This is a genomic window from Streptomyces sp. CBMA152, from assembly GCF_014596475.1.
GTDB lineage: Bacteria > Actinomycetota > Actinomycetes > Streptomycetales > Streptomycetaceae > Streptomyces.
On record NZ_MECJ01000007.1, the window covers coordinates 115,344 to 171,367 of the forward strand.

Annotated in this window: 51 protein-coding genes (1 of these 51 only partly in view); 30 read left to right on the forward strand and 21 right to left on the reverse strand. The window is 70.8% G+C overall.

Going from position 1 to position 56,024, the window contains the following annotated elements; all coding sequences use genetic code 11:
• Positions 1–64 precede the first annotated feature (64 nt).
• Complete coding sequence (locus BG418_RS07340; protein WP_188272910.1) at positions 65–559, reverse strand: inorganic diphosphatase; 495 nt, start codon at positions 557–559, stop codon at positions 65–67.
• Between the two features lie 211 nt (positions 560–770).
• On the opposite strand from BG418_RS07340, the gene dacB reads away from it, so the two are divergent.
• From dacB to folE, 6 genes are all read left to right on the forward strand, one after another.
• Positions 771–2,159 carry a D-alanyl-D-alanine carboxypeptidase/D-alanyl-D-alanine-endopeptidase gene (gene dacB / locus BG418_RS07345; RefSeq protein WP_188272976.1) on the forward strand — a complete coding sequence of 463 codons (1,389 nt, stop codon included), beginning with the start codon at positions 771–773 and terminating at the stop codon, positions 2,157–2,159.
• Positions 2,160–2,213: 54 nt separating this feature from the next.
• Positions 2,214–3,344 (forward strand): zinc-dependent metalloprotease, encoded by a 1,131-nt coding sequence (locus BG418_RS07350; RefSeq protein ID WP_188272911.1) that lies wholly within the window; start codon positions 2,214–2,216, stop codon positions 3,342–3,344.
• Between the two features lie 209 nt (positions 3,345–3,553).
• Positions 3,554–4,642: a tRNA lysidine(34) synthetase TilS gene (gene tilS, locus BG418_RS07355; RefSeq protein WP_188272912.1), complete on the forward strand. Its 1,089-nt coding sequence runs from the start codon at positions 3,554–3,556 to the stop codon at positions 4,640–4,642.
• A gap of 45 nt (positions 4,643–4,687) precedes the next feature.
• Positions 4,688–5,227 (forward strand): hypoxanthine phosphoribosyltransferase, encoded by a 540-nt coding sequence (hpt, locus tag BG418_RS07360; protein WP_067161225.1) that lies wholly within the window; start codon positions 4,688–4,690, stop codon positions 5,225–5,227.
• 181 nt (positions 5,228–5,408) lie between these two features.
• On the forward strand, positions 5,409–7,436 hold the full coding sequence (gene ftsH / locus BG418_RS07365) for an ATP-dependent zinc metalloprotease FtsH (protein ID WP_188272913.1): 2,028 nt from the start codon (positions 5,409–5,411) through the stop codon (positions 7,434–7,436).
• A 107-nt stretch (positions 7,437–7,543) separates the two neighbouring features.
• Positions 7,544–8,149: a GTP cyclohydrolase I FolE gene (folE, locus tag BG418_RS07370; protein ID WP_188272914.1), complete on the forward strand. Its 606-nt coding sequence runs from the start codon at positions 7,544–7,546 to the stop codon at positions 8,147–8,149.
• Positions 8,150–8,341: 192 nt separating this feature from the next.
• Here the strand turns inward: folE and BG418_RS07375 are convergent, their stop codons facing one another.
• From BG418_RS07375 to BG418_RS07400, 6 genes are all read right to left on the reverse strand, one after another.
• A complete protein-coding gene (locus BG418_RS07375) occupies positions 8,342–8,824 on the reverse strand; it encodes a DUF3180 domain-containing protein (protein WP_188272915.1) in 483 nt (160 codons plus the stop codon).
• Between the two features lie 51 nt (positions 8,825–8,875).
• Positions 8,876–9,490 carry a 2-amino-4-hydroxy-6-hydroxymethyldihydropteridine diphosphokinase gene (gene folK, locus BG418_RS07380; protein ID WP_188272916.1) on the reverse strand — a complete coding sequence of 205 codons (615 nt, stop codon included), beginning with the start codon at positions 9,488–9,490 and terminating at the stop codon, positions 8,876–8,878.
• A complete protein-coding gene (gene folB, locus BG418_RS07385) occupies positions 9,487–9,846 on the reverse strand; it encodes a dihydroneopterin aldolase (protein WP_101389407.1) in 360 nt (119 codons plus the stop codon). The genes folK and folB overlap by 4 nt, the downstream gene beginning before the upstream one ends.
• A gap of 163 nt (positions 9,847–10,009) precedes the next feature.
• Positions 10,010–10,462, reverse strand: a complete 453-nt coding sequence (locus BG418_RS07390) for a nuclear transport factor 2 family protein (RefSeq protein WP_188272917.1) — start codon at positions 10,460–10,462, stop codon at positions 10,010–10,012.
• Complete coding sequence (gene folP, locus BG418_RS07395; protein WP_188272918.1) at positions 10,459–11,319, reverse strand: dihydropteroate synthase; 861 nt, start codon at positions 11,317–11,319, stop codon at positions 10,459–10,461. Before folP ends, BG418_RS07390 begins: the two co-directional genes overlap by 4 nt.
• A 16-nt stretch (positions 11,320–11,335) precedes the next feature.
• Entirely contained in the window at positions 11,336–11,818 is a 483-nt protein-coding gene (locus tag BG418_RS07400) for a MarR family winged helix-turn-helix transcriptional regulator (protein ID WP_398997882.1), read from the reverse strand.
• 146 nt (positions 11,819–11,964) lie between these two features.
• Here BG418_RS07400 and BG418_RS07405 point away from each other — a divergent pair, with 146 nt between their 5' ends.
• Positions 11,965–13,455 carry an MFS transporter gene (locus BG418_RS07405; RefSeq protein ID WP_398997885.1) on the forward strand — a complete coding sequence of 497 codons (1,491 nt, stop codon included), beginning with the start codon at positions 11,965–11,967 and terminating at the stop codon, positions 13,453–13,455.
• 143 nt (positions 13,456–13,598) lie between these two features.
• Here BG418_RS07405 and BG418_RS07410 read toward each other — a convergent pair whose 3' ends face one another.
• Positions 13,599–15,440: a phosphatidylglycerol lysyltransferase domain-containing protein gene (locus BG418_RS07410; RefSeq protein WP_188272919.1), complete on the reverse strand. Its 1,842-nt coding sequence runs from the start codon at positions 15,438–15,440 to the stop codon at positions 13,599–13,601.
• A 153-nt stretch (positions 15,441–15,593) separates the two neighbouring features.
• Here BG418_RS07410 and BG418_RS07415 point away from each other — a divergent pair, with 153 nt between their 5' ends.
• Positions 15,594–16,706, forward strand: coding sequence for an esterase family protein (locus BG418_RS07415; RefSeq protein WP_188272920.1), 1,113 nt, complete (start codon positions 15,594–15,596; stop codon positions 16,704–16,706).
• A gap of 47 nt (positions 16,707–16,753) precedes the next feature.
• Here BG418_RS07415 and BG418_RS07420 read toward each other — a convergent pair whose 3' ends face one another.
• The gene (locus BG418_RS07420; protein WP_188272921.1) at positions 16,754–17,902 is read right to left on the reverse strand and encodes an ABC transporter ATP-binding protein; all 1,149 of its coding nucleotides are present in this window, start codon (positions 17,900–17,902) and stop codon (positions 16,754–16,756) included.
• A 174-nt stretch (positions 17,903–18,076) separates the two neighbouring features.
• On the opposite strand from BG418_RS07420, the gene BG418_RS07425 reads away from it, so the two are divergent.
• From BG418_RS07425 to BG418_RS07440, 4 genes are all read left to right on the forward strand, one after another.
• Positions 18,077–18,763 carry an ABC transporter permease gene (locus BG418_RS07425; protein ID WP_188272922.1) on the forward strand — a complete coding sequence of 229 codons (687 nt, stop codon included), beginning with the start codon at positions 18,077–18,079 and terminating at the stop codon, positions 18,761–18,763.
• The gene (locus BG418_RS07430; RefSeq protein WP_188272923.1) at positions 18,763–19,449 is read left to right on the forward strand and encodes an ABC transporter permease; all 687 of its coding nucleotides are present in this window, start codon (positions 18,763–18,765) and stop codon (positions 19,447–19,449) included. Before BG418_RS07425 ends, BG418_RS07430 begins: the two co-directional genes overlap by 1 nt.
• A 95-nt stretch (positions 19,450–19,544) precedes the next feature.
• A complete protein-coding gene (locus BG418_RS07435; RefSeq protein ID WP_188272924.1) occupies positions 19,545–20,528 on the forward strand; it encodes an ABC transporter substrate-binding protein in 984 nt (327 codons plus the stop codon).
• 116 nt (positions 20,529–20,644) lie between these two features.
• Complete coding sequence (locus tag BG418_RS07440) at positions 20,645–21,745, forward strand: hypothetical protein (RefSeq protein WP_188272925.1); 1,101 nt, start codon at positions 20,645–20,647, stop codon at positions 21,743–21,745.
• A gap of 62 nt (positions 21,746–21,807) precedes the next feature.
• Here the strand turns inward: BG418_RS07440 and BG418_RS07445 are convergent, their stop codons facing one another.
• Together BG418_RS07445 and BG418_RS07450 are read right to left on the reverse strand one after the other, a co-directional pair.
• A complete protein-coding gene (locus BG418_RS07445; RefSeq protein ID WP_188272926.1) occupies positions 21,808–22,950 on the reverse strand; it encodes an NADH-quinone oxidoreductase subunit D in 1,143 nt (380 codons plus the stop codon).
• Between the two features lie 195 nt (positions 22,951–23,145).
• Complete coding sequence (locus BG418_RS07450; RefSeq protein WP_188272979.1) at positions 23,146–24,144, reverse strand: SAM-dependent methyltransferase; 999 nt, start codon at positions 24,142–24,144, stop codon at positions 23,146–23,148.
• A gap of 120 nt (positions 24,145–24,264) precedes the next feature.
• Between BG418_RS07450 and BG418_RS07455 the strand changes: the two genes are divergently transcribed.
• Together BG418_RS07455 and BG418_RS07460 are read left to right on the forward strand one after the other, a co-directional pair.
• Complete coding sequence (locus BG418_RS07455) at positions 24,265–25,485, forward strand: sensor histidine kinase (RefSeq protein ID WP_188272927.1); 1,221 nt, start codon at positions 24,265–24,267, stop codon at positions 25,483–25,485.
• A gap of 56 nt (positions 25,486–25,541) precedes the next feature.
• Positions 25,542–26,216 carry a response regulator transcription factor gene (locus tag BG418_RS07460; protein ID WP_188272928.1) on the forward strand — a complete coding sequence of 225 codons (675 nt, stop codon included), beginning with the start codon at positions 25,542–25,544 and terminating at the stop codon, positions 26,214–26,216.
• A 101-nt stretch (positions 26,217–26,317) separates the two neighbouring features.
• Here the strand turns inward: BG418_RS07460 and BG418_RS07465 are convergent, their stop codons facing one another.
• The gene (locus BG418_RS07465) at positions 26,318–26,632 is read right to left on the reverse strand and encodes a helix-turn-helix transcriptional regulator (protein WP_188272929.1); all 315 of its coding nucleotides are present in this window, start codon (positions 26,630–26,632) and stop codon (positions 26,318–26,320) included.
• A 134-nt stretch (positions 26,633–26,766) separates the two neighbouring features.
• Between BG418_RS07465 and BG418_RS07470 the strand changes: the two genes are divergently transcribed.
• Positions 26,767–27,741: a zinc-binding dehydrogenase gene (locus BG418_RS07470; protein ID WP_188272930.1), complete on the forward strand. Its 975-nt coding sequence runs from the start codon at positions 26,767–26,769 to the stop codon at positions 27,739–27,741.
• Between the two features lie 91 nt (positions 27,742–27,832).
• On the opposite strand, the gene BG418_RS07475 is transcribed toward BG418_RS07470, so the two are convergent.
• Entirely contained in the window at positions 27,833–28,924 is a 1,092-nt protein-coding gene (locus BG418_RS07475; RefSeq protein WP_188272931.1) for a DUF5937 family protein, read from the reverse strand.
• Positions 28,925–29,021: 97 nt separating this feature from the next.
• On the opposite strand from BG418_RS07475, the gene BG418_RS07480 reads away from it, so the two are divergent.
• Positions 29,022–29,249: a hypothetical protein gene (locus tag BG418_RS07480; RefSeq protein ID WP_188272932.1), complete on the forward strand. Its 228-nt coding sequence runs from the start codon at positions 29,022–29,024 to the stop codon at positions 29,247–29,249.
• 10 nt (positions 29,250–29,259) lie between these two features.
• Here the strand turns inward: BG418_RS07480 and BG418_RS07485 are convergent, their stop codons facing one another.
• Complete coding sequence (locus tag BG418_RS07485) at positions 29,260–30,447, reverse strand: low specificity L-threonine aldolase (RefSeq protein WP_188272933.1); 1,188 nt, start codon at positions 30,445–30,447, stop codon at positions 29,260–29,262.
• Between the two features lie 117 nt (positions 30,448–30,564).
• Between BG418_RS07485 and BG418_RS07490 the strand changes: the two genes are divergently transcribed.
• The 11 genes from BG418_RS07490 (at position 30,565) to BG418_RS07540 (ending at position 39,587) form a co-directional block, all read left to right on the forward strand.
• Positions 30,565–31,464 (forward strand): Rossmann-like and DUF2520 domain-containing protein, encoded by a 900-nt coding sequence (locus BG418_RS07490; RefSeq protein WP_188272934.1) that lies wholly within the window; start codon positions 30,565–30,567, stop codon positions 31,462–31,464.
• Entirely contained in the window at positions 31,461–32,447 is a 987-nt protein-coding gene (gene panC / locus BG418_RS07495) for a pantoate--beta-alanine ligase (RefSeq protein ID WP_188272935.1), read from the forward strand. The genes BG418_RS07490 and panC overlap by 4 nt, the downstream gene beginning before the upstream one ends.
• The gene (locus tag BG418_RS07500) at positions 32,444–34,195 is read left to right on the forward strand and encodes an L-aspartate oxidase (RefSeq protein WP_188272936.1); all 1,752 of its coding nucleotides are present in this window, start codon (positions 32,444–32,446) and stop codon (positions 34,193–34,195) included. Before panC ends, BG418_RS07500 begins: the two co-directional genes overlap by 4 nt.
• A 2-nt stretch (positions 34,196–34,197) precedes the next feature.
• Complete coding sequence (nadC, locus tag BG418_RS07505) at positions 34,198–35,208, forward strand: carboxylating nicotinate-nucleotide diphosphorylase (RefSeq protein WP_188272937.1); 1,011 nt, start codon at positions 34,198–34,200, stop codon at positions 35,206–35,208.
• A 3-nt stretch (positions 35,209–35,211) separates the two neighbouring features.
• Positions 35,212–36,018: a type III pantothenate kinase gene (locus tag BG418_RS07510; RefSeq protein ID WP_188272938.1), complete on the forward strand. Its 807-nt coding sequence runs from the start codon at positions 35,212–35,214 to the stop codon at positions 36,016–36,018.
• A 144-nt stretch (positions 36,019–36,162) separates the two neighbouring features.
• Positions 36,163–37,017, forward strand: a complete 855-nt coding sequence (locus tag BG418_RS07515; RefSeq protein ID WP_188272939.1) for an arylamine N-acetyltransferase — start codon at positions 36,163–36,165, stop codon at positions 37,015–37,017.
• Positions 37,018–37,177: 160 nt separating this feature from the next.
• Positions 37,178–37,753 (forward strand): hypothetical protein, encoded by a 576-nt coding sequence (locus BG418_RS07520; protein WP_188272980.1) that lies wholly within the window; start codon positions 37,178–37,180, stop codon positions 37,751–37,753.
• 14 nt (positions 37,754–37,767) lie between these two features.
• Complete coding sequence (locus BG418_RS07525; RefSeq protein WP_188272940.1) at positions 37,768–37,947, forward strand: hypothetical protein; 180 nt, start codon at positions 37,768–37,770, stop codon at positions 37,945–37,947.
• 181 nt (positions 37,948–38,128) lie between these two features.
• Positions 38,129–38,563: a BlaI/MecI/CopY family transcriptional regulator gene (locus BG418_RS07530; RefSeq protein WP_317453547.1), complete on the forward strand. Its 435-nt coding sequence runs from the start codon at positions 38,129–38,131 to the stop codon at positions 38,561–38,563.
• A gap of 9 nt (positions 38,564–38,572) precedes the next feature.
• Positions 38,573–39,094: an amino-acid N-acetyltransferase gene (locus BG418_RS07535; protein ID WP_188272941.1), complete on the forward strand. Its 522-nt coding sequence runs from the start codon at positions 38,573–38,575 to the stop codon at positions 39,092–39,094.
• Between the two features lie 154 nt (positions 39,095–39,248).
• Positions 39,249–39,587, forward strand: a complete 339-nt coding sequence (locus tag BG418_RS07540) for an Lsr2 family protein (RefSeq protein ID WP_188272942.1) — start codon at positions 39,249–39,251, stop codon at positions 39,585–39,587.
• Here the strand turns inward: BG418_RS07540 and BG418_RS07545 are convergent.
• A complete protein-coding gene (locus tag BG418_RS07545; protein ID WP_223184487.1) occupies positions 39,566–40,231 on the reverse strand; it encodes an SCO3374 family protein in 666 nt (221 codons plus the stop codon). The genes BG418_RS07540 and BG418_RS07545 overlap by 22 nt on opposite strands.
• Positions 40,232–40,681: 450 nt before the next feature.
• Between BG418_RS07545 and BG418_RS07550 the strand changes: the two genes are divergently transcribed.
• Positions 40,682–43,207, forward strand: a complete 2,526-nt coding sequence (locus tag BG418_RS07550) for an ATP-dependent Clp protease ATP-binding subunit (protein ID WP_101389435.1) — start codon at positions 40,682–40,684, stop codon at positions 43,205–43,207.
• A 104-nt stretch (positions 43,208–43,311) separates the two neighbouring features.
• Here the strand turns inward: BG418_RS07550 and BG418_RS07555 are convergent, their stop codons facing one another.
• Entirely contained in the window at positions 43,312–46,464 is a 3,153-nt protein-coding gene (locus tag BG418_RS07555; protein ID WP_223184488.1) for a serine protease, read from the reverse strand.
• 18 nt (positions 46,465–46,482) lie between these two features.
• The gene (locus BG418_RS07560) at positions 46,483–49,683 is read right to left on the reverse strand and encodes an NACHT domain-containing NTPase (protein WP_188272943.1); all 3,201 of its coding nucleotides are present in this window, start codon (positions 49,681–49,683) and stop codon (positions 46,483–46,485) included.
• A 318-nt stretch (positions 49,684–50,001) separates the two neighbouring features.
• Here BG418_RS07560 and BG418_RS07565 point away from each other — a divergent pair, with 318 nt between their 5' ends.
• Positions 50,002–50,643 carry a M23 family metallopeptidase gene (locus tag BG418_RS07565; protein ID WP_188272944.1) on the forward strand — a complete coding sequence of 214 codons (642 nt, stop codon included), beginning with the start codon at positions 50,002–50,004 and terminating at the stop codon, positions 50,641–50,643.
• A gap of 152 nt (positions 50,644–50,795) precedes the next feature.
• On the opposite strand, the gene BG418_RS07570 is transcribed toward BG418_RS07565, so the two are convergent.
• Positions 50,796–51,386 (reverse strand): TetR/AcrR family transcriptional regulator, encoded by a 591-nt coding sequence (locus BG418_RS07570; protein ID WP_188272945.1) that lies wholly within the window; start codon positions 51,384–51,386, stop codon positions 50,796–50,798.
• A 129-nt stretch (positions 51,387–51,515) separates the two neighbouring features.
• Here BG418_RS07570 and BG418_RS07575 point away from each other — a divergent pair, with 129 nt between their 5' ends.
• The gene (locus BG418_RS07575; RefSeq protein WP_398997926.1) at positions 51,516–53,156 is read left to right on the forward strand and encodes an MDR family MFS transporter; all 1,641 of its coding nucleotides are present in this window, start codon (positions 51,516–51,518) and stop codon (positions 53,154–53,156) included.
• Positions 53,157–53,390: 234 nt separating this feature from the next.
• Here the strand turns inward: BG418_RS07575 and cseC are convergent, their stop codons facing one another.
• The 3 genes in view from cseC to BG418_RS07590 are tightly spaced (at most 52 nt apart) and all read right to left on the reverse strand, a layout consistent with a single transcriptional unit that may run on beyond the window.
• Positions 53,391–54,698 (reverse strand): two-component system sensor histidine kinase CseC, encoded by a 1,308-nt coding sequence (gene cseC, locus BG418_RS07580; protein WP_188272947.1) that lies wholly within the window; start codon positions 54,696–54,698, stop codon positions 53,391–53,393.
• Between the two features lie 34 nt (positions 54,699–54,732).
• A complete protein-coding gene (cseB, locus tag BG418_RS07585) occupies positions 54,733–55,437 on the reverse strand; it encodes a two-component system response regulator CseB (protein WP_188272948.1) in 705 nt (234 codons plus the stop codon).
• A 52-nt stretch (positions 55,438–55,489) separates the two neighbouring features.
• Positions 55,490–56,024, reverse strand: the 3' portion of a protein-coding gene (locus BG418_RS07590) for a hypothetical protein (protein ID WP_188272981.1). 65 nt of this gene lie beyond the right edge of the window; 535 of the gene's 600 nt are visible here — the last part of the coding sequence; its start codon lies off the right edge, out of view — the gene reads right to left on this strand; its stop codon occupies positions 55,490–55,492.

Sequence of the window (56,024 nt, forward strand, 5' to 3'; positions counted from 1 at the left end):
ACATACGACAGCGGGCGGCGCACCCCGGAAGGTGCACCGCCCGCTGTGGTGGATCAAAGGCGCGTCAGTGCGCGCCGCCCTGCGCCTCAAGGCGCTTGTAGGAAGCCTTGATCTCTTCCTCGGCCTCGGCGCGGCCGACCCAGTTGGCGCCCTCGACGGACTTGCCGGGCTCCAGGTCCTTGTAGACCTCGAAGAAGTGCTGGATCTCCAGGCGGTCGAACTCGGAGACGTGGTGGATGTCGCGCAGGTGCTCCACGCGCGGGTCCGAGGCCGGGACGCAGAGCAGCTTGGCGTCGCCGCCCGCCTCGTCGGTCATGTTGAACATGCCGATGGCGCGGCACTTGATCAGGCAACCCGGGAAGGTCGGCTCGTCCAGGATGACCAGCGCGTCCAGCGGGTCGCCGTCCTCGCCGAGGGTGTTCTCGACGAAGCCGTAGTCCGCCGGGTAGCTGGTCGAGGTGAAGAGGCGACGGTCCAGGCGGATCCGGCCGGTCTCGTGGTCCACCTCGTACTTGTTCCGCGAACCCTTCGGGATCTCGATGGTGACGTCGAACTCCACGGGTGGCTCTCCTCCATGATCAGCACAAGCTGTGACGGTTCCTGCGTCCCCCGGGCGGACCCGGGGCACTCAGCCGGATGGGCCGCCGGTGCTGACCCGGAGTGCCATGTTCGCGGCAAGACGCAGTTCTGGTGATTAAGTGTCCCTCACGCAGGTGTGTGATCGCGAAAGGGGCTGGTCCTCGGTGCCGGGACCCAAGACGTGGCAGCTCATGGTGGGTGCGGCTGCCGCAGGCCTGGCACTGGCGGCCGGAGCCGTGGCAGCGGCCGGTCCATGGGACTCCGGCCAGCGTACGGCCGAGCGCGTCAGGGCCGGCGCCCGCGAGCGGACAGGTGGCGCACATCACGGTCAGGCGCCCCCCACACCGGCGCCCGCGCCCAGTGCGAGGAGCGTGCTCACCGCATTGAGCGCCCCCGCGAGCGCCCCTGTGGACGGACTGCCCCAGGCGCTCGGCCCGCTCCTGAGCGCCCCCGGCCTCGGCCCCCAGCCCGCCGCCGCCGTGTACGACACCGCGACCGGCAAGCAGCTCTACGCGGAGCGCGCGGACGCCGCCATGACGCCCGCCTCGACCGTCAAGATCGCCACCGCCGTCGCCGCGCTCTCCGCCCTCGGCCCCGACCACCGGATCGCCACGACCGTCCTGGCCCCGGCGGACGGCCGGGCGCTCACCCTCGTCGGCGGCGGCGACCCCACGCTCGACAAGGACGGCCTGCGCGCCCTGGCCGACACCACCGCGCGCGCCCTGCGCGGCCGGGGCGTCACCGAGGCGACCCTCTCGTACGACACCTCGCGCTACAGCGGCCCCGAGACGCATCCCATCGGCCCGAACGAGAACCTCGCCCCGGTCGTCGCGCTGATGACCGACGAGGGGCGTACGGACGATACGGACAGCGGGCCCGCGCCGCGCAGCGGGGACCCGGCCGGGGACACCGCCCGTACGTTCGCGGCGCTGCTCAAGGAGCGCGGCGTCACGGTCGCCGCTCCCCGGCCCGGTACGGCCCCACAGGGCGCCGCCGAGGTCGCCCGTGCGCTCTCGGTGCCGCTGTCCTCGCTGGTCGAGCGGATGCTGACGAACAGCGACAACGACATCGCGGAGGCGCTGGCCCGCCAGACGGCGATCGCGGCCGGGCAGCCCGCCTCCTTCGAGGGCGCCTCGCGCGCGGTCGCCGACCGGCTCGCCAAGCTGGACCTGCCGCAGGCCGCCGCCGCCCGGTTCGCCGACGGCAGCGGGCTCGACCGCGACGACAAGGTCACCGCCGACCTGCTCACCCGCCTCCTCGCGCGCGCCGCCGACCCCGGCCACCCGGAGCTGCGCCCGGTCCTGACGGGTCTGCCGGTCGCCGGGTTCACCGGCACCCTGCGCGCCCGCTTCGGCGCCGGCTCGTCCGGTACGGGCCTGGTCCGCGCCAAGACCGGCACCCTCTCCGGCGTCAACACCCTCGCCGGCACGGTCGTCGACGCGGACGGGCATCTGCTGGCGTTCGCCTTCCTCGCCGCGAACACCCCGGGCCCCGACCCGGCCCAGCGCGCCCTCGACCGGCTGGCCGCCACCCTCGCCGGGTGCGGCTGCCACAGCGGCTCGCCGAGCCCTGCCCCGTAATCACTCGGCGTCAACCCTCCTCCCCTGGAGGAGGGGACAACGTACGGTTGACGCATGACGAGCATCGGTGGTGCCGAGATGGTCGACTGGAACCTCGCGGTGGCGACCGCGACCCGACTGGCGAGGCCGGGCCCGGAGGTGAGCCGGGACGAGGCGCGCGCCGTCGTCGCCGAGCTGCGCCGGCATGCCAAGTCCGCCGAGGAACATGTGCGGGCGTTCACCCGGATGATCCCGGAGGGCGCCGAACCGGCCGACACCCCGGTCCTGGTGGTCGACCGGGCGGGCTGGGTCAAGGCCAATGTGGCGGGCTTCCGGGAGATCCTGAAGCCGCTGCTCGACAAGATGCAGGAGCGCCGGGGGAGCAGCCCGGGCGGCGCCGTGCTCGGCGCGGTCGGCGGCAAGGTGACCGGCGTGGAGCTGGGGATGCTGCTGAGCTTCCTGTCCTCGCGCGTCCTCGGCCAGTACGAGACGTTCGCGCCCGCCACCCGTGAGCTGCCCGCCGGGGCCGACGGCGGCGGCCGGCTGCTGCTCGTGGCCCCCAACATCGTCCATGTGGAGCGCGAACTCGACGTCGACCCGCACGACTTCCGGCTCTGGGTCTGTCTGCACGAGGAGACGCACCGCACCCAGTTCACGGCCGTGCCCTGGCTGCGCGACCATCTGGAGGGCGAGATCCAGTCATTCCTCGGCGAGACCGAGGTCGACCCGATGACCGTCCTGGAGCGGCTGCGCGAGGCCGCCCAGTCGCTCACCGGAAGCCGCCCCGAGGGCGAGGAGGGCGACAGCGGCCGCTCCCTCGTGGAGCTGGTGCAGACGCCCGCCCAGCGGGAGATCCTGAGCCGCCTGACCGCCGTGATGTCGCTGCTCGAAGGCCACGCGGACTTCGTCATGGACGGGGTCGGGCCGCAGGTCGTGCCCTCGGTCGCCGAGATCCGCGAGAAGTTCCAGCAGCGCCGCGCCAAGGGCGCGTCCCGCCTGGACCAGGCGCTGCGCAAACTGCTCGGGCTCGACGCGAAACTGCGCCAGTACCGCGACGGGGAGCGCTTCGTACGAGCCGTGGTGGAACAGGTCGGCATGGACGGCTTCAACCGGGTGTGGACCTCGCCGAACACACTGCCGACCAAGGCGGAGATCGCCAAACCGGCGGACTGGGTCGCGCGGGTGCACCGCAGGACGGAGAGCTGACCACAACAGCGCCGACGGTACCCATGGGCCCGGGGCCCACTGGTGTCCCCCGGAAATGCGCAGGATCACCCATCCGAGGGACCGTAGGGCATGGGTAGGCGTGCAATGCTCGGGTAACGGCTCGGTTCTGTCACCATCTACGCACTCTGTGTGACCGATCTTTTCCCTCGTCCCGAGGCACCCCCCAACTTCACCGAAGGGCACCGGACATGGGTCCCCATCCTGCGGTCGCGGCGATACGCCTGGCGGTCCGCCGCGTACTCCACGACGTACTGCGCGACGCGCTCGTCCTCCAGGACGCCGCCGACAGCGCACCCCACGACACCCCCGAATCCCCCCGTTCCCCCGAAGCACCCCGCGACCACGCGCGCGAGGGCCGCGTGAGCGACCCGCTGGTCCTCGTCGCCTGCTCGGGCGGCGCCGACTCCATGGCGCTCGCCTCCGCCCTCGCCTTCGAATCCCGCAAGCTCTCCGTCCGCGCCGGCGCCATCACCGTCGACCACGGCCTCCAGCACGGCTCGGACCTGCGCGCCGCCGAGGTCGCCGTCCGGCTCACCGCGCTCGGCCTCGACCCCGTAGAGGCCGTCACGGTGCACGTGGGCCGCGAGGGCGGGCCCGAGGCCGCCGCCCGGGACGCCCGCTACGCCGCCCTGGACGCCGCCGCAGAGCGCCACGGCGCCGCCGCGATCCTGCTCGGCCACACCCGCGACGACCAGGCGGAGACGGTCCTGCTGGGCCTGGCCCGCGGCTCCGGCACCCGCTCGCTGTCCGGCATGGCCGCCGTCTCCGGTACGCGCGGCCGCTACCGCCGCCCGTTCCTCCAGATCGACCGGCAGACCGCCCGCAAGGCCTGCCTCGTCCAGTCGCTGCCCGTCTGGGACGACCCGCACAACGCCGACCCCGCCTACACCCGCTCCCGGCTGCGCCACGAAGGGCTGCCCGCCCTGGAGAAGGCGCTCGGCAAGGGCGTCGTGGAGGCCCTGGCCCGCACCGCCGAGCTCTCCCGCGACGACGCCGACGCCCTGGACGCCTGGGCCGCCGACGCCGACGCCTCTGTACGCGACGACGCGGGCGAGCTGGTGTGCCAGAAGCTGTACGCGCTGCCCGCCGCCGTGCGGCGCCGGGTGCTGCGCACGTCGCTCATCTGCGCCGGTTCACCCGCCGGTTCGCTCTTCGCCCGCCATGTCGAGGAGGTCGACCGCCTGATCACGGGCTGGCGCGGCCAGCGGGCCATCAACCTCCCCGGGCGCGTCGAGGCGCGGCGTCAGGGTGGCAGACTGGTCATCCGGCAGAGCTGAGCTCACGTACGTACAACGAAAGTGGCCCGGGTGAACGAGAAGGACATGGGCACCGACCTCCAGTCGGTGCTCATCACCAAGGAAGAGATCGACGCCAAGCTGGCCGAGCTGGCCGCGAAGATCGACGCGGAGTACGCGGGCAAGGACCTCCTGATCGTCGGTGTCCTCAAGGGCGCCGTGATGGTCATGGCGGACCTGGCGCGCGCGCTGTCCACCCCGGTCACCATGGACTGGATGGCCGTCTCGTCCTACGGCGCGGGCACCCAGTCCTCCGGCGTCGTCCGGATCCTCAAGGACCTCGACACCGACATCAAGGGCAAGCACGTCCTGATCGTCGAGGACATCATCGACTCGGGCCTCACCCTGTCGTGGCTGCTGTCCAACCTCGGATCCCGCGAGCCCGCCTCTCTTGAGGTCTGCACGCTGCTCCGTAAGCCGGATGCCGCAAAGGTCGCGATCGACGTGAAGTGGATCGGGTTCGACATTCCGAATGAATTCGTCGTCGGTTACGGCCTGGACTACGCCGAGAAGTACCGCAATCTCCCGTTTGTCGGGACGCTCGCTCCGCACGTCTACGGCGGCTGAGCCGGTAACCCGGTCGGGAACCAAGAGCCCCCTTCCCGCGTTGGAGCTTGGGAAGGCGGGTTTGTCAGCCGTCCCTTGCGGCCGCGGGTGACAATGCTGGGGTACCGTCCGAAGAACAGTCTTTACTCACAGCAGCATTTACCTACGGGCAGGAGGGACGGGGCGTTCTCGCTCCGTATGGATGGACGTGAAGCGATACTTCCGTGGGCCGGTCATGTGGATCGTGCTGGCCGTCCTCGCCGTGGTCGTGTTGATGCAGGTCGTCGGCTCGTCGGGCGGCTACAAGACGGTGGACACCTCCGAGGTCGTCCAGGCGATCGACAAGAACCAGGTCGAACAGGCCAAGATCACCACCGGCGACGAGTCGGTCATCAAGGTCGACCTCAAGGACGGCCAGAAGGTCAAGGGCAGCGGCAAGATCCAGGCGAGCTACATCGGCGACGCCCAGGGTACGAGCCTGGCCAACAAGCTGCAGGGCAAGTTCGACAGCGGGGACCTGACCAAGGGCTACACGGTCTCCCCCTCCAAGCAGAACCCGATCGTGGGGATCCTGCTCTCGCTGCTCCCCTTCGTCCTCATCGTCGTCGTCTTCCTGTTCCTGATGAACCAGATGCAGGGCGGCGGCTCCCGGGTCATGAACTTCGGGAAGTCCAAGGCGAAGCTCATCACCAAGGACACCCCGAAGACGACGTTCGCGGACGTGGCCGGGGCCGACGAGGCCGTCGAGGAGCTCCACGAGATCAAGGAGTTCCTCCAGGAGCCGGCGAAGTTCCAGGCCGTCGGCGCCAAGATCCCCAAGGGCGTGCTGCTCTACGGCCCGCCCGGCACCGGTAAGACGCTCCTCGCGCGCGCCGTCGCGGGCGAGGCGGGCGTGCCGTTCTACTCGATCTCCGGTTCCGACTTCGTCGAGATGTTCGTCGGTGTCGGTGCCTCGCGTGTGCGCGACCTCTTCGAGCAGGCCAAGGCGAACGCCCCGGCGATCGTCTTCGTCGACGAGATCGACGCCGTTGGCCGGCACCGCGGTGCGGGTCTCGGCGGTGGCCACGACGAGCGCGAGCAGACCCTCAACCAGCTGCTCGTCGAGATGGACGGCTTCGACGTGAAGGGCGGCGTCATCCTGATCGCCGCCACGAACCGGCCCGACATCCTCGACCCGGCGCTGCTGCGCCCCGGCCGGTTCGACCGCCAGATCGCCGTCGACCGCCCGGACATGCAGGGCCGTCTGGAGATCCTCAAGGTCCACCAGAAGGGCAAGCCGGTCGCCCCGGACGTCGACCTCTCGGCCGTCGCCCGTCGCACCCCCGGCTTCACCGGCGCCGACCTGTCGAACGTGCTGAACGAGGCGGCGCTCCTGACGGCGCGCAGCAACCAGAAGCTGATCGACAACAACATGCTGGACGAGGCGATCGACCGCGTCGTGGCGGGCCCGCAGAAGCGGACCCGGATCATGTCCGACAAGGAGAAGAAGATCACCGCGTACCACGAGGGCGGTCACGCCCTGGTCGCGGCGGCGTCTCCGAACTCGGACCCGGTCCACAAGATCACGATCCTGTCGCGCGGCCGGGCCCTCGGCTACACGATGGTCCTGCCGGACGAGGACAAGTACTCGACCACGCGCAACGAGATGCTCGACCAGCTCGCCTACATGCTGGGCGGGCGCGCGGCCGAGGAGCTCGTCTTCCACGACCCGACGACGGGCGCGGCGAACGACATCGAGAAGGCCACGGCCACCGCGCGCGCGATGGTCACGCAGTACGGCATGACCGAGCGGCTCGGCGCGATCAAGTTCGGCGGCGACAACACGGAGCCGTTCCTGGGCCGTGAGATGGCGCACCAGCGCGACTACTCGGAAGAGGTCGCGGCGCTGGTCGACGAAGAGGTCAAGAAGCTCATCGAGACCGCGCACAACGAGGCGTGGGAGATCCTGGTCGAGAACCGCGACGTCCTCGACAACCTGGTCCTGCAGCTCCTGGAGAAGGAGACGCTGGGCAAGGAGCAGATCGCCGAGATCTTCGCCCCGATCGTGCGGCGCCCCGCGCGTCCGGCCTGGACGGGCTCGTCGCGGCGTACGCCGTCGACCCGCCCGCCGGTCCTGTCGCCCAGGGAGCTGGCGCTGACCAACGGCGCGTCCACCGCCAACGGCGCCGCCCCGACGGACTCGGTCCCGACCGAGCAGCTGCCGGGTGTGGAGGACCGTCCCGAGAGCTGATCGTCTGCTCCTCGGACCCGGAATGCATGCCGCGCCCCCCAGGTTTTAGCCTGTGGGGGCGCGGCGCTTTCGTACGCCCGTGCAGAGCAACGAGGAACGAGGCACAGATGACCGACCCGGTGACGCTGGACGGCGAGGGCCGTATCGGCGAGTTCGACGAGAAGCGGGCCGAGAACGCCGTGCGCGAGCTCCTCATCGCGGTCGGAGAGGACCCGGACCGCGAGGGTCTGCAGGAGACGCCGGCGCGGGTGGCGCGGGCCTACAGGGAGATATTCGCGGGTCTGTGGCAGAAGCCGCAGGACGTGCTGACGACGACGTTCGACCTGGGCCACGACGAGATGGTCCTGGTCAAGGACATCGAGGTCATGAGCAGCTGCGAGCACCACCTCGTGCCGTTCGTAGGCGTGGCGCACGTCGGGTACATCCCGTCGACGGACGGGAAGATCACCGGCCTGTCGAAGCTGGCCCGTCTTGTCGATGTGTACGCGCGTCGGCCGCAGGTGCAGGAGCGGTTGACCACGCAGATCGCGGACTCCTTGATGGAGATCCTCGAACCGCGTGGCGTCATCGTGGTCGTGGAGTGCGAGCACATGTGCATGACGATGCGGGGTGTGCGGAAGCCTGGTGCGAAGACCATTACGTCCGCCGTGCGCGGGCAGCTTCGGGATGCGGCGACCCGTGCCGAGGCGATGAGCCTGATCATGGCTCGCTAGCCCCGTTGCTTCGCCGGGGCGTGGGTGTTCGGCTGCGCGCCGGTGGGGGCTGGTCGCGCAGTTCCCCGCGCCCCTGTGGGGCTGGGCTGTCGGGACGTCGACCGCGGACCGTGCTTGGCTTGTCGCGCAGTTCCCCGCGCCCCTAATAGCGGCTCTCTGGGACGTACACGCCTCCCCAGATCCCCGCTGCCCCTATTGCGCCGCCGGCGCCTTGTTGTCGTCCTCGTCTTCCGGGAGTTTGCAGACTCGTTCCAGGAAGAACGCCGCTGCCACCACCGCGATGCCGGCCGCTACCGAGAAGCCGGCGTAGATCGCCTGGTCGCGGCGGGCCGGGATGTCCAGGGAGCCGAGCAGGAAGACGCCCGTGCCGCCGTACATTCCGGAGACCAGGGCGGCCACCAGGGCGCTGGACTGGCCGAAGACCACGGCGCGGGCCGCCATCAGCGGCTCGACGCCCTTGGCACCGGGGCGGCGCTCGCGCTGGGCGCGCAGCCGGGCGCGGATGGAGAGCGCGGTGGCGAACAGGACCACCGCGATCACCGCGAGCACGATCGGCGCCGCCAGCGGGACGCTCGGCAGGGTGCCCAGCGAGTCCCAGAGCCGGGCACCGGCCCAGGAGAGCACTCCGGCGACGGCGAACAGTCCCGCCAGTACGCCCAGCCGCAGTTGTTTCACCGAAGAGTGCCCTTCGTCTCCAGAACCGATACGCCGTCAGCAGCCTAACGACTACTCGGGCAGGCGCAGTTCCAGGTCGGCGCGCGGCAGCACGCCTTCGCGGCCGATCGCGGCGAGCAGTTCGGCGACCGGGCCCCGGCCGGGCAGCTGGGCCTCCGGGTCCACGTCGTGCCAGGGGACGAGGACGAACGCCCGCTCGTGGGCGCGCGGGTGGGGGAGCGTCAGGACCGGGTCGTCGCTGATCACATCGGCGTAGGCAACGATGTCCACGTCGATCGTGCGCGGCCCCCAGCGCTCCTCGCGGACGCGGTCGAAGGCCTCCTCGATGGCCTGGCCGCGCTCCAGGAGCGAGCTGGGGGGCAGCGTCGTCTTCACCACGACCACCGCGTTGAAGTACGAGGGCTGCGAGCCGGGGGCGACGCCCCAGGGCTCCGTCTCGTACACGGGGGAGACCGCCTTGACCCGCAGGCCGGGGGTGTCCTCCAGGGCGTCGATGGCGCCCTGGAGCGTCTCCATGCGGTTGCCGAGGTTGGAGCCGAGGGAGATCACGGCGCGTTTCGGGTTGGACAGGGTGACGTCCGCCGCGTCCACCTGCTCGACCACCGAGGCGGGCACCGGCTGTACGGTCGGGTCGCTCTGCGGGCCTTCGTGCGAGAACACAGTCATACTCGGCTCCGGGTGATGGTGATGGTCACGTCGTCGAAGGGGACGGTGATCGGCGCGTCCGGCTTGTGGACGCACACCTCCACCTGCTGCACCCCGGCATGCTTCAGGCACTGCTGGGCGATGCGCTCGGCCAGCGTCTCGATCAGGTCGACCGGCTCGCCCTGGACCACGTCCACGACCTCCTCGGCCACCACTCCGTAGTGCACGGTCTTCGCCAGGTCGTCGTCGGCCGCCGCGGGGCGGGTGTCGAGGCCGAGCACCAGGTCGACGATGAAGGTCTGGCCCTCTTCGCGCTCCCGGGGGAAGACGCCATGGTGCCCGCGAGCCTTGAGGCCGCGCAGCGCGACACGATCCACGCGAATCACTCCTGCTGTCGTTGGTCAGACGGGACACGGCCGCGTGCGGGCGGCTCATTACCCACCATCGAATCTACCTGCGGGCACTGACAACGCTCGCCCACGGGGGCTATGGACAGACGGCGTCAGGACTGGTACCCGCCCCTACCCCGAGCCCCCTGTTTCAATCCTCGTCCTCGCCCGTTTCCGCCAGGACGGGCGAGCCGTGGTGGGACCAGAGCTTCCAGCCCTCGGGTGTGCGGCGGAACACATTGGTGGCGACCACGAGCTGGCCGACCAGCGGCCCGAGCTCGCCGCCGTCCTGGGCGGGGCCGCCGCTGAGGATGTTCTCGGTACAGGTGACCAGGGCGGTGTCGGCCAGCACGACGACCTTCACATCGGTCAGGAAGAACTGGATGTACTCCGTGTTCGCCATGATCAGCGCGTACGAGCGGAGCACCTCGCCGCGACCGGACAGGACCGGCCAGCCGGGGTGGACGCAGGAGATCGCGGTGTCCCCGGCGTCGGTGGCGCTCAGCCAGAGCTCGGAGAGCTCGTCGAAGTCGCCGCGCTCCAGCGTCTCGTAGAAGGCGGTGTTGGCGAGCTCGACGGCCTCTATGTCCGTGCGGGCACTCACGTGGCTCCCTCGACCGCGCGCGCGACGCGGACGGCGTCGGCGGTGGCCCGCACCTCGTGGACGCGGACCGCCCAGGCGCCCTCGTGCGCGGCGATGGCGGAGACGGCGGCCGTGGCGGCGTCGCGCTCGCGCGCGGGCGGCGGTCCGGAGCCGTCCCCGGCGAGCACGTGGCCGAGGAACCGCTTGCGGGAGGCGGCGACGAGCAGGGGGTGGCCGAGCGCGCGCAGGTCGGCGAGGTGGGCGACGAGCGCCAGGTCGTGCTCGGCCTGCTTGGCGAAGCCCAGGCCCGGGTCGACGACGATCTTCTCGGGGGCGATGCCGCCCGCGACGACGGCCGCCACGCGTGCGTGGAGCTCGGCGACGACCTCGGCGACCACGTCCCCGTACACCGCGCGGCTGTTCATGTCCTGGCTGAAGCCGCGCCAGTGCATGACGACGAACGGGGCGCCGCAGGCGGCGACCGCCGGGATCATGGCCGGGTCGGCGAGGCCGCCGCTGACGTCGTTGACGAGCAACGCGCCCGCCGCGACGGCCTGTTCGGCGACCGAGGCGCGCATGGTGTCGACGGAGACGGTGACGCCCTCGGCGGCCAGGCCCCGCACCACCGGCACAACTCGGCGCAGCTCCTCGTCCTCGTCGACGCGGGTCGCGCCCGGGCGGGTCGACTCGCCGCCGACGTCCACCAGGTCGGCGCCCTCGGCGACAAGGTTGAGGCCGTGCTTGATCGCGGCGGCCGTGTCGAACCAGCGGCCGCCGTCGGAGAAGGAGTCGGGCGTGACATTGACCACGCCCATGACCGCGCAGCGGTCCCACTCGGGCAGCCCGGTGACCGTGCCGCGTCGGCGCAACGTACTCATACGTCCAGCGTAGGCGTCAGCCGACGGTCCCCGGACCAGACCCCGTACGAGATCCCGGGCCGCCGGTCAGACGCCGCAGGAGTTCGTGCAGGGCGCCCCGGTCGGCGCCGGGGAGCGCGTCCAGGGCGGTGTGGGTGCCGTGCATGCCGGCCCGGACGGTCTCGACGGCCTGGGCGCCGCCGTCGGTGAGGACGACGTTCTTGACCCGGCGGTCGGTGGGGCTGGGCTCGCGGCGGACCAGGTCGCGGCTCTCCAGGCGGTCCACGATGCCGGTGACGTTGGAGGCGTCGCAGTGCAGCGTGGTGGCGAGCGAGCGCATGGAGGCGGGGCCCCGGCGCAGCACGGTCAGCGTCTTGGCCTGGCTGGCGGTGAGGCCCACCTCGGCGGCGGCCGAGGTGAAGTCGCCGTAGTAGTCCGCCAGGGAGTCCCAGAGGGCGTCCATGAGCACGTCGTTCGTCACGGCGTGGGACACGGCGGCCGGGCGGCTGGTTCCAGACATGGCGCCACCTTACCGCGAGAAACTTGACGATCTCAACCTTTGAGGTTTACCGTCACTCTAGTTGCTTGAGGTAATCAAGCACTTGAGGTAATCAAGCATCGACCACCTCAAGCAATCCCTCCCTACGGACTCCTACGGAAGAAACCGTGACTCCCACACATCACGTGGCGCCCACGCGCCCCACCGGCGGCCCCGCGCTCGTCCTGGTCCTCGGGCTGGCCGCCATGGTCGTCTCGATGATGCAGACCCTGGTCGTGCCGATCCTGGGCATCATCCAGAACGACCTCGGCACCTCCACCTCCAACGTCAGCTGGGTCACCACCGCGACCCTGCTGTCCGCCGCCGTCTTCACCCCGCTGCTCGGCCGCTTCGGCGACATGCACGGCAAGAAGCCCACGCTCATAGGCGTGCTCGTCCTCATGGTCGCGGGCTCGGTCCTGGCGGCCACCACCAGCTCGCTGCTCTGGCTGATCGTCGGCCGGGTGATGCAGGGCGCGGCCACCGCGATCTTCCCGCTCGCCCTGTCCGTACTCCGCGAGGAGGTCCGCCCGGAGAAGCTGCACGGCGCGATGGCGCTGGTCAGCGGCACCCTGGCGTTCGGCAGCGGTCTCGCGCTCGTCGGCGCCGGTCTGCTCACGCAGGGCGACCACCCCGACTACCACCGGGTCTTCTGGCTCGCCGCCGTCCTCGCGATCGTCGCCCTGGTGGCCGTCGTCGCGGGCGTCCCGGCCTCGCGCCACAAGCCCGGCGGACGCACCGACTGGCTCGGCGCGGGCACGCTGGCGGCCCTCCTGGTCCTCCTGCTGCTGCCGATCTCGCAGGGTCACGAGTGGGGCTGGTCCTCCGGCCGCACGCTGGGCCTGTTCGCCGCGGCCGTCGCCATGACCGTGGTCTGGGTCCTGGTCGAGAACAAGGTCAAGGCGCCCATGGTGGACATGAAGATGTTCGCCCACCGCCCGGTCTTCTTCACCAACCTGGCCGGTCTGCTGCTCGGCTTCGCGATGTTCTCGCAGTTCATCGGCGTCTCGTACCTGGTGCAGATGCCGGAGAAGATCACCGGTTACGGGTTCACGGCGTCCGTGCTGCGCGCCTCGGTCGAGTACCTGCTGCCGACCACGATCATGTCGCTGCTCGCCGCCCAGCTCGGCGGCATGCTGGTCCGCCGCATCGGCGCGCGCTTCACGCTGACCATCGGCGCCGTCTTCGGTGTCGTCGGCTTCGCGTGGCTGACCGGCGCGCACGACACCACCGCGTCGGTGATCCTCGCGGGCATGGTGATCGGTGTGGCCATCAGCTTCGGTTACGCGGCGATGCCCGCGCTGATCGTGGCGAGCGTCCCGCACCACCAGACGGGTATCGCGAACGGGATCAACTCGATCTCGCGGTCCGTCGGCAGCGCGATCGCCAGTGCGGTGATCACGTCTCTGCTCGCCTCCAAGACGATCCAGCACCTGCCGCCGGGGATCCCCGCGCTGCCGCAGGAGAGCCAGTTCACGCTGAGCTTCGCGCTCGCCGGTGGTGCGTTCCTGCTGGTCGTGGTCGTGGCCCTGCTCGGGCTTAAGTCCGACCGGAAGCCGCAGGCCGATGCGGTCGTGACCGGGGTGGATGCCTCTGAAGAGGCCAAGGTCAACGCCTGACCGGTGCCCTAGCGGGCAACACGAAAGGGGCCCGGGGATTTCCCCCGGGCCCCTTTTTCGGACTCCGTCCGTCGGACGTTTGCTGCGGGCCGTGCGTGGCTGGTCGCGCAGTTCCCCGCGCCCCTAAAAGCCACAAGCCAGGCTTACGCCGCCCGTACCTCGCTCTCCGTGGACGCGAGGTGCGCGCACGGACGCTTGCGGTTGGCGCGGCTGAAGCGGGCGAAGGGGCGGGGGAGGGCGACGTTGACGAAGCCCTCGGCCTGCATCACCGCGAAGCCGATGCGCGGCAGGTCACCGTGGGCGCGGTAGACCATGAAACGCGGTTCCCAGCGCGGCTGGAACTTGGCGTTGAACTTGTACAGCGACTCGATCTGGAACCAGCGGGACAGGAAGACAAGCAGTCCGCGCCAGAGCCGCAGCACCGGGCCGGCGCCGATCTTCTCGCCGCGCGCGAGCGCCGAGCGGAACATCGCGAAGTTCAGCGAGACGTGCTCGATGTTCAGCTTCGGGGCGGCCTGGAGCGAGGCGACGATCAGCAGCTCGTTCATGCCCGGGTCGGCGGACCGGTCGCGGCGCATGAGCTCCAGCGACATCCCGTCCTTGCCCCAGGGGACGAAGTGGATCATGGCCTTCAGGTCGCCGTACGGCCCCGGCTCGCCCGAGCCGTCGTCGTCGGCCTTGTGGGCGGTGGCGATCACGCAGTCGCCGTCGTCCGGGTCGCCGATCCGCCCGAGCGCCATCGAGAAGCCGCGCTCGGTGTCGGTGCCGCGCCAGGCCTCGGCGGCCCGCTGAATCCGTTCCAGCTCGCCTACGGAGAGATCACGGACGCGCCGTACGCGGGTTTCGTAGCCATTGCGCTCGATGCGCTTGACCATCTGGCGTACGTTCCGCATGGCGCGCCCGGAAAGGGAGAAATCCGCGGCGTCCACCACCGCCTCGTCACCCAGCTCCAGGGCGTCGAGCCCGGTCTCGCGGGTCCACACCTCGCCACCTGTCTCCGAGCAGCCGACCACGGCCGGCGTCCAGGAGTGCGCCTTGGCCTCGTCCATGAAGCGCTCGATGGCGCCCGGCCAGGCCTCGACGTCGCCGATCGGGTCGCCCGAGGCGAGCATCACACCGGAGACGACGCGGTAGGTGACGGCGGCCTTGCCGCTGGGGGAGAAGACGACCGCCTTGTCGCGGCGGAGCGCGAAGTGGCCCAGCGAGTCGCGGGCGCCGTGCTTGGCGAGCAGGTCGCGCAGCTGGCGCTCGTCGTCCTCGGTGAGCCGGGCGGCCGGGTGCTCGGGGCGGAAGGCCAGGTAGATCGTGGTGATCGCGGTGAGCAGGCCGAGCGCGCCCAGCGAGTAGCCGACGGTCCAGCTGGTGTCGCCCGCGTACTCGACGGGGCCCTCGAAGCCGAACAGGCCGTACATCACATGCTGGATACGGTCGGCGATCGACGGGTTGCCGACGACCCGGCCCGGGTGGACCGAGACGATCACCAGACCGAGGCCGAGCGAGCCGGAGCCGAGCAGGATGAAGTTGGCCAGCGCCTTCCAGCGGCTGCGCGGATCGGGCAGCGCGGTGAACTCGTCGCGGTGGCGGACCAGCAGCACGAGCAGCGCGATCGAGATCAGCACGCCGATGATCGAGTGCCGGTACAGGAACTGGGCCACCGCGCCGATCGGCAGCAGGGCGACCGCGGCCCGCCAGGCCCGCCGCTTGCGCCGCTTCAGGCCGTGGGCCAGGAGCAGCAGCAGGACGCCGGTGCTGAGCGCCAGGGCCGCCGCGAAGGGACCCGTCGTGCCCGGTAGGACTTCCGTCACAGCATGCATCCTGCTGGCGCGGAAGCGCGGGAAGATGCCTGCGGCGATGTTGAGCAGGCCTACGAAGGTCGCAGCCGTGCCGACCAGTGAGGGAACCGAGTCGGGGCGCGGTCCGCGGAGGACTTTGCGCGCGCCGGCCGGAACCGAACCCTTTTTGTCCCCATCTATCCTGACAGACATCGCTTCCCGTGACTCCGCGAGAGATCCTGGTTGTCGGAACAGTGACAAGGTAGCCGCTGTCTTCCGGACAATTTGCGCCCTCTAGGACGGCACTTCCAGGGGGCGGGTTCCCTCGGTCTCAGGAAAATCTCAGTCAGAAAGTTTCTACGACTCATGGGTCTCACGAGCAACACGGTCCTGATACTCGCCGTCGTCCTGGCGGTGGTGTTCTTCGGGCTCACCATCTGGCTCTGGCCGCGACTGGCCAAGCGCAGCTGGCGAGCCGTCGTGGGCCGCATCGGCCTGCTCCTCGGCACGCAGCTGATGCTCTTCGCCTCGGTGGGCCTCGCGGCCAACAACTCTTTCCTCTTCTACGGCTCGTGGGCGGACCTTTTCGGCCAGGAGCAGGACATGGGCGTGGTGGTCGACCACTCCGCCGGCAGCAAGGACATCAAGGTCACGGGCAAGGAGAAGCCCGACACTCCGGGCGCCGGCAACCGCGCCATGGGGGGTGAGATCCAGAAGATCGTCGTCTCGGGCCAGCAGTCCAAAATAGCCAGCCCCGCCTACGTCTATCTGCCCCCCGAGTACTTCCAGAAGAAGTACGAGAACCAGAAGTTCCCCGCCGCCGTGGTCCTCACCGGCTACCCCGGTACCGCCGAGAACCTGATCAAAGGGCTGAGGTACCCGAAGACGGCGTGGGCGCAGGTCAAGCAGAAGAAGGCGCAGCCCATGATCCTGGTCATGATGCGCCCGACCGTCGCGCCGCCGCGTGACACCGAGTGCGTGGACATCCCGGGCGGCCCGCAGACCGAGACCTTCTTCGCCAAGGACCTCCCCAAGGCCGTCTCGCAGACGTACCGCGTCGGCACCAAGCCCCAGAACTGGGGCTTCATCGGGAACTCGACGGGCGGCTACTGCGCCCTGAAGATCGGCATCCACCACCCCGAGGTCTTCGGCGCCAGCGCGGGCCTGTCGGCGTACTACAAGGCCGCCAGCGACCCGACCACCGGTGATCTCTTCCACGGCGACAAGAAGGCGCGCGACCGCTCCAACCTGCTGTGGGCGCTGGACCACGTGCCCGCCGGCAAGTCGTCGTTCCTGGTCACCAGCTCGAAGTCGGGCGAGGACAACCTGAAGCCGACGCTGAAGTTCATCGAGAAGGTGAAGTCGCCCGCGCGCGTGTCGTCGATCACGCTCAACAGCGGCGGGCACAACTTCAACACCTGGCGGCGCGAGATCCCGCCGACCCTGGAGTGGATCAGCAGCCGTCTGACCGGCAACTGATCACATCCCCTCCATCGAGACGATCATCGGCCGCCTCGGCGGCCGCTTTAGCGTGAACTGATCGTTTCCACTTCCACTTCCGTACGCGGGACGTCCTGGGCGTCCGCGTCGATCGAGCGGCGCAGCGCCTCGTGGAGGCGGGCCGGGGTGAGCACACCGAGGAACCGGCCCGTCTCCGCGTTGTCGATCACCGCGATCCAGCCGGCGTCGTACTGGAGCATCGTCGCGAACGCCTGCTTGAGGGAGGCGCCGACCGGCAGCCAGGCCTCCATCCGGCGGGCGTGCTCGCGCACGGTGCCCTTCTTGCCCCGGGTGGCCTCGGCGGAGATCCAGCCGTGCAGATCGCCGGAGGCGTCCAGGACCACCGCCCAGGGGGCGCCCAGGTCGGCGGGGAGCGGGTCGTCGAGCCGCACCACGGGCGGCTGCTCCAGGTCGCCCTCCTCGATGGGCGTCACCGAGAGGCGCTTGAGGCCCCGGTCGGCGCCCACGAAGTCCGCCACGTACGGGGTCGCGGGGGCGCCCAGCACGGCCGCCGGGGCGTCGAACTGCTCGATGCGGCCCTCGCCGTACACCGCGATGCGGTCGCCGAGGCGGACCGCCTCCTCGATGTCGTGGGTGACGAACAGGACGGTCTTGCGGACCTGCGACTGAAGCCGCAGGAACTCGTTCTGCAGCCGCTCGCGCACCACCGGGTCGACCGCGCCGAACGGCTCGTCCATCAGCAGCACCGGCGGGTCCGCCGCCAACGCCCGTGCCACGCCCACCCGTTGGCGCTGGCCGCCGGAGAGCTGCTCGGGGTAGCGGGACCCGAAGACCTTGGGGTCCAGGCCGACCAGGTCGAGGAGTTCGGCCGCGCGCTCACGGGCCTTGGCGCGCTTGACGCCGAGCAGATGCGGGACGGTCGCGGTGTTCTCCAGGACCGTCTTGTGCGGGAAGAGCCCGACCTGCTGGATCACATAGCCGATGCGGCGCCGCAGTTGGACCGGGTCGACGGTGGATATGTCCTCGCCGTCCAGGAATATCCGGCCCCCGGTCGGCTCGATCAGCCGGTTCACCATCTTCATCGTGGTGGTCTTGCCGCAGCCCGACGGTCCGACGAGCGTGACCAGTTCACCCTCGGCCACCTCGAAGGAGAGGTCGTCGACGGCGGTGGTGCCGTCGGCGTACCGCTTGGTGACATGCTCGAATCGGATCATGGTTCCCCATTGTGGCCGGTGTTCGATCCCGCGTGTGTGAACCCCATGTTGCCGCCCTGTGTGCGATGCGCGGATCCACCGGCCGGCTCTCGGCGATTGTCAGTGGTCGGGGATAAGGTCGCCAGACATACGTTCGGGAGATTCGGGGAGATCCGACGGGGGAGGTGGGGGACCGTGGCAGCGCAGAACTGCCTGGTGCGCAACGACTGGATCTGCTGGGAGTACGTGCGCTCCCGCAGCCATGAGCTGACCGACGCCACGGTCCAGCATGTCTGGATCACGGCGGTGTCGGTGCTGATCGGACTGGCGATCGCGCTGCCGCTGGCGCTGCTGGCGCGCGGCCGCAGATCGGTCGCGGGAGCGGTGCTGACCCTGACGACGGTGCTCTACACGGTGCCCTCGCTCGCCATGTTCTCGCTGCTGCTCCCGGTGTTCGGCCTCTCGGCGTCGCTGGTCGTCACCGGCCTTGTGCTCTATTCGCTGACGATCCTCGTACGGAACATCCTGGCGGGCCTCGAAGCGGTCCCGGCCGACGTGCGCGAAGCCGCGCGGGGGATGGGATACGGGCGCATACGGATGCTGGTCGAGGTCGAGCTGCCGCTCGCGCTCCCGGCGCTGCTGGCCGGGGTGCGCATAGCCACGGTGTCGACGGTCGCGCTCACCACGGTCGGCTCGGTGGTCGGCAAGGGCGGTCTGGGCAACCTCATCGGCGACGGGGTGCAGTCCACGTTCAAGGCGCAGGTACTCACCGCGTCGGTGCTGTGCGTGCTGCTCGCGCTGGTGGCGGACCTGCTGCTGCTCGGCCTCCAGCGGCTGCTCACGCCCTGGACGCGGATACGGACGACGGCGGGGGCGCGCTGATGGGGGTCATGGCGGACGCCTGGACCTGGCTGACGACGGGGTCCAACTGGTCGGGCGAGGACGGCGCCTGGCACCGGCTGGGCGAGCACGCGTACGTGAGCGGGGTCTCGCTCCTGGTGGCCTGCGCCATCGCGCTGCCGATCGCGCTGTGGCTCGGGCACCTCGGCCGGGGCGGCGCGCTCGCGGTCAACATCTCCAACGTGGGCCGGGCGGTGCCCGTGTTCGCGGTGCTCGCCCTGCTGATGCTCACCCCGCTGCGCAAGGAGGGGTACCTGCCGACGATCATCGCCTTGGTGCTCTTCGCGGTGCCGCCGCTGCTGACCAACGCCTATGTGGGCATGCGGGAGGTGGACCGGTCGGTCGTGGAGGCCGCGCGCGGGATGGGGATGTCCGGGCCGCAGCTGTTCGCCCGGGTGGAGCTGCCGCTCGCGTATCCGCTGATCATGATCGGGGTGCGGTCGGCGGCGGTGCAGGTGGTGGCGACCGCGACGATCGCGTCGATGGTGGGCCTGGGGGGCCTCGGCCGGATCATCACGGCCGGGTTCGCCACGTACAACACACCGCAGGTGGTCGCGGGGGCGATCCTCGCCGCGCTGCTCGCGTTGCTGGTCGAGGGCGTGCTGGTGGTGGCCGACCGGCTGTTCAGCCCGCTGCGGCGACGCGGCGGACGGCCCACGGCCGCCTGAGCCGACGGCGGACTCCCGGCACCCCCCGGACCCTTCGGACCTTTCGGACCCTTCAGACTCCTCGAACTCCTCGAACTCTCGGATGGTGAACCTTCATGAGCAAGATCCTGCGCACGGCCGGTGCGGTCCTCGGCACGGTGGCGCTGGCCGGTTCGCTGGCCGCGTGCGGCGGCGACAGCCTGGAGAAGGACAAGGACAAGAGCGGCAGTAGTTCGAGCAGCGGCGGGGGCGGCAAGAAGGGCTCGCTGACCGTCGGCGCCGCCGGCTTCACCGAGTCCGCCGTCCTCGCCGAGCTCTACTCCCAGATCCTGCACGACGCCGGATACGGCACCTCGATCACCACGGTGAAGAACCGTGAGCTGTATGAACCCGCCCTGGAGAAGGGTGAGATCGACGTCGTTCCGGAATACGCGGCTACGCTTACCGAATTCCTCAACGCCAAGGTGAACGGCGACAAGGCGAAGGACAAGCCGCTCGCCTCCAGCGATGTCACGGCGACCGTCGCCGAGCTCACCAAGCTCGCTGGTCCGCGCGGGCTGAAGGCGCTCCCGTCGGGCGCGGCCGTGGACCAGAACGCGTTCGCGGTGACCAAGGAATTCGCCGCCAAGAACAACCTCAAGACCCTTTCGGATCTTGGCAGGTCGAAGGTCAAGGTCAAGATCGCGGCGGGCGACGAGTGCACGATCCGGCCGTTCTGCGCGCCGGGTCTCAAGGCGAAGTACGGCATCGACGTCAGCGGGATCGACCCCAAGGGCGTCGGCACCCCGCAGTCCAAGCAGGCGGTCAAGGACGGCGCCGACCAGCTGGTGCTCACCACCACGACCGACGCCACGCTCGACCAGTACGGCCTGGTGCTCCTGGAGGACGACAAGAAGCTCCAGAACGCCGACAACATCCTTCCGGTGGTCAATGCGAAGGGCGCCGGCACCCAGGAGATAGCCGACGTACTCGCGAAGCTCACCAAGGCGCTGACGACCAGTGATCTCGTGGAACTGAACCGCAAGGTGGACGCGGAGCGGGCCAAGCCGGCCGACGTCGCGAAGGACTATCTGCAGTCGAAGGGACTGATCAAGAAGTAGAAAAACCCGTCGGTCGGCCATCGGTTCGCCATCGGCCGGCTATGGGTGGCAAGAAGATTCGGGAGATTGGCGGGCTGGGGCTCCATTGGGCGTCTACGCACGGTAAATTTCAGGCCATGCCACGTGGACGCCACCGCCATTCCCCTCCTCTGCACAGACTTCTTCCACCGTCCGCCGTCGCCGGTGCCGCGGTCCTCTGCGCCGGTGGCGCCTGGCTGTTCGATCAGCCACTGGCACTGAGGAGCATCGCCGCGGCCGCCGCGGTGGCCGCCGTCACCGGCTCCGTGCTGATGCGCGGCTGGGACCGGGCCGCCGGTCGCCGGGTCGCCGAGCTGACCCGCTCGCGCGCCGCCGACCAGTGGCGCACCGAGGAGCGGATCGCCGAGCTGGAGGCGGACCTGGAGGAGTCGCGCGAGCTGCGCGGCCGTCTGGACGCCAAGCTCCGTGCCAAGCGCATGGAGCTGGCCGGGCTGCGCGGCGAACACGCGGCGCTGCTGCGGCGGTACGCGACGGCGGAGACCGAGCGGGCCAGCGCCCTGGAGGGCCGCCGTCGGCTCGCCCTGGAGGCGGCCGCCCCCAAGGAGCTGCCCGCGACGTCCGGCCTGCCGGGCCCGGCGGCGTACACGGCCGCGTCCCTGGCGCTGGAGAACCTTCCGTACGTACGGAAGGCCCAGGAGGCCCGGCAGGCGGCTGCCGCCGAGGAGGCGCGCAGGGCGTCGGAGAAGTCGGCGCGGGCCGAACTCGTCGCCAGGCCCCGGCAGATCGAGCAGCCCCGCACGGCGGACGCGGCGCGGGACTCCGCGCAGGGCTCCGGTGACTCCGCGAAGCCGGAGGAGCCGCAGGGGAAGCCCTCGGCGGCCGTCGGGAGCGGGGAGCACGTACGCCCGGCGTCCGCCGCTCTTCCCGCGCTGCCCGCGGCCCCGGCGCCGGTCGCCTCGGCGGTCGTCCCGTACGTCGCGCGCCCGGCCGTACGGCCCGAGGGCCGCTTCGACTTCTTCGGGACCGACGCCGAGAAGGAGGCCGCCGAGAAGGAGGCCACCCAGGCCGCGATAGCCGCGGCCGAGGAGGAGGACCTGGCCGACGTGGTCGGCGAGGAGGTCCTGGCCGAGCGCCCCAAGAGCGGCCCCGAGCGGGTCGTCGGCAAGGTCATCGACCTGACGGCGCACGACGAGACGGAGCAGCTGGACGTGGTCCGGCTGCGGTCGGCGATCTCGTAACTCCCGTACGCGACGGTTTTCAGGACGGGCCCGCTCCGCGCGGGCCCGTCCTTTTTGCGTGCCTACTTGTCGATGTCGCCCACGACGAAGAACAGCGAACCCAGGATCGCGACCATGTCGGCGACCAGCGTTCCCGGCAGCAGCTCGGTGAGGGCCTGGATGTTGTTGTACGAGGCCGAGCGGAGCTTGAGGCGGTACGGGGTCTTCTCGCCCTTGCTGACGAGGTAGTAGCCGTTGATGCCGAGCGGGTTCTCGGTCCAGGCGTAGGTGTGGCCCTCGGGGGCCTTCAGGACCTTCGGGAGGCGCTGGTTGATCGGGCCGGGCGGCAGCTCGGCGAGCCGGTCGAGGCAGGCGTCGGCGAGTTCCAGCGCGTTGTGGGTCTGGGCGAGCAGCACCTCGAAGCGGGCCAGGCAGTCGCCCTCGGTGCGGGTGACGACCCGCAGGGTGTCCTGGAGCTCGCCGTACGCGAGGTACGGCTCGTCGCGGCGCAGGTCGAAGTCGACGCCGGAGCCGCGCGCGATGGGGCCGCTGACGCCGTACGCGTGCACGGCCTCCTGCGACAGGACGCCGACGCCCCGCGTACGCCCCCGGAAGATCTCGTTGCCCAGCACCAGCCGGTCGTACACGTCCATCCGCGAGTTGGCGGCGGCGACGGCGTCGCGGGCGCGGCCGAGCCAGCCGAGCGGGAGGTCCTCCTTGAGGCCGCCGACGCGGTTGAACATGTAGTGCATACGCCCGCCGGAGACCTCCTCCATCACGTGCTGGAGCTCTTCGCGCTCGCGGAAGGCGTGGAAGATCGGGGTGATTCCGCCCAGTTCGAGGGGGTACGACCCGAGGAACATCAGGTGGTTGAGGGCCCGGTTCAGCTCGGCGAGGAGCGTACGGGTCCACACCGCGCGCTCCGGCACCTCCATGCCGAGCATGCGCTCGACGGCCATGACCACGCCGAGCTCGTTGGAGAAGGCGGAGAGCCAGTCGTGGCGGTTGGCCAGCATGACGATCTGGCGGTAGTCGCGGGCCTCGAAGAGCTTCTCGGCGCCGCGGTGCATGTACCCGACGACGGGTTCGGCGTGCTGGATGCGCTCGCCGTCGAGGACGAGGCGGAGGCGGAGCACGCCGTGGGTGGAGGGGTGCTGCGGGCCGATGTTGAGCACCATGTCGGTGCTCTCCGCCGCGCCGCCGATGCCGACCGTGGTCTCCGTCATGGGCGACAGTATCCCCGGCCGGGGGTTGAATCCCCCACCCCGCCCCTTCCCGAAACTCTCCGAGGGAGCTTTGCGGGTGCGGACCGTGCTGGGTTGCTCGCGCAGTTCCCCGCGCCCCTAAATACCTAGGGGCGCGGGGAACTGCGCGACAAGCCCCCAGGGCGGGGTGGGGCAAGCGCCGCAGGCAAACCCCCGTCACACCCGCTCCCGCAGCCACATGAAGTCCCCCAGCCCGCCCCGCGCCACCAGTTCCGCCGCCTCGCCCGCCAGGGACAGCGCCCGGACGTACGCGGCCGGGTCCGTCGAGGCCAGGGACAGGGGCGGGCGCGCGCCCGTCACACCGAGGTGGGACAGGGCCTCGCGCTGGGGGACGAGCTCCGCGCCCGGGCCCGCGCAGGCGTCCAGCGCCACATGGGACGTGATGTCGCAGCTCCCGTCCGGGACCGGCGCGCACTCACGGCCCGCCCGGAACCCGGTGAGCGTGCCGAACGGCGGCCGCGCGTCCACCGTGTGCGCGTAGTCCACCGCGACCGCGAGCCCCGCCGAGAGCGTCGACACCGCCCCCGCCCACGCCGCGTCCCGCGCGAGCCCCACCTCCGCCCGCGCCCCAGGCTCCCGCAGCGGCCACCACCGTTCCAGCCACTGAGCGTCCGCGTCCGCCACGCGCGCGCCGAGGCGTTCGGTGCCGTCGGGGCGGACGAGGACCTGGCGGGGGACGCCGTCCGCGTCGGCCTCGGCGACGTCGACGGGGACGTTGTCCAGCCACTCGTTGGCGAACAGGAGCCCCCGTACGCCCTGCGGCGGCTCCGCGACCCAGGCCACGCGCGCGTCGAGCCCGGCCGGACGCGCCGCGCGCTCCACGGCGTACGCCCGTACGGGGAAGTCGGCGGGCAGCGCGGCCAGCACACCGGTGACCAGCTCGCCCCGCCCCGCGCCCATGTCGACGAAGGCGACCTCGCCGCCGCCGAGCTCCGCCGCCACCTCCTGGAGCAGCCGGGCGACCGCCCCGGCGAAGAGGGGAGAGGCGTGCACGGAGGTACGGAAGTGACCCGCGGGACCCTCGGGGCGGAGGTAGAAGCCGCCGGGACCGTACAGCGCCCGCTCGGTCGCCTCCCGCCACCCGCACCAGTCGCCCACACCCGCCTCGTCCGTCACACCGGACCCGCCGTCCGAACCGTCCACCGCACCGCCCATCACCTCGTACCTCACAGGGGAAAGGCTAGGGGCCCTCCACCTTGGGGAGTACTCCCGCGCGACCCGGATCGACCCTCCGGTTGACCCATGCACCGATCCGGCTTCCCTACGCTGGGTTACGTGCAGCGCCTCTACGACTTCATCCGCAGACACCCGACCGTGGTCGACACCCTCTGGGCCGTCTTCCTGTTCGGGATCTCCGGCATGTCGTACGTGTCCAACCGCAGCAGCCACGGCTCGACCGCGGCGGCGCTGCTCTGTGGCGCGGGGCTCGGTGTCGTGGTCGCGCTGCGGCGGCGGGCGCCCGAGAAGATGCTGGTGCTCGCGATACTGATGGGCCTGGCGCAGCTCGCCCTGAACGTCCAGCCGAACGTGGCGGACATGGCCATGCTGGTCGCCATCTACACGGCCGCGGCCGTCGGCGAGCGCTGGGCCTCGCGGCTCGCGCTCGGCGGTTCGCTCGTCGCCTCGACGATCGCCATGTGGCGCTGGCCGAACAACTACGGCGACGGCGACGGCGGCAGCGGCGGGAGCGTGGGGCAGCTCGCCTTCGTCATCGTCGTGATGACCGTCCCGTTCGTCCTCGCCTGGGTCCTCGGCGACTCGATGCGCACCCGGCGGGCGTACTTCGCCCAGTTGGAGGAGCGCGCCGCCCGGCTGGAGAAGGAGCGCGAGGCGCAGGCCAAGGTCGCGGTCGCCGCCGAGCGCGCCCGTATCGCGCGCGAGCTCCACGACGTCGTCGCGCACAACGTCTCGGTGATGGTGGTGCAGGCGGACGGCGCCGCGTATGTCATGGAGAGCGCGCCCGACCAGGCGAAGATCGCGCTGGAGACGATCTCGATGACCGGGCGCCAGGCGCTGGCCGAGATGCGCCGTCTGCTGGGCGTGCTGCGCACCGGCGAGCACCGGGAGGCCGGGGAGTACGTGCCGCAGCCGGACGTCGAGCAGATCGAGGAGCTGGTCGAGCAGGTGCGTACGGCCGGGCTCACCGTGGACTTCAAGATCGAGGGCACCCCCCGCCCGCTGCCCAGCGGCGTCGAGCTCACGGCGTACCGGATCGTGCAGGAGGCGCTGACCAACACGCGCAAGCACGGCGGCCCGGACGCGGGCGCCAGCGTGCGGCTCGTCTACTTCGACGACGGGCTCGGCCTGCTGGTCGAGGACGACGGGCGCGGCGCCGTGCACGAGGTGTACGAGGACGGCGGCGCCGACGGCCAGGGGCACGGTCTGATCGGTATGCGCGAGCGCGTCGGCATGGTCGGCGGCACCCTGGACGCGGGGCCGCGTCCGGGCGGTGGCTTCCGTATCAGCGCCCTGCTCCCGCTCAAGCCCGCGCACTAGTTTCCGATCCGCCCGCTGATTTCCCGTATGCCGTACGTCGTGATGAAAGGGACCCGATGACGATCCGCGTGATGCTCGTCGACGACCAGGTGCTTCTGCGCACCGGTTTCCGGATGGTGCTCGCCGCGCAGCCGGACATGGAGGTCGTCGCGGAGGCGGGCGACGGGGCGGAGGCGATCGAGATCCTCCGTGCCACGGCCGTGGACGTGGTGCTGATGGACGTGCGCATGCCGAGGCTGGACGGGGTGGAGGCGACCCGGCGGATCTGCTCGGCCGAGGAGCACCCGAAGGTGCTGATCCTGACCACGTTCGACCTGGACGAGTACGCGTTCTCCGGCCTCAAGGCGGGCGCCAGCGGCTTCATGCTCAAGGACGTCCCGCCGGCCGAACTGCTCGGCGCCATCCGCTCGGTGCACAGCGGCGACGCGGTCGTCGCGCCCTCGACCACCCGGCGCCTCCTCGACCGGTTCGCCCCGATGCTGCCGTCGACCGGCAAGGAGTCCGGGCCCGGCGGAAGCGCGATGGAGAAGCTGACCGAGCGCGAGCGCGAGGTCATGCTGCTGGTCGCGCAGGGTCTCTCGAATGGCGAGATCGCGGCGCGTCTGGTGCTCTCGGAGGCCACCGTGAAGACCCATGTCGGCCGGATCCTGACGAAGCTGGGTCTGCGCGACCGGGTCCAGGTCGTCGTCCTCGCGTACGAGTCGGGGCTGGTCCGGGCCGGGGGGCTGTGACCTGTTGAGGCGTCCCGCGGGCGTGCGGGTCCGGTGGGGGCCGGCGGAACGCGGAGGGGCCGTGCCCTGGCGGCGGGGCGCTTGTCTGCGGGGCCCGGCGGTCAGTCGACGTGCAGGACCAGGTCCAGCAGCCCCGGGAAGCGGGAGTCGAACTCCTCGCGGCGCAGTCGGTTCACCCGCTTGGGCCCGTTGTCGCGCTGCTCGACCAGACCGGCGGCGCGCAGCACCGCGAAGTGGTGGCTGAGCGCCGCCTTGCGTACGGGCACGTCGAACGAGCCGCAGCTGCGCGTCCACTCCTCCGACTCGGCGAGCTCGCGCACGAGTTGGAGGCGGACGGGGTCGCCGAGCGCGTCCAGCGCCGTGATCAGCGGAACCTTCTCGGGATGGGTGTGCTCGGGGGCCGCGCGATGGGTCATCGGGTGTTCCTTTCTTCCTTCGGCTTCGTCGGCCGGTCCTTGCCTGGCGCCTTGCCTGGTGTTCGATGAGGGTCGTACACTCCCGAGTGTTCGACCTTCATTGAACACTTTATGCGGCGAGGGGGAACCACGTCATGCGTGCGATTCAGGTCAGCGAGCTGGGCGGTCCGGAAGTACTGCGGTTGGTGGAGGCCGAGGTGCCCGCGCCCGGGCCGGGCGAGGTCGCGATCGACGTGGCGTACGCCGGGGTCAACTTCGCCGAGGTGAAGGCCCGTTCCGACGGCTACCGGGTCACGTCCCTGCCGTTCGTGCCGGGCCTTGAGGTCTCCGGGCGGGTACGAGCGCTCGGCGCGGGCGTGGAAGGCCTCGCGGTCGGCCAGGAGGTCGCCGCGATGGCCGAGGGCGGCGGCTACGCGGACGTCGCCGTGGTCGCGGCCGCCACCGTCTTCCCGGTGCCCGAGGGTGTCGACCTGCGTACGGCCGCGACGCTGCCGACCGTCCTGCCGACCGCGCACGCGCTGATCCACGAGGTGGGGCGGCTGCGCGGCGGTGAAACGGTGCTGGTCCAGGGCGCGGCGGGCGGTGTCGGCACGGTCGTCGGCCAGCTCGCGAAGCTCGCGGGCGCGGGTGCCGTGTACGGCGTGGTGTCCAGCGAGGCCAAGGCCGCGTACGCGCGTGAGCACGGGTACGACGACGCGTTCCTCACCGACACCTTCGCCGAGGACGTACGCCGGGCGACCGGCGGCCGGGGCGTCGACCTCGTCCTCGACCCGGTCGGCGGCGAGACCCTGCGCCGGGGCCTCGACGCGCTGGCCCTGTTCGGCCGGCTCGTCTCGTACGGCAACGCGGGCGGCGAGGACGCTTGGCAGGTCGGCCAGCCCGAGCTGTACCCGCGCGCCCACTCGGTCTCCGGCTTCTCGATCCTGACCCTGGCGCAGGGCGCGCCGGGCGCCCTGCGCGAGATCGCGGGCAGGGCGTTCGCCCTGGCGGCGGACGGCCGGGTGAAACTCCCGGTGACGGCCGAGTTCCCCCTGGAGGAGGCGGCAGAGGCTCACCGTTTGATGGAGGGCCGCACATCGACGGGGAAGCTGCTGCTGCGGGTCAACTAGTCGGCTGCGGCGCCCCCATGCTCTTAAGGGGCGCGGGGAACTGCGCGACCAGCCCCCACCGGTCCGCAGCCGAAGAACACACCCCCGTGCCTCAGCGAAGCACCCCTTCCAAAAAGTCACTGCCCAGGCGGGCCACCACCGCCACGTCCAGCTGATGCAACACATAGCGCCCACGCCGCTGCGTAGTGAGAAGGCCCGCCTTCTTCATCACAGAAAGATGCCGGGACACTTCAGGCGCGCTGATCCCGTACGAGTCCGCCAGCTCGCTGGTCGTATACGCACCCCGTGCAAGACTGCGGCACAGCCGCATCCGCATCGGGTGCGCCACCGCTTCGAGCCGCGCCTTCACCACGTCCACCGGCGCGGACCCGCCCAACTCGCCGGTGGACACCGGGTACTGGACCACCGGCTGCCACCCCGGCGCGTGCAGCGCGAACAGATGGGGCCAGCCGAACGCGGTGGGGATGAACGTCAGCCCCGTCCCCGCCGCGCTGGTGCGCCCGTGGCTGAGCTTGTCGACGACGACCCGCTCGCGGCCCTCGTGCTGTTCGAGCGTGACCGCGCCCGACACCGCGCCGATGGCCTCGGCCGCGCCCTTGCGCTTCAGGAGCTCCGTCTTGTGCCGTGCGTCGGTGGCCAGTTGGACCCGTACGCGCTTCCAGGTGTCGCCGAAGAACGCCTCGTCGCAGTCTTCGAGCAGCCGCCGTATCCACGCGCGCGCCCCCGGCGGATCGAGCAGGACCCGCTTGACGAAGGCGGCCTGGCGCGGGCCGCGCGCCGCCGCGAGCTCCAGGGCCCGGTTCCGCATCCGCTCGTCGACCAGCGGGGACGGCGCCCCCGTGTTGTAGAGGCTGCTGGCGCAGGAGATCTCAAGCGCCGCCGCCACGTACTTCTCGTCGTCCATCCGGTCGAGGTCGTCCAGTTCCTCGGTCAGGGTCTCGCGCGGCTGGGAGGGCAGCAGGATGTCGGAGCGCGTGGAGCGCCACAGGAAGTCCGCCTCGTGCAGCCGGTCGGCGAGCTCCGGCTTGAGCCCGCCCGCCGTCGTGGTGATCCAGCCGTGCAGCCGGGCGTGGTGCGCGGGCTCGGAGAGCGCGTGCAGGGCGGCGCCCAGCTCCGCCAGGGGGGAGGGCCCGAAAACGATCCGCTCCGGCGGCAGTCCGGTGATGTCGATGCACACGCTCATGCGCCCATGGTGCACCGCCGCACCGACAACGCCCCGTCGATTGACGCCCCTGGTCAATCGACGTGCCGGGAGGCCGGGACAGGCGCAGCCTGGATGCATGGACGCCATTCAGCAGCAGATGCTCGACACCTACCGCGCGGCCCGCCTCCAGGAGCCCGCGCCGCCCCTGCCGGGCCAGCACGACATCCGGACCCTGCGCGAAGCGCGCGACTACCGGCGCTTCGAGGCGGTCCTCGCCGGCCACCTCGCCCACGGCCGCCTGCGTGCCGCCCTCGCCCGCCTCCTGCCCACCCCGCGCCACCACCGCACCCCGGCCTGCCACTGAGCGCCCGGCCCTAGCTCAACCTCCGTACGAACTCGGCCACCGCGTCCCGAACGTCCTCGGCCGACCACTGAAGGCCCGGTTCCGTCACCGTCACTTCGGTGTACGCGACCCCGGGCGGGCCGCCCGCGGGCGCGGGGAACCAGCGGCGGAAGAGTGCCACGCCCGTCTCCTCGGCCTGGCCGAGCCCGGCGTCGTCCAGGGCGTCCGCCTCGTACGGCAGCCACACCTGGAACTGGTGGGTGTGCGGCACCTCCGGGTTGATCCGGAACCACGGCACGCCCGCCTTCGTGAAGCCGTCCGCCAGCCCCTCGGCCACTACGCGCGCGTGGGCGACGTACGACGGCAGCTTCGGCAGCTCGCGGTCGAGCCCGACCAGCGCCGACAGGGCCGCCGGATACTGCTGGAAGAGCTGGCCCCCGTAACGGTGGCGCCAGGTGCGGGTCTCCTCGACGAGCGACTCGGGGCCGACGAGGGCGGCGCCCGACAGACCGCCCAGGGACTTGTAGTACGACACGTAGACGCTGTCCGCGAGCCGTGCGATCTCCTCCAGCGGGCGGTCGAAGTGCACGACGCAGTCCCACAGCCGGGCGCCGTCGAAGTGGACCACCGCGTCGCGCTCGCGGGCCGCCTCGACCACGTCGGTCAGCTCCTGCCAGGTGGGCAGCACGAACCCCGGCTCGCGCAGCGGCAGTTCCAGCATCAGGGTGCCGAACGGCTCCTCGAAGTCGCGTACCTCCTGGGCCGTGGGCAGCCGGGGCGCGTCCGTCGGGTGGACCGTGCGCAGCCCGCTGACCGTGGTGAAGGCGCGCCGCTCGTGCACCTCGGGGTGGGCCAGCGGGTGCAGCGCCACCGTCGCGTTCCCGGTGCGCCCGGCCCACGCGCGCAGGGCGGCCTGCTGGGCCATGGTGCCGGTCGGGAAGAACGCCGCCGCCGGGAAGCCGAGCGCGTCGGCGGTGCGCCGCTCCAGCTCGGCGACCACGCCGTCGCCGTAGAAGTCCGGCATCTCGGTGGTGTCGTACACAGTGCGCGCGTCGGCCGCGAGGGCGGTCAGCCGCTCGCCCATGCTGAACTCGCCGGGCATCCGGCACAGCGTGCGCTCCGAGGCGCGCCACGCCGCGAGCCTGCGCCGGCGCGCGTCCTGCTCGCCGCCGCCGTTCGCGCCGGGTTCGGTCTCGATCCGTCCTTGCTGATCTTCCATGGTCCGATCATCACCCACAGCCTGTGGATAACCACAGGGGTTATCGAAACCTGGGCGTAGCATGACGGGGAAATCGTCCGGTACCCCTCGCGGACTGGAACGGAAGGCCCCCGCCGCGTGAACGCACAACCAGAGACCCGCCCAGCCCGCCTCACCGTCGGCGTCGTCGGTGCCGGCCGGGTCGGCCCTGCCCTCGCCGCCTCGCTCCAGCTCGCCGGGCACCGCCCGGTCGCGGTCTCCGGGGTGTCGGACGCCTCCGTGCGCCGGGCGGCCGCCCTGCTGCCGGACGTGCCCCTGATGGCGCCCGCCGATGTGCTGGCCGCCGCCGACCTGGTGCTGCTCACCGTCCCCGACGACGCGCTCCCGGGCCTGGTGGAGGGCCTCGCGGAGACCGGCGCCGTACGCCCCGGACAGCTGATGGTGCACACCTCCGGGCGGTACGGGACGGCCGTCCTGGCGCCCGCCACGCGCGCGGGCGCGCTCCCGCTGGCCCTGCACCCCGCGATGACCTTCACCGGGACCAGCGTCGACGTCCAGCGCCTGGCCGGGTGCTCGTTCGGCGTCACCGCGCCCGAGGAGCTGCGGCTGGCCGCCGAGGCGCTGGTCATCGAGATGGGCGGCGAGCCCGAGTGGATCGAGGAGGAGAACCGCCCGCTCTACCACGCGGCCCTCGCCCTCGGCGCGAACCACCTGGTCACCCTGGTGGCCCAGTCCATGGAGCTGCTGCGCACCGCCGGTGTCGCGGCGCCCGACCGGATGCTCGGCCCGCTGCTCGGCGCCGCGCTCGACAACGCGCTGCGCTCCGGCGACGCGGCCCTGACCGGCCCCGTCGCGCGCGGTGACGCGGGCACGGTCGCGGCGCACGTGGCCGAGCTGCGCAAGCACGCCCCCGCCGCCGTCGCCGGCTACCTGGCGATGGCCCGTACGACCGCCGACCGGGCACTCGCCCACGGCCTGCTGAAGCCCGAGCTCGCCGAGGACCTGCTGGGCGTGCTCGCGGACGGAGAGAACCGATGAGCCGACTGGTCCGCACCGCCGCCGAGCTGGCCGCCCTGGAGCGCGCCGGGCGCCGCGCCGTCGTCATGACCATGGGCGCCCTGCACGAGGGCCACGCCACCTTGGTGCGCACCGCGCGCGAGACGGTCGGGCCCGACGGCCAGGTCGTGGTCACGGTCTTCGTCAACCCGCTCCAGTTCGGCGCGGGCGAGGACCTGGACCGCTATCCGCGCACCCTGGACGCGGACCGCGAGATCGCCGAACGGGCGGGCGCCGACGCCGTGTTCGCGCCCTCCGTGGACGAGGTGTACCCCGGCGGGGACCCGCAGGTCCGCATCACCGCCGGGCCCATGGGCGAGCGCCTGGAAGGGGCCTCGCGCCCCGGCCACTTCGACGGCATGCTCACCGTCGTCGCCAAGCTGCTCCACCTCACCGCGCCCGACCTCGCGCTGTTCGGCCAGAAGGACGCCCAGCAACTCGCCCTGATCCGGCGGATGGTGCGCGATCTGAACTTCCCCGTCGACATCGTGGGCGTCCCGACCGTCCGCGAGGACGACGGGCTCGCGCTCTCCAGCCGCAACCGCTACCTGTCGCCGGCCGAGCGCACCACCGCGCTCGCCCTCTCGCGCGCGCTGTTCGCGGCCCGCGACCGGCTCACCGCCGAACACGCCCTCCACGCGCGCGCCGCCGCCTCGCACGCGGGCGCCGGGCGCGCCGTCGCGCTCTCCCGCATCGGCGAGGCCCGCGCGGCCGCCGACGCGTACGCGGTGGAGGCCGCGGGTCCCTCCCCGGCCGTCGTGCGGGCCGCCGCCCAGAGCGTCCTCGACGAGGCCGCCAAGGCGGAGCCCCCGATCGAACTCGACTATCTGGCGCTGGTCGACCCGGCGACGTTCGGCGACGCCGAGGAGGGCTTCGCCGGTGAGGCGGTCCTCGCGGTCGCCGCGCGCGTCGGCACCACCCGCCTCATCGACAACATCCCGCTGAGTTTCGGAGCCCCCGAATGACCAGGACGACCGACGGTCCGACCCCGACCGGAATACGGCTGGACGCCCCCGCCCCCGGCTGGGCCATCGACGCGGACGTCGTGGTCGTGGGCTCGGGCGTCGCGGGCCTCACCGCGGCCCTGCGCTGCACCGCCGCGGGCCTCGCCACCGTCGTGGTGACCAAGGCCCGGCTCGACGACGGCTCCACGCGCTGGGCGCAGGGCGGCATCGCGGCGGCGCTCGGCGAGGGCGACACGCCCCAGCAGCACCTGGACGACACGCTGGTCGCGGGCGTGGGCCTGTGCGACGAGAACGCGGTGCGCGCCCTGGTCACCGGGGGCCCGGACGCGCTCCGCCGACTGATCGCCACCGGCGCCCGGTTCGACACCGACGAGTCCGGCGCGATCTCCCTGACCCGCGAGGGCGGCCACCACCGCCGCCGCATCGCCCACGCGGGCGGCGACGCCACCGGCGCCGAGATCTCGCGCGCACTGGTCGAGGCGGTCCGCGAACAGGCCGTACGGACCATCGAGAACGCCCTCGTACTCGACCTGCTGCGGGACGAGGACGGGCGTACGGCGGGCATCACCCTGCACGTCATGGGCGAGGGCCAGCACGACGGCGTGGGAGCCGTCCGCGCCCCCGCCGTGGTGCTCGCCACCGGCGGCATGGGCCAGGTCTTCTCGGCCACCACCAACCCGGCGGTCTCCACCGGCGACGGCGTCGCCCTCGCGCTGCGCGCGGGCGCGGAGATCTCCGACCTGGAGTTCGTCCAGTTCCACCCCACGGTGCTCTTCCTCGGCGCCGACTCCGAGGGCCAGCAGCCGCTGGTCTCCGAGGCCGTACGGGGAGAGGGCGCCCACCTCGTCGACGCCACCGGGACCCGCTTCATGCTGGGGCAGCACGAGCTGGCCGAGCTCGCCCCGCGCGACATCGTCGCCAAGGCCATCACGCGCCAGATGCAGCTGCACGGCACCGAGAACATGTACCTGGACGGGCGGCACTTCGGCGCCGAGATGTGGGAGCAGCGCTTCCCGACCATCCTCGCCGCCTGCCGCGCGCACGGCATCGACCCGGTCACCGAGCCGATCCCGGTCGCCCCGGCCGCCCACTACGCCTCCGGGGGCGTGCGTACCGACCTGCGCGGCCGCACCACGGTTCCGGGCCTCTACGCGTGCGGTGAGGTCGCCTGCACCGGTGTGCACGGCGCCAACCGGCTCGCCTCCAACTCCCTTCTGGAGGGCCTGGTCTTCGCCGAGCGCATCGCGGCGGACATCGCCGCGGACATCGCGGAGGGCGGCCACGCGCGCGTGGCCGTCGCCGAGGCCGCCGTCCCTGCCGAGGACGCGCCCCTCTGCCCCCTCCTCGCGCCCGAGACGCGCATCCAGATCCAGCGCGCCATGACCAACGGCGCCGGAGTGCTCCGCTCCGCCGACAGCCTCGCCGAGGCCGCCGCCCGCCTGGAGGCGATCCGGGCCGGTGCCGACGGCTTCGACGAGCGCAAGGCCGCCGAGCCCGGCGTGGAGGCGTGGGAGACCACCAACCTGCTGCTGGTCGCGCGCGTGCTGGTGGCCGCGGCCGCCGCCCGCGAGGAGACCCGCGGCTGCCACTGGCGCGAGGACCGGCCCGACCGCGACGACCAGGACTGGCGCCGCCACCTCGTCGTACGGGTGAAGCCGGACCGTACGCTCGACCTCCGCCGTACCGATTCAGCAGACTTCCCCCCGACGGTCGCTCCGACCGTCTCCGACGCCCCCAGGGAGCCGTAACCGTGAGCACCCCCGACGAACACCGTCCCGAGCCGGTGGACGTACCGCTGATCCAGATCGGCGCCCCCGCCGGTGCAGGCGGCTGCGGCGACGACTGCGGCTGCGGCGACGAGGACGTCTACGAGTGCGGGCTCGACCCCTCGCTCGCCGTGCTGCTCGCCGAGGCGGGCCTGGACCCCGTGCAGGTCGAGGACGTCGCGCACGTCGCCATCGAGGAGGACCTGGACGGCGGCGTGGACGTGACGACCGCGGCGACCGTGCCCGAAGAGGCCGTCGCCACCGGTGACTTCACCGCGCGCGAGGCGGGTGTCGTCTGCGGTCTGCACATCGCCGAGGCGGTCCTGTCGATCGTCTGCACCGAGGAGTTCGAGGTCGAGCGGCACGTCCAGGACGGCGACCGCGTCGAGGCCGGGCAGAAGCTGCTCAGCGTCACCACCCGCACCCGCGACCTGCTCACCGGCGAGCGCAGCGCGCTCAACCTCATGTGCCGCCTGTCCGGCATCGCGACCGCCACGCGCGCGTGGGCGGACGCGCTTGAGGGCACCAAGGCCAAGGTCCGCGACACCCGCAAGACCACGCCGGGGCTGCGCGCCCTGGAGAAGTACGCGGTCCGCTGCGGCGGTGGCGTCAACCACCGGATGTCGCTCTCGGACGCCGCGCTGGTCAAGGACAACCACGTGGTGGCGGCGGGCGGCGTCGCCGAGGCGTTCAAGGCCGTACGGGAGGCGTTCCCGGGCCTGGCGATCGAGGTCGAGGTCGACACGCTCGACCAGGTCGGCGAGGTCCTGGCGGCGGGCGCCGACCTGATCCTGCTGGACAACTTCACCCCGGAGCAGACCGCCCAGGCCGTCGAACTCGTCGCCGGGCGCGCCTTCCTGGAGTCCTCGGGCCGCCTCACCCTGGACAACGCCGCCGCGTACGCCGCGACCGGCGTCGACTACCTGGCGGTGGGCGCGCTCACCCACTCCTCCCCGATCCTCGACATCGGCCTCGACCTCCGCGAGGCGGAGTAACCGATGCTCCTGACGATCGACGTAGGCAACACGCACACGGTCCTCGGCCTGTTCGACGGCGAGGAGGTCGTCGAGCACTGGCGCATCTCCACGGACGCGCGCCGCACCGCCGACGAGATGGCGGTCCTGCTCAACGGTCTGATGGGCATGCACCCGCTGCTCGGGGCGGAGCTGGGCGACAACATCGAGGGCATCGCGATCTGTTCGACGGTGCCGTCGGTGCTGCACGAGCTGCGCGAGGTGACCCGCCGCTACTACGGCGACGTCCCGGCGGTGCTGGTCGAGCCCGGCATCAAGACCGGCGTGCCGATCCTCATGGACAACCCGAAGGAGGTCGGCGCCGACCGCATCATCAACGCGGTCGCGGCGGTCGAGCTCTACGGGGGCCCGGCGATCGTCGTCGACTTCGGCACCGCGACCACGTTCGACGCGGTCAGCGCGCGCGGGGAGTACGCGGGCGGCGTCATCGCGCCCGGCATCGAGATCTCGGTCGAGGCGCTCGGCGTCAAGGGCGCCCAGCTCCGCAAGATCGAACTGGCCCGGCCGCGCGCGGTGATCGGCAAGAACACGGTCGAGGCGATGCAGGCCGGCATCGTGTACGGGTTCGCCGGGCAGGTCGACGGCGTCGTGACCCGGATGGCCCGCGAGCTCGTCGGCCCCGGCGGCGACCCGGACGACGTCACGGTCATCGCGACCGGCGGCCTGGCGCCGATGGTCCTGGGCGAGTCGCACGTGATCGACGAACACGAGCCGTGGCTGACACTGATCGGCCTGCGGCTGGTGTACGAACGCAACATCTCGCGCCTGTAACCGCCTTGGCCGGGGCCCGCGCCCAGGGACCCCGGCCCCAGACCCAACGGCCGAGGTCAGCAGCGGAATACCGCCACCTCCCGCATCGCTCCAACCGTCGTACGTATTTCGGCGATTGACGTGATGACACCAGGAGCCCCGCGCATGTGGAACGGCGACGCACTCGACCTCGACGCCTATCTGGCCCACCTCGGATACGAGGGGGACCGCTCGCCCTCCTTGGAGACGCTGCGCGCGCTGCACCGGGCCCATGTGCTCTCGGTGCGCTGGGAGAACCTGGAGGCGGTGCTGCGCAAGCACCGCCCGCTCGATCTCGCGTCGGTCCAGGCCAAGCTGATCGGCAACGCGCGCGGTGGCACCTGCTACGAGCACGTCACCCTCTACGCGGCCGCCCTGGAGCGCCTGGGCTTCACCTTCTTCGCGGTCCAGGGCCGGGTCCAGATGGGCGCGGCCAAGGTGCGGCCCGAGACGCACGCCATGGTGATCGTGGAGCTGGACGGCAGGCGCTGGCTCAGCGACATCGGCTTCGGCGCGAGCCCTCTTGAGCCCATCGAGCTGACCGACGCGACGGAGACCACGGACGGGGTGTGGGCGTACCGGCTGCGGCGCGGCGAGGTCACGCCCGGCGCCGACGGCTACACCCTCTTCCAGCCCACCCGCGAGGGCGAGGACCAGGTCGACAACACCGGCGACGGCTGGATGACCCGGCACACCTTCACGCTCAACCCGCAGTACCCGGCCGATTTCCGGGTGACCAACCACTTCGGCTCCAGCAGCCCGTTCTCGCCCTTCAGCGACCGCGTCTTCGTGCAGCGCGTGCACCCGGACCGGCTGCACATCCTGGACAACCGGCGGCTGATCACGGTCCGCCCGGGCGAGCCCGGCCTGCCCGAGAGCCGGGAGCTGGAGCCGAACGAGCTGCCGAAGGTGCTGGCCGACGTGTTCGGGATCGAGCTGTCGGACGAGGACGCGGAGCTGCTGCTGCCGAAGCTGACCTGAGCGGGGCGGGGCGGGGCGGGCCCGGGGCCGGGGGCCTTCGGATTCGCGAAACTCCCGGCACCGCCCGGGCCAACGCGCCGAACACCGTCCATTAAACGGATTTTGTCCATTTAGGACGTATCGTCACCGCATGCCCACGCCCTACGGATCCCGCGGCGGAATGGCCTTCAGCGCAGACGAGCTGCGTGTGCTCCGACGCGCCCTCGCCGTCGCCCTCCACCCTGCCCCCCTCGCGGACGCGGACGTCCAGGACTGCCTGCGGCTCGCCGGCTCCGTCGACGAGGCGGCGCGGGAGGCGAGCCGGCTGCGCACGTTTCTGCTGGCCGATCTCGCCCGTTACCGCACCGCCCTGCCCGGCTCCGCGCGCGGCTATCTGGAGCTGCTCCAGGACGCCCTGGCGGCCGGTTACGACCCACAGCCCGACGACCTGATGGCGCTGCGCGGCCTGCGCGCCCATCCGGTCGCCGCCGCGCTGCTCGAACGGTGCCGGCGCCTGGCCGAGCACTCGGTGCGGACCCGCCTCGCGGCCGCGACCCCCGGGCCCCGCACCCGTCTGCTCGCCTTCCCGGGCGGGCGGGCCGCGGCCGACGACCAGAAGCCGGCGCCGAAGCCGACGCCCAAGGCCGAGCCGCAGCCCAAGGCGCCGCGCCCGGACCGGCCCATCCCGACGCCCGGCGAGGTCTTCCCGCCACGCCGCAAGCCCACGCCCCCACCGGCGGCCCGCGCGGCCGGGTAGCTACTCTGGTCGGCATGGACTACGTTTCCGCGCTCGTTCCCCCCGTGGTGATGGCCGTCTTCTTCATCGGGCTCATCGTGACGATCGTCAAGAGCCAGGGCGGCCCCAACAAGGGCAAGGAGGACGCGGCCGTGGACGCCGCGATCGCCCGTGCCGAGGCGGCCCAGCAGCAGCCGACCGCCGGCCAGGTCTGAGAGCCGTACCGCCGTCGGGTCCCTGCGGCCCGCCCGGCCGTGCGTACCCGTATACGCGGGTACGCACACGTACACGTAAGCGTGACAAGAGCGCGCGACCCTTATCGGGGCGCGCGCTCTTTTTGCTGTTCACCACCGTAAATAACCAGCCATTCGCGACATCTCCCACTATGGTGCAGATGTGCCTCGCCAATTGGGAGAGCTGGAAGACGCCGTGATGACGCGCGTCTGGCAGTGGAACCGACCGGTCACCGTCCGGGAAGTCCTGGAAGACCTTCAGCAGGAACGGTCCATCGCCTACACGACCGTCATGACGGTAATGGACAATCTCCATCAGAAGGGCTGGGTGCGCCGGGAAGTCGACGGGCGGGCCTATCGATATACCGCCGTCTCCACCCGGGCCGCCTACGCGGCCGCACTGATGAACGAAGCGTGGTCGCAGAGCGACAACCCGGCCGCCGCCCTTGTCGCGTTCTTCGGCATGATGTCGCCGGAGCAGCGGGAAGCTCTGCGTGATGCCGTACGGATGGCCGGACAGCCTATGGAGAGCACGGCCGACACCGAGTCCCCGCCCCCGCCCGGGCCCGATGAGACCGGGGACGTCCCGGGGCGATAGCGTCCGCTCATGCCTTATGCCCCTGCAAATGCCGTCACCGTCCGCCGGGCCAGGACCAGCGATGTACCGGCGGTCCGCGGCCTTCTCGACGCGTACGTCGGCGCGGGGATCCTGCTCGACAAAGCGACCGTGACGCTTTACGAGGACATCCAGGAGTTCTGGGTCGCGGAACGCGACTCGGATGCCCGGGTGGTCGGCTGCGGCGCGCTGCACGTGATGTGGGAAGACCTCGCCGAAGTGCGCACTCTCGCGGTCGACCGCGAGGTGAAGGGCGCGGGGGTCGGACATCTCGTACTGGACAAGCTGCTCGGGACGGCCCGCTGGCTGGGCGTGCGCAGGGTTTTCTGTCTCACCTTCGAAGTGGACTTCTTCGCGAAGCACGGCTTCACCGAGATCGGCGAGACTCCGGTCGACACAGATGTCTACAGCGAGCTGCTGCGCTCCTATGACGAGGGTGTCGCCGAGTTCCTGGGTCTCGAACGAGTGAAGCCGAACACCTTGGGCAACAGCCGGATGCTTCTGCACCTGTGATCGCGGGAAGCCCGGGGAAGCCGACAGAACCCTATGTCCGAATCGCGTACGTTTCCCGCTCGCTCGGGCACCTGAACCTGTCCCGAGGGTTTGTGTTTTCCAGGCAAAAGCGGTTTCCTTTCCGCGTACTGCATTTTCGATGAAAGGAAATCCCGTGGCACAGAAGGTTCAGGTCCTTCTTGTCGACGACCTCGACGGCGGCGAGGCGGACGAGACCGTGACGTTCGCTCTCGACGGCAAGAGCTTCGAGATCGACCTCACCACCGCGAACGCAGACAAGCTCCGGGAACTGCTTGAGCCCTACACGAAGAGCGGACGGCGTACCGGCCGTGCCGCGAGCGGCCGGGGCAAGGGACGCGCCGTGATCGCGCCGTCCGGCAACCAGGACACGGCCCAGATCCGCAAGTGGGCCAAGGAGCAGGGCTACAACGTGAACGACCGCGGACGCGTCCCGGCCGATATCCGTGAGGCCTACGAGAAGGCGAACGGCTGAGTTCCCGCGTTACCCGACCTCTTCGCGTCCGCCCTCTCGGGGGCGAGTGCGGAGCCGGTTACCGATTTCGTGGGGAACAACCGGGCGCGGTGGCATTCCGTGGCCGCCGCGGCCACCAGCCGGACGAGGTCGGGGGTGCCCCCACCGCCCCCGTCGACCCTGCGTCCGGCGAATCCGGTGAAAGCCGGAAGGGTGGCTTCTACCTCGCACCCCGGCTCGGGAGGCCGCAGCCATACGGCGGTCTCCCGCGAGCCGTCCCACCCGGACGGCACGGGCGCGGTGATCCGGCCGTCGGCGCCGACAGCCGACAGGTCCAGGGCGACCCCGCCCCACTCCAGCCAGTCGAGCAGCCCCGGCAGCTCCTCCGCGCTGCCCGCGGCCACCAGGAACCGCATCCGCCGCCCCATCAGGGCGACCGGGCCGGTACGCGCGTACCGGCTCAGCAGCGCGGCACCGGCCGGAGCCGGCACATCGAGCACGTCGAAGCGCAGCCCCGTCAGCAGCCGCACCGGCGGCCCCGCCGCCACCGCCCAGCCGAGCTCCCGCTCGTACCACTGGGCGAGCGGAAGGCCGAGCGGCGCGCGGGGCGGGGGGACCTGCGCGAGCGGAGCCGACAGCTCGGGGGAGGGCACGGTGAGGGCCATGTCCGGAGCAACTTCGGAAACGTCCTGGAGTTACGCAGAGTTTCCTGACGATCGCGCTCCGTTGCGACATCGGGGGCGCTCAAGGGCATTCGGCAGCGCAAGTGTGTTCGCCCTTAGCTGAGGGAAGCGGGGCGCGCCGCATGGACTGTCAGTGCTTACGGGTAAGACATTCCTAGTGGGGAGGGGCGACACGCTCGTCGGGCCGTCTCGCGTTCGCCATCGGCGTACTGGAGACAGGGGTATCTGCCTGGCCTGCGGGAACATCGTCTCGCACCATCGGGTTGGAGCAGTTGTCGGCTGTTCGGCAGTAAGTTTCCCCGCCTGGGCGGGGGTGATCGGGTCGGATGTCGGCAGTTGGAATGAGCTGTCCCGTCCCACGGGACTAGCATGCGGAAGGACAGGGAGGGGACCGACCCCTAACTGCCCGACCGCTCTGAGGAGCGATTAACGATGTTCGAGAGGTTCACCGACCGCGCGCGGCGGGTTGTCGTCCTGGCTCAGGAAGAAGCCCGGATGCTCAACCACAACTACATCGGCACCGAGCACATCCTCCTGGGCCTTATCCATGAGGGTGAGGGTGTCGCCGCTAAGGCCCTGGAGAGCCTCGGGATTTCGCTCGAGGCGGTCCGCCAGCAGGTGGAGGAGATCATCGGCCAGGGCCAGCAGGCCCCGTCCGGTCACATCCCCTTCACGCCCCGTGCCAAGAAGGTCCTGGAGCTGTCGCTCCGCGAGGCCCTCCAGCTCGGCCACAACTACATCGGCACCGAGCACATCCTGCTCGGCCTGATCCGCGAGGGCGAGGGCGTCGCCGCCCAGGTCCTCGTGAAGCTGGGCGCCGATCTCAACCGGGTGCGGCAGCAGGTCATCCAGCTGCTCTCCGGCTACCAGGGCAAGGAGGCCGCCACCGCCGGCGGCCCGGCCGAGGGCACCCCCTCGACCTCCCTGGTCCTCGACCAGTTCGGCCGGAACCTCACCCAGGCCGCTCGTGAGTCCAAGCTCGACCCGGTCATCGGGCGCGAGAAGGAGATCGAGCGGGTCATGCAGGTGCTGTCCCGCCGCACCAAGAACAACCCGGTGCTCATCGGCGAGCCCGGCGTCGGCAAGACCGCCGTCGTCGAGGGCCTGGCGCAGGCCATCGTCAAGGGCGAGGTGCCCGAGACCCTCAAGGACAAGCACCTCTACACCCTCGACCTGGGCGCGCTGGTCGCCGGTTCCCGCTACCGCGGTGACTTCGAGGAGCGCCTGAAGAAGGTCCTCAAGGAGATCCGCACCCGCGGCGACATCATCCTGTTCATCGACGAGCTCCACACCCTGGTGGGTGCGGGTGCCGCCGAGGGCGCGATCGACGCGGCTTCGATCCTGAAGCCGATGCTCGCGCGCGGTGAGCTCCAGACCATCGGCGCCACCACGCTCGACGAGTACCGCAAGCACCTGGAGAAGGACGCGGCCCTTGAGCGCCGCTTCCAGCCCATCCAGGTCGCCGAGCCGTCGCTGCCGCACACCATCGAGATCCTCAAGGGTCTGCGCGACCGGTACGAGGCCCACCACCGCGTGTCCATCACGGACGAGGCGCTGGTCCAGGCCGCGACGCTGGCCGACCGCTACATCTCGGACCGCTTCCTGCCGGACAAGGCGATCGACCTGATCGACGAGGCCGGTTCCCGGATGCGCATCCGCCGGATGACCGCGCCGCCGGACCTGCGCGAGTTCGACGAGAAGATCGCGGGCGTGCGCCGCGACAAGGAGTCGGCCATCGACTCCCAGGACTTCGAGAAGGCGGCCTCTCTCCGCGACAAGGAGAAGCAGCTGCTGGCGGCGAAGGCCAAGCGCGAGAAGGAGTGGAAGGCCGGCGACATGGACGTCGTCGCCGAGGTCGACGGCGAGCTCATCGCCGAGGTCCTCGCGACCGCGACCGGCATTCCCGTCTTCAAGCTGACCGAGGAGGAGTCCTCGCGTCTGCTGCGTATGGAAGACGAGCTCCACAAGCGCGTCATCGGCCAGAAGGACGCCATCAAGGCGCTCTCCCAGGCGATCCGTCGTACCCGTGCGGGTCTGAAGGACCCGAAGCGCCCCGGTGGCTCGTTCATCTTCGCCGGCCCGTCCGGCGTCGGTAAGACCGAGCTCTCCAAGACGCTCGCCGAATTCCTCTTCGGCGACGAGGACGCGCTGATCTCCCTCGACATGTCGGAGTTCAGCGAGAAGCACACGGTTTCCCGTCTCTTCGGTTCCCCGCCCGGATACGTGGGTTACGAAGAGGGCGGCCAGCTGACCGAGAAGGTCCGCCGGAAGCCGTTCTCCGTCGTCCTCTTCGACGAGGTCGAAAAGGCCCACCCCGACATCTTCAATTCCCTGCTCCAGATCCTGGAGGACGGTCGACTGACCGACTCCCAGGGCCGGGTCGTCGACTTCAAGAACACGGTCATCATCATGACCACGAACCTCGGCACCCGGGACATCTCCAAGGGCTTCAACCTGGGCTTCGCCGCCCAGGGCGATGTGAAGACCGGCTACGAGCGCATGAAGGCCAAGGTCAACGAGGAGCTGAAGCAGCACTTCCGCCCCGAGTTCCTGAACCGTGTCGACGACACGGTGGTCTTCCACCAGCTCACCGAGGAAGACATCATCCAGATCGTCGACCTCATGATCGCCAAGGTGGACGAGCGTCTGAAGGACCGCGACATGGGCATCGAGCTCAGCGCGGACGCCAAGTCGCTGCTGGCGAAGAAGGGCTACGACCCGATCATGGGCGCGCGCCCGCTGCGCCGCACGATCCAGCGCGAGATCGAGGACATCCTCTCCGAGAAGATCCTCTTCGGCGAGCTGCGCCCCGGCCACATCGTGGTCGTCGACACCGAGGGCGATGGCGAGGCGAAGAAGTTCACCTTCCGGGGCGAGGAGAAGTCGGCGCTGCCCGACGTCCCCCCGATCGAGCAGGCGGCCGGCGGCGCCGGCCCGAACCTGAGCAAGGAGGCGTAGCCTCACCGGGCTCGTCTGGCTCGTTTTGAAGGGGCTGCTCCGGATTCCGTACGCGAATGTGTACGGGGGCCGGGGCAGCCCCTTTCTGTAGGGGTGGGGGCTGGTCAGGTCACCTTTCCGTCGATCACTATCGCCACCCCGCGCAGGGGACGACGGAGTGCCTTGATGGCGTCACGCCGCCGGTGGCCCACGCCATTGAGCCTCAGCCGGGTCAGCGAGGGGAACCGCTGGGGCAGGAGCTCAAGACCGTAGATGTCGAAGTCCGCGTGCAAGGGGTTCAGGCGCAGGGCGAGGCTGCGCACCCCGGGGCAGGGATCCGCCGCGAGGAACGGCTCGGCGGAGAGGACGGACAGATCCAGATCGGTGATCCCGGGCATTCCCGCGATTCGGTTCAGCAGGTCGGACGGGTCGGCAGGGTGATCCACCCGCAGAGAGGACAAGCCCCGCCAGGCTTCGATGCCCGCCATGTCGACCCCGTCGGTCGATTCCAACGTCAGCGAGGACACGCGGGGGAGCGCCGGTATCGCCGCCAGCCGGTCGACGCCGGTGTCGCGGATGTACAGACTGGTGAGCGTGGGGAGGCCGGGAAGCGTGGAGAAGTCGTTGAGCAAGAGGCAGTCGACCACGCCGAGTGCCTGAAGCTCCTCGTTGACATCGCCAAGGAACGACAGGTCACGAACAGCACTGTTGGTCCCCAAGGTGAGCGTGCGCAGTCGCAAGTCACGCAGGGGTCCGGCCAGTTCTTCCGCGGTGAAGGACCCGGTGAGCTGAAGCCGCCGGACGTCGGTGAGAGTGTGAAGCTCTAGCAGCTGCTCCCGTGAGGTCACGTGCAATGCGTGTGTGGTCAGGTTGATCCGCCCCAGTACTTCGCGCGCGTACTCCCTGGTGGGAAAGCTGTCCCAGGCGCCGACGAGGATCTGGGCCGCCTCAGGAGTATCGACCCAGGCTCGTGCGTACGGGATGGCCTCGTACCCTCCGATCATGCTGATGAGCAAGGCCGTGTACCTCACGGCTGAGCGGTACTCGCCGAAATCTCGCGGCCCGGGCAGCCGATCGAGCAGAGGCGGGCCGAGGCGGGCGAGCTTTTGGACGTCCTGCAATTCAGCGGGCGGCAGCATCGCATCGATGCGACGCCAGACGTGCGCACGGGTCTCCTCGTCGAGCCACGCCGCGTGCTGGGCACACAGCGCCCCCAGGATGTGAGCCTCCGGCGCCCTGTCCAGGAAGTCCGACCGGACCCGTACGTTCAGCAGCCCATTGACCAGATCGGCCAGTTGCCGCCGCCCACAATGCCCCGCCGCCAGCAGAATGACGTCCTGCCACTGCTCCTCCGTGGCGTGCTGCACCAGCTCCTTGATGTGGTCGTCCTCGACCAGTTCCTTCGCGGCGAGGAAGTCCTGGAAGGTGCGATGGGCGAACTGGTAGACATCGTCGGTGCGTTCCTGGAGCAGGCCCGTGCGGTTCAGCAGGTACCGCAGTACGTCGGGCGCCGCGCCCTGGGCCCGTACGCGGTCCATCCCCCGCAGCGCCCGATCAATCTGGAGCACGGCCTGTTCCGCCGAGAACTCCGCCTGACCTTCCCGTACAAGCCACACCGCGATCCGCTGGAGCAGCTGGGTGGACTCCTCGACCGTGAGGGTGATCCGTTCCGGCGAGCCGACCTTGCGGCGTTCGTCCCGTTCCCCGAGGAGCATCCGCAGGGCTGACTGATACAGCTCCCAGCGTGTCTTCGGCAGGAAGCCCTGACGTAGTCGGTGCAGGGCACAGATGACCGCGCAGAGCAGGGGCGTACGGGCGAGGCCGGTCAGGGTCGCGTTGGTGCGGAACTGGTGGGCCAGGTCGCGTTCCAGCTCGTCCAGCGGTTCGCGCTCGTCGCCGTCCAGGCGGGCCGCGTTGTGCCAGGCGGTCACGAACGCCTGGATGTCCTCGTCCCGCATCGGCAGCAGCCGCAGCTCCTCGAACCCGTCGCGCCGCAGCCAGCCGGGCTCGACCGCGAGGGGGCGTACGGTCGCGATACAGCGGTTGTCCGGGTAGCGGTCGAGGAGGTTGGAGAGCCAGCGATGGGCCTCCTCGCGGGCGTCCGGCGGAACCTCGTCGAGCCCGTCCACGAGCAGTAGTGCCCGGCCCGCCTTCAGGACCCGGGCGGCCCAGCCCTCCGGCGCGCCGTCGATCATCAGACGTGCGGCGTACGGGAGTTGGTCGGGAAGCGGATACATGACGCCCGATCCGCGCAGGGTGCGCAGCGGCACCACGAACGGCACCAGCCCGTTCAGCTCGGCCAGTTGGGGGCCGAGCGTGCCCGCCGCCGTGTGTGCCGCCAGCCACCACACCAGGGTCGTCTTGCCCGCGCCCGCGTCGCCCCGCAGCAGGACGCGCGGCCGGGACGCCAGCAGCGCGTCGATCCGCTGCGGAGCACCGCTCTCGGGGACCCCGGACGCGCCCGCCTCCTTCGACTGGGCCTCCAGGCTCAGATACGCCGTGTCCAGGTCCCATTCGGAGTCGTGCTTGTTGAGCTCGTCCAGGCCGAAGATCTTGGTGCGGCGGTACTGGGCGCGCAGGGCTTGGGCGTACTCCTGCTCGTAGCGGAGGTCCTCCGGGTGGCTGCCGGTGGCGCCCTCCAGACGCAGCACCACCGGGGGCGCGCCCAGCCTGGCGCACGCCTCGGAGAACTGCCGGTTCTCGACGACCGTCTGTACGGGCACACATTCCACGCGGCGGTGGCCGCGCCCTCGGGGGACCTCCTTGACGATGCCTATCAGGCCCGCGCCCGCGAAGACGGGGGCGCCGGAGAGCCCGGCGAGCGGCGAGGTGCCGTCGGCCCGCTCGGTCGCGGGTGGGCGGTCGAACTCGAAGGTGAGGACGTTGCGCAGCAGCCCGGATATCGGCAGGACGGTGCCGGCGAACTGGTCGAGGTCCAGCGTCTGTCCGTCCTGGCGTTGGACGTCCGGGTACCCGATGATCTCGCAGCCGGACAGCGGCCGGTCGGTGGCCAGCGCGCCCATGCGCAGCCCGCCCGGCGTGGGAAGCGACCCGGGGTTCAGATAGCGGAGAAGCGCGGCGTCGAGGTCGTCGTCGCGCCAGGCCACCTCGCACTGGACTTTCCGGGGGACGCCGGGGAAATTCACAAAAGGCACGACGAACTGCCTGGCGAGGAGATGCGCACACGTCAGTACGAGCCCGGGGCTGATCAGAATGTCGGTACCCTGCCGGGCTCCCATGACGGCCACGACGTGCTCCGCACCCCGGAACGTTTTCATGCGGGCCTCCCGAGCCAGCTACGAGGAAATGCCGAACACATCCACACCCTCCGGAAGTTGCGACAACCCGAAGACTTCCGCCGCCGCCGTCCCCACCGGAAACCGGACCTGAAGCAGTGTCGACGGCACTGTCAGCTGCCGTATGTCGTAGAACATCTCCTCCAGATCCACATTCAGCACATGCAGACGCGGGAACATGTCGGCGAGCCGGGCGAAGGCGGCGGCCGGGACACCGTCGACCAGGTAGAGCTGGAACACCGACGGGATGCTCAGCCCCCGAGGGGCCCTAGTCAGGGACTCGCCCGTCACCTGCAACGTCCGCAGGCCCGGCATGCGTGCGGGCTCCATCCACTCCGCCTCGGCGCGCGGGCTGCTCAGCAGGCCGAGGTAGAGGCCCGCCAGCCGCGTTCGGCCCTCGGCGAGGCCGCGCAGATCGTCCGCGATGACCCCGCTCGCATCGAGCAGTTCCAGCGAACGGCCTGACGGGAGGTCCGCCGGGTACAGGGCCATCGCGCCGTCGAGGGAGAGGCTGCGCACGCGGTTGAGCGTGGCGAGCGGGCCGTAGTCCGCGTGGCCGATCCCGGCCAGCCGCACCTCCACCAGCGGTTTGTCGCTCAAGCCCGTGAGGTCCGTCAGTTCGGGGCAGGCCTCCACGCGAAGATCCGTGAGCGGGTGCGGCCCCGCCAGGAACGACAGGTCCCGCAACATCACGTTCTCCATCACCCGCACCCGCGTAAGTGACGCCTCGGCCGCGTACGCGCTCAGCGCCTCCGGCGAGATGTCGCCGCGCGCGTCCAGCATCGGCCGGGTGCCGAGCGCTCGCAGGGCCTCCAGCTGCTCGTCGGAGGTGACCGTGAAGAAGACGCCCTCGGGGTCGATGCGGGCGATCACCTCGTCCGCGTACTGCCGGGTCTCGAACCTGCCCCAGGCCCAGACGAGTTGGGCCCGTACGACCGTGTTCGGATGGCCGCAGAAGCGGGCCAGGAACGGGATCGCGCGTTCCGACGCCACATGGGAGGCGGCGACGACGACCAGTTCGGCGGTCTCGCGGTCCAGGCCCTCCGGGCCGGGCAGCAGGCCCAGGATCAGCGGTCCGGCCGCCGCGAGCGCCCGCGCGGCCTCGAAGCTGCGGGGCGGGATCAGTTCGGTCGTGCGCCGCTCGACCTCGGCCCGTACGGCGGGATCCAGCTCGGCCGCGTGCTCCAGGCAGGTCGCGGCGAGCAGATGGACCCGGGTGCGTACGCTCGGATCGGCCGCTGCGTCCCCGTACTTGATCAGCTCGGTGAACAGCTCCACCCGCTCCCTCGGCCGCGCGTGCGCGACCGCCATCCGTACGACGTCCTCCCACTGGTCGTCGGCGGAGTGGGCCACGAGCAGGCCGAAGTCGCCCGCCTCGACGGCCGCGCGGGCGCCCAGGTAGTCCTGGAAGGTGCGGTGGATGAAGTCGACGGTGCCGGGGGCGGGTTCGCGCAGCAGACCGCTGCGGTGCAGGAAGTGCTCGAAGACCGCCGAGGCGTCACCGAGCTCCGCCAACTCCCGTACGGACGGCAGCAGATCCGCGATCACCGACTCCGCCCGGGAGCGGTCCATCTCGGTGCGGCCGTTGCGGATCAGCCAGTACGCGAGCTGCTGAAGCAGCTGGATCTGCGGCTCCTGGCGGCGCTCGGGCACGCGCATGTCGCGTTCGCGGTCGCGGCGGATGAGGAGCATGGAGAGCGCCGCGTCGTACAGGTCCTTGCGGCCGTACGGCAGGAAGCCGCGGCGGTCGCGGTGCAACGCGCAGATCAGTCCGCACATCAGCGGGTTGGTGGCGAGCCGCCCGAGGTCGGGCTTGGCGCGGACGGCTTCGAGGAGCTGGGACTCGTACGAGGTCAGCTCGGCGTCGTCGTCGGCGGCGCCTGTACGGGCCGCGTCGTGCCAGCGGCGGATGAAGGCCGCGACGTCCGCCGGGCTCATCGCGCACAGCGTCAGCTCGGTGAACTCCTCGTCGGCGAGCCAGTCGTCCCGTACGGCCGAGGGGCGCGAGGTCACCAGCCAGCGGTTGCCGGGGTACGCCTCGATGAGATCGCCCAGCCACGCGCGCGTGGCGGCCCGCTCGGCGTCCGGGATCTCGTCGATGCCGTCGACGAGGACGATCCCCCGGCGTGCCTTGAGCACCCTGGCCTCCCAGCCGGGCGGCTGCTCGCCCGCGAGCGGAGAGCCGATCGCGGCGAGGAAGTCCTTGGGGGCGGGGAGGCGTTCGCCGTGGCGGGTGAGGGTGCGCAGGGGGAGGACGAAGGGGATGCGGTCCTGGAGGTAGGCGGTGTGGCGGTCGACGTGCTCACGCGCGGCGGACAGGGCGAGCCACTGGATGAGCGTGGTCTTGCCGGAGCCCGCCTCGCCACGCAGCAGGACGCGCTCGTGGTCGGCGAGGGCCTGGGCGGCGGGGCGGGGTTCGAAGGCGAACTGGGGAGGGGCGTAGGTGTAGTGGGCGGTCTTCCCGCTGCCGGCCGTGTGCCAGCGCACCGCCACGCGGCCCGTCACCTCCAGGCTCAGATACGCGGCGTCCAGCGGCCACTTGCGGGGCGTGTTGGTGAGGTCGATGCCGTAGATCGTCAGCTTGCCGTGCTTGGTGGCGAGATGGGCGAGGTAGCGCTGCTCGAACGTGGCGTCCGCCGCGTCGGGACTGGGGTTTCGCGCGATCAACTCATCTATTTTCGCGATGAGTTCGGACTGGCGACGGGTCTGGTGGACCAGGGTCGAGGCCACGAACGTCGAGCGCTGGGTGAAGAAGTTCAGGATGTGCAGACAGGTGGTGTCGAGCAGGCGCTCGTAGAAGTGGGTCGCGTCGGCGGAGAGGTGGCGCTCGGGGTGGTCGCCCGCTCTTCGTAACTCCCGGGCGAGTACGGCGGGGCCGAGGCCGACCGCCTCGGCGTCGCTCTGGGTCAGGTCGCCCAGCGCGTGGAGTGTACGGGCCAGCGCGTCCGTTACCGCCTGCTCCTCGTCGGCCGGGATCGGCCGTTCGCCGGAGCGCAGGGCCGCCGTGACGAGTTTGTGCGCCAGTTTGCGCAGATCCGCCTCGTCGAGCGTGCGTTTCTCGCCGTGGAACGAGACGTACGACGAGATCCGGAGCGGTCTGTCGACCAGGCCCGCGCCGGGCGGTTCGCTGACGAACAGCTTCCGGATCAGCGGGGTGACGACGGCGGACGCGAGTTTGGTGCCTATCAGGCCGGGTTCCACGACGCGTCAGCGTAGCGGGGGTCGCGGGACCTTGGTCCCGAAACGGACGGACTTACGTCCCTGGTGGGGGCGGGGTGCGGTGACAAGACGCACAGGGGGGTGAGCGTCTACTACCTCCGATCGGAGGCCTCGGTTCGCGGGCGGTCCGCGCCTGGATCCGGCTGGATCGCGTGCCGTCGGTGATCGATACGGCTTTCGGTAGTAGATGGGCGTTTTGGGGCGAGGTGGGGGTTCGGGTTACCAAGTTCTGGCTCGTTTTACGTCGGCCGTATGCCCGTATGCCCGTATGCCCGTTCCTGCTCGGAGGTATGTCCTCGTATGTCTCAGCCCCGTAGTCCTCGCTCGTCCGTGTTCCGGCTGTCCGCCGCTGTTGTGGGTGCGGGTGTGGGTGCGGTTGTGGCGTTGGCGGGGGCCGGGGCGGCCGTGGCTGCCGACGCGGGCGCTTCGGGGTTGACCGGTCCGGCTGCCACTGTGGCCGCGCAGGCTGCGGCGCAGGCCAAGGCAGCTGTGCAGGCGAAGGAGGCGGCTGCCGCGAAGGCGGCGTTGTGGGTCGACCCCGTGGACTCGTACACGCTCAGCGCCACCTTTGGCAGCGGTGGGTCGATGTGGGCGCATCAGCATTCCGGGCAGGACTTCGCCGTGCCGGTGGGTACGCCTGTGAAGGCCGTGCATGCGGGTGTCGTCGTGAAGGCCGGGCCTGGTGGTGGGGGTGATGGTCCTGCGTACGGCAATGCGGTGGTGATTCGGCATGCCGATGCGACGTATTCGCAGTACGCGCATCTTTCGCGGGTCGATGTGCACGTCGGGGAAGCGGTGTCCACGGACCAGGTGATCGCGCTCTCCGGTAACACCGGGAACTCCAGTGGGCCGCATCTGCACTTCGAGATCCGTACGACGGCGGATTACGGCTCCGCCGTTGACCCCGTTGGCTTCCTGCGCCACGAGGGTGTCACCGTCTGATCTCGTCTGCGGGCCGGTGGGGGCTTGTCGCGCAGTTCCCCGCGCCCCTGAAAGCCCTCGGTCGTCTGCGGACCGTGCTGGGTTGCTCGCGCAGTTCCCCGCGCCCCTAAAAGCGGGGCGGGCGTGGCCGGTCGCGACGGTCCCCGCGGCCCTTAAGGGGCGCTGCTGGTGTCCCCACTGTGCGCCTGCGTCACGAGGTCGATCGCGACCTCCAGGATCGCCTTGCGCTTCTCCTCCGGGTCGCCCTCCAAGTCCCGTAGGGCGTGCATGCCCACGTGCATGGAGAACAGGGCCGTGAAGCAGCGGATCTGGTCTGTCAGTGGTGCGCCCGGGTCCTTCAACAGCTCCACCATCGCCAGGACTCGGTCCTTGAAGTTCTCGCCGATGGAGAGTTCGCGGACCGTCGCCTGGTTCTCCTGCATGAAGCGGAAGAGGGGGGCCGCGTCGATGAGGGCGTCGCTGTAACGTCGTAGGAGCTCGATCTTGGAATCCAAGGTCTGGGGCTGCGTCTTGCCCCATTCCAGGAGTTCGTCCATCGGTGTGGTGAGGTCCTGAAAGACGCTCACCAGGATGTCTTCCTTGGTTTTGAAGTGGTAGTAGAGCGCCGCCTTGGTGACGTCGAGGCGTTCCGCGATCTCCCGCAGTGACGTCTTCTCGTACCCCTGCTCGCCGAAGAGCTCCAGGGCCACGTCCTGGATCCGCTGGCGGGTGTTGACCCGTCGGCGAGGGTTTCCACTGGTCATCGAGCTCTCCCGAAAACTTACTTGACGCCCGGCTAGTGAGGGGTCTACTTTCCCCAGTGTAGTAGCAACTAGCCGGGCGGCAAGTAAGTGTCGGGCAGGGGAGTGGGAAACATGGCTGAACAGATACCTATGGAGGCCGGTGCCGGACCGGTGGCTCCACCGGCGGGACCGAAGCAACGCAGTGTGCGAGTGGTCCTGCTGGCCCTGATGATCGCGATGCTCCTCGCGATGCTCGACAACATGATCGTGGGCACCGCGATGCCCACCATCGTCGGTGATCTCGGCGGTATGGCGCACCTGTCATGGGTGGTCACCGCGTACACCCTGGCCACCGCCGCCTCCACGCCCATCTGGGGCAAGCTCGGCGACATGTACGGCCGCAAGGGCGCGTTCCTCAGCTCCATCGTGGTCTTCCTGGTCGGTTCCGCGCTCAGTGGAATGGCCCAGGACATGGGCCAGTTGATCGGCTTCCGGGCGATCCAGGGTCTGGGTGCCGGCGGTCTGATCGTCGGTGTCATGGCGATCATCGGTGAGCTGATTCCGCCGCGTGAGCGGGGCAAGTACCAGGGCATGATGGCCGGTGTCATGGGCATCGCCATGATCGGCGGCCCGCTGGTCGGCGGCTCCATCACCGACCACCTCGGCTGGCGCTGGTCGTTCTACATCAACCTGCCGCTCGGCGTGGTCGCGCTCGCGATGGTGACGGCCGTACTGCATCTGCCGAAGAAGAAGTCCAAGCCGAAGATCGACTACCTCGGTACGGTGCTGCTGACCGTCGGGATCACCGCGATCGTGCTGGTCACGACGTGGGGCGGGACGGAGTACGCCTGGGGCTCGGCCCGGATCATGGAGCTGATCGCGCTCGGCGTGGCGTCGCTCGTCGGGTTCTTCTTCGTCGAGACCAAGGCCGCCGAGCCGATCGTGCCGCTGCACATCTTCCGCAGCCGCAACTTCTCGCTGATGGCGGGGATCGCGTTCATCACCGGGTTCGTGATGTTCGGCGCGGTGCTGTTCCTGCCGCTGTACCAGCAGTCCGTGCAGGGCGCTTCGGCGACCAACTCCGGTCTGCTGCTGCTTCCGATGCTGCTGTCGATGACGGTCGTCTCGCTCTTCGCGGGCCGCGTCACGACGTCGACGGGCCGCTACAAGGCGTTCCCGATCGTGGGCAGCGTTCTGGTGGCGGTCGGCATGTACCTGCTGTCGACGATGGGCACCGGCACGACCCGGCTGACGTCCGGCCTGTACATGGCGATCCTGGGTGCGGGCATGGGCTGCCTGCTCCAGATCACCATGCTGGTGGCGCAGAACAGTGTGGAGCTGCGGGACATCGGCGTCGGCTCCTCGACCAGCACGCTCGCCCGTACGCTCGGCTCGTCGTTCGGTGTCGCCATCATGGGCGCGCTGTTCAACAGCCGGGTGCAGGACGAGATGATGGCGCGCGGTGGCGCCGGGGTGACCGAGCGGTCCGCCCAGCTGAACGCGGCGAGCCTGGCGAAGCTGCCGCCGCAGCTGCGGGAGGCGTACCAGCACGCGGTGTCGTCCGGTACGCACGGGGCGTTCCTGCTGGGTGCGGTGGTCGCGCTCGGCGCGCTGGGTGCGGCGCTGTTCGTGAAGGAAGTGCCGTTGCGGGGGGCGGGGCCGAAGCCGTCTGGCGACGCGCCGGACGCGGCTGCGGCCACGGTGCCGGACGCGGTGCCTGCGGCTCCTGAGTCGGCCCCGGCTGACGCGGTCGAGTCCGTGGACCGTACGGACGTACGCCAGAAGGTCTGACCCCACGCCCTGACCAGCCCGAAGGCCCCCGGAACCTGTCCTCCGGGGGCCTTCGTCGTGTTTGGATCCCCCACCCCGCCCCTTCCCTGAAGCCCTGTGCGGGCGGCCGGGGTCTTCGGCTGCGGGCCGGTGGGGGCTGATCGCGCAGTTCCCCGCGCCCCTAAATACCTAGGGGCGCGGGGCTGTGTCGATTTGCGGCTCCGCCGCGTGGGCGCGAGCAACCCAGGGCCCGGCCTACTGACCCGGCAGCACCGGAAAGCTTCCCGTTGCCGTCGGGGCGTGTTCCGGGAGCCATAGGACTGCGATCGCGCCGCTGGTCGTGGCGGTGCCCGTGCCCTCGGGGGCCGCGTTGCGGAAGGTCAGGCGGGCGCCCAGGACCTTCGCCTGGCCCGCCGCGATCGTCAGGCCCAGGCCGTGGCCGTGGCCCGCCCGGTCGCTGCTGCCGGTGCGGAAGCGGCTGGGGCCCTCGCGCAGGAGGGCCTCCGGGAAGCCGGGGCCGTGGTCGCGGACGCGGACCACGCGGCCCTCGACCGTGACCTCCACCGGCCCCTTGCCGTGCTTCGCCGCGTTGCCGAGCAGGTTGCCCAGGATGCGTTCCAGGCGGCGCGGGTCCGTGTTCACCCAGGATTCGTGCACCACCCTCACCGTTACGTCCGGGTCGAGGAGCGACACCCTGCGGCTGACGAACTCGCCCAGGGCGATCTCCTGGAGCTCGGCCCGCTCGCTCGCGCTGTCGAGCCGCGCCACCTCCAGTACGTCCTCCACCAGCGTCCGCATCGCCTGGGCCCGGTTGCGTACCAGCTCGGTGGGGCGGCCGGGGGGCAGCAGTTCCGCCGCCGTCAGCAGGCCCGTCACCGGGGTGCGCAGTTCGTGCGCGATGTCGGCGGTGACGCGGCGCTCGGCCTCCAGGCGTTCCTGGAGCGCGTCCGTCAACGCGTCGACCGCGCGCGCCAGTTCATCGGTCTCGTCGCGTACGACGCCGCCGATCGCGTCCCGTACCCGTACGTCCGTATGGCCTTCGGCGACCTTCGTCGCCGCTGCCGCGGCCTTGCGCAGGCGGCGGGAGATCTGGCCGCCGATCAGGATGCCGAGCGCGCAGCCGCCGAACACGACCGCGACCGAGCCGATGACCAGGGCGCGGTCGAGGTCCGATATGACGTTGGAGCTGCGGTCGGTGAACGTGCTGTGCAGCGACAGGATGTCGCCGTTGCCGACCGGCACGGCCGCCCAGATGTCCGGCACGCCGCTCTTCGGCTCGTGCACGGACGTGGCCCGTCGGCCCGCCTCCGCCTTGGCCTTGAGGTCGGGCGGCAGCTTGGGGTCGTTGAGCTTGGCGCCGAACCGGGTCTGCTTGCTCGTCTCGTAGATCCGCTGCGCGAACAGGACCCGGTCGAGCTGGAGGTCGCGCGCGTTGTCGAGCATCGAGACCCGCGCCGCGTTGTGTACGACCAGGCTCAGCGCCATCACGGTGAGCGCGCCGACGGCGGTGATGGCGATGCTGATCTTCCAGCGGACACCGGTCCGCAAGGCGGGGCGCCTCACGCGCGCCTCCCGCCCTCGGGGCACACCATCCGCCTCACGCCTTCAGTTTGTAGCCGAAGCCACGTACGGTCTCGATCCGGTCCTGGCCGATCTTCGTGCGCAGCCGCTGCACATGCACGTCCACCACTCGGGTGTCGCCGCCCCAGCCGTAGTCCCAGACCCGCTCCAGGAGCTTGTCGCGGGAGAGCACGGTACCGGGCGCGGAGGAGAACTCCAGGAGCAGCCGCATCTCGGTCGGGGTCAGCGCGACCGTCTCGCCGCCCTTGCGGACCTCCATGCCCTCGGTGTCGACCTCCAGGTCGCCGAAGGCGAGAAGGCCCTGCTCGGTGTCGTCGTCGGCCTCGGCGGCGCCCGCGTTGGGCCCGCCCGCGTGCCCGAAGCGGCGCAGCACCGCACGGATCCGGGCGACCAGGACGGCCCCGTCGAACGGCTTGGTCACGTAGTCGTCCGCGCCCGCCTCCAGGCCCAGGACCACGTCGATGGAGTCCGCGCGCGCGGACAGCATGATCACCGGGACGGTCGACTCGTCGCGGATACGGCGGCACAGGCTCACGCCGTCGAGCCCGGGCAGCATCACGTCGAGCAGCGCGATGTCCGGCTGGTCGGCGCGGAACGCCTCCAGACCGGAGAGCCCGTCGGGCATCGCGGTCACGGTGAAGCCGTCGCGCTCCAGCGCGAGCTGGGTGGCTTCACGGATGACGTCGTCGTCCTCGACGAACAGGACATGGGTCTCGGCCATCGTGCTGCTCTCAGTTCCTCGGCGTGCGCTTGCCTGCTGCGTACGGATGCGGTCAGGGCGAGGCCGGTACGGGCGCCTCGGTGCCCTCGTCGTTGCCGACCGACTTGCTGAAGTCGTTCTCCACCTGGTCGTGCTGGGCGAACTTGGTGCCCGACCAGCGGTACGTGGTCACGATCTCACTGGAGGCGAACGCCGGCTTGTCGCCCTTCGCGTACATCTGCCGGGTCACCACCAGGTCGCCCCGGTCGATCTCCGCGTAGACCGGCGCGTCCTCGGAGGTGAAGACATTGTCGTACGAGGAGCCGTCCGCGCGGTAGACATACGAGCCGAGTCCCACCGCGTCGCCGCAGGTCATCACGTTGACCACGACGTCCTGGCCGGCCGCGCCGGTCACATGGCCGTAGCTGACGTCGATCGGGTACTCGCTCTTCACACAGGGCTTCAGATCGGCCTTCACGCGCTCGCTGACCTTGGGGTCGGCCTTGAGCAGCTGCACCGCGTTGACCTTCTTGAAGGGTGCCTCGGAGGTCGCGGACGGCGACGGTGTGGCGTGGCTCACCTTGTCGGTGTGCGCCTCGCCCTCGTCG

What these genes read in the sequence shown, in the direction of transcription:
- dacB (WP_188272976.1), top strand. Translation starts at nt 771, where the DNA reads ATGGTGGGTGCGGCTGCCGCAGGCCTGGCACTGGCGGCCGGAGCCGTG.
- BG418_RS07470 (WP_188272930.1), top strand. Translation starts at nt 26,767, where the DNA reads ATGCGTGCGATTCAGGTCAGCGAGCTGGGCGGTCCGGAAGTACTGCGG.
- BG418_RS07485 (WP_188272933.1), bottom strand. Translation starts at nt 30,447, where the DNA reads ATGGAAGATCAGCAAGGACGGATCGAGACCGAACCCGGCGCGAACGGC.
- folK (WP_188272916.1), bottom strand. Translation starts at nt 9,490, where the DNA reads ATGACTGTGTTCTCGCACGAAGGCCCGCAGAGCGACCCGACCGTACAG.
- BG418_RS07550 (WP_101389435.1), top strand. Translation starts at nt 40,682, where the DNA reads ATGTTCGAGAGGTTCACCGACCGCGCGCGGCGGGTTGTCGTCCTGGCT.
- BG418_RS07475 (WP_188272931.1), bottom strand. Translation starts at nt 28,924, where the DNA reads ATGAGCGTGTGCATCGACATCACCGGACTGCCGCCGGAGCGGATCGTT.
- hpt (WP_067161225.1), top strand. Translation starts at nt 4,688, where the DNA reads ATGGGCACCGACCTCCAGTCGGTGCTCATCACCAAGGAAGAGATCGAC.
- BG418_RS07430 (WP_188272923.1), top strand. Translation starts at nt 18,763, where the DNA reads ATGGGGGTCATGGCGGACGCCTGGACCTGGCTGACGACGGGGTCCAAC.
- BG418_RS07410 (WP_188272919.1), bottom strand. Translation starts at nt 15,440, where the DNA reads ATGTCTGTCAGGATAGATGGGGACAAAAAGGGTTCGGTTCCGGCCGGC.
- BG418_RS07545 (WP_223184487.1), bottom strand. Translation starts at nt 40,231, where the DNA reads ATGGCCCTCACCGTGCCCTCCCCCGAGCTGTCGGCTCCGCTCGCGCAG.
- BG418_RS07350 (WP_188272911.1), top strand. Translation starts at nt 2,214, where the DNA reads ATGACGAGCATCGGTGGTGCCGAGATGGTCGACTGGAACCTCGCGGTG.
- BG418_RS07445 (WP_188272926.1), bottom strand. Translation starts at nt 22,950, where the DNA reads ATGACGGAGACCACGGTCGGCATCGGCGGCGCGGCGGAGAGCACCGAC.
- BG418_RS07510 (WP_188272938.1), top strand. Translation starts at nt 35,212, where the DNA reads ATGCTCCTGACGATCGACGTAGGCAACACGCACACGGTCCTCGGCCTG.
- BG418_RS07400 (WP_398997882.1), bottom strand. Translation starts at nt 11,818, where the DNA reads ATGTCTGGAACCAGCCGCCCGGCCGCCGTGTCCCACGCCGTGACGAAC.
- BG418_RS07520 (WP_188272980.1), top strand. Translation starts at nt 37,178, where the DNA reads ATGGCCTTCAGCGCAGACGAGCTGCGTGTGCTCCGACGCGCCCTCGCC.
- BG418_RS07435 (WP_188272924.1), top strand. Translation starts at nt 19,545, where the DNA reads ATGAGCAAGATCCTGCGCACGGCCGGTGCGGTCCTCGGCACGGTGGCG.
- BG418_RS07575 (WP_398997926.1), top strand. Translation starts at nt 51,516, where the DNA reads ATGGAGGCCGGTGCCGGACCGGTGGCTCCACCGGCGGGACCGAAGCAA.
- BG418_RS07415 (WP_188272920.1), top strand. Translation starts at nt 15,594, where the DNA reads ATGGGTCTCACGAGCAACACGGTCCTGATACTCGCCGTCGTCCTGGCG.
- panC (WP_188272935.1), top strand. Translation starts at nt 31,461, where the DNA reads ATGAGCCGACTGGTCCGCACCGCCGCCGAGCTGGCCGCCCTGGAGCGC.
- BG418_RS07525 (WP_188272940.1), top strand. Translation starts at nt 37,768, where the DNA reads ATGGACTACGTTTCCGCGCTCGTTCCCCCCGTGGTGATGGCCGTCTTC.
- folP (WP_188272918.1), bottom strand. Translation starts at nt 11,319, where the DNA reads ATGAGTACGTTGCGCCGACGCGGCACGGTCACCGGGCTGCCCGAGTGG.
- BG418_RS07420 (WP_188272921.1), bottom strand. Translation starts at nt 17,902, where the DNA reads ATGATCCGATTCGAGCATGTCACCAAGCGGTACGCCGACGGCACCACC.
- BG418_RS07500 (WP_188272936.1), top strand. Translation starts at nt 32,444, where the DNA reads ATGACCAGGACGACCGACGGTCCGACCCCGACCGGAATACGGCTGGAC.
- BG418_RS07565 (WP_188272944.1), top strand. Translation starts at nt 50,002, where the DNA reads ATGTCTCAGCCCCGTAGTCCTCGCTCGTCCGTGTTCCGGCTGTCCGCC.
- cseB (WP_188272948.1), bottom strand. Translation starts at nt 55,437, where the DNA reads ATGGCCGAGACCCATGTCCTGTTCGTCGAGGACGACGACGTCATCCGT.
- BG418_RS07450 (WP_188272979.1), bottom strand. Translation starts at nt 24,144, where the DNA reads ATGGGCGGTGCGGTGGACGGTTCGGACGGCGGGTCCGGTGTGACGGAC.
- ftsH (WP_188272913.1), top strand. Translation starts at nt 5,409, where the DNA reads ATGGACGTGAAGCGATACTTCCGTGGGCCGGTCATGTGGATCGTGCTG.
- BG418_RS07460 (WP_188272928.1), top strand. Translation starts at nt 25,542, where the DNA reads ATGACGATCCGCGTGATGCTCGTCGACGACCAGGTGCTTCTGCGCACC.
- tilS (WP_188272912.1), top strand. Translation starts at nt 3,554, where the DNA reads ATGGGTCCCCATCCTGCGGTCGCGGCGATACGCCTGGCGGTCCGCCGC.
- folE (WP_188272914.1), top strand. Translation starts at nt 7,544, where the DNA reads ATGACCGACCCGGTGACGCTGGACGGCGAGGGCCGTATCGGCGAGTTC.
- BG418_RS07535 (WP_188272941.1), top strand. Translation starts at nt 38,573, where the DNA reads ATGCCTTATGCCCCTGCAAATGCCGTCACCGTCCGCCGGGCCAGGACC.
- BG418_RS07480 (WP_188272932.1), top strand. Translation starts at nt 29,022, where the DNA reads ATGGACGCCATTCAGCAGCAGATGCTCGACACCTACCGCGCGGCCCGC.
- BG418_RS07465 (WP_188272929.1), bottom strand. Translation starts at nt 26,632, where the DNA reads ATGACCCATCGCGCGGCCCCCGAGCACACCCATCCCGAGAAGGTTCCG.
- BG418_RS07570 (WP_188272945.1), bottom strand. Translation starts at nt 51,386, where the DNA reads ATGACCAGTGGAAACCCTCGCCGACGGGTCAACACCCGCCAGCGGATC.
- BG418_RS07515 (WP_188272939.1), top strand. Translation starts at nt 36,163, where the DNA reads ATGTGGAACGGCGACGCACTCGACCTCGACGCCTATCTGGCCCACCTC.
- BG418_RS07555 (WP_223184488.1), bottom strand. Translation starts at nt 46,464, where the DNA reads ATGAAAACGTTCCGGGGTGCGGAGCACGTCGTGGCCGTCATGGGAGCC.
- BG418_RS07440 (WP_188272925.1), top strand. Translation starts at nt 20,645, where the DNA reads ATGCCACGTGGACGCCACCGCCATTCCCCTCCTCTGCACAGACTTCTT.